The following is a 46,392-nucleotide window of genomic DNA, read 5'->3' on the forward strand; positions in this document are numbered from 1 at the left end:
ATGCACGACACAGAAACCTGTGGGAGCGGGCTTGCCCGCGATGGCGCCAGCCCGGTCACCCCAAAAACAAAAACCCGCACCAGGCGGGTTTTGTTTTGCAGCGATTCAAGCCATCAATCAGCCAGGCGCCAAGTGGTGCCGCCCTTGCCATCCTCCAGCACCACGCCCATGGCGGTGAGCTGGTCGCGGATGCGGTCGGACTCGGCCCAGTCCTTGCCGGCCCGTGCCGCCAGGCGCGCGGCGATCAGCGCGTCGATTTCAGCCGAATCGACCCGCCCTGCGGCGCCTGCTTGCAGGAAGTCATCGGCTTCGAGCTGCAACACGCCCAGCACGCTGGCCAGTTCTTTCAAGCGCGCTGCCAGGCCGGCCGCGGCGTTGAGATCACTGTCGCGCAGGCGGTTGATCTCACGGACCATCTCGAACAGCACCGCACAGGCTTCGGGCGTGCCGAAGTCATCGTTCATCACCTGGGTGAAGCGCTCGACAAAGGCGTCGCCGCCCGCCGCCGGGACCACCGGCAACCCCTTCAACGCATGGTAGAAACGCTCGAGTGCGCCCTTGGCGTCCTTGAGGTTGTCTTCCGAGTAGTTGATGGCGCTGCGGTAGTGGCTCGAGACCAGCAGGTAACGCACGACTTCCGGGTGGTATTTGTCGAGCACGTCGCGGATGGTGAAGAAGTTGTTCAAGGACTTGGACATCTTCTCGCCATTGATGCGAATCATGCCGCAGTGCATCCACGCGTTGGCGTAGGTCTTGCCAGTGGCCGCTTCGCTCTGGGCGATTTCATTTTCGTGGTGCGGGAACTCCAGGTCGCTACCGCCGCCATGAATGTCGAAGGTCTCGCCCAGGCAGCAGGTCGACATCACCGAGCACTCGATGTGCCAGCCCGGACGCCCGGCGCCCCAAGGCGATTCCCAGCTCGGCTCGCCAGGCTTGGCGGCTTTCCACAGCACGAAGTCCAGCGGGTCCTGTTTCGACTCGTCCACTTCAATGCGCGCGCCGATACGCAGGTCTTCAATCTTCTTGCGCGACAGCTTGCCGTAGCCCATGAACTTGCCGACGCGGTAGTACACGTCGCCATTGCCGGGGGCGTAGGCGTAACCCTTGTCGATCAGGGTCTGGATCATCGCGTGCATGCCGGGGATATGGTCGGTGGCACGGGGTTCCATATCCGGCTTCTTGATGTTCAGCCGCGCTTCGTCTTCGTGCATCGCCGCGATCATGCGCTCGGTCAAGGCTTCGAACGATTCGCCGTTTTCGTTGGCGCGGTTGATGATCTTGTCGTCGATGTCGGTGATGTTGCGCACGTAGGTCAGGTCATAGCCGCTGAACCGCAACCAGCGGGTCACCAGGTCGAACGCGACCATGCTGCGGCCGTGGCCCAGGTGGCAGTAGTCGTACACGGTCATCCCGCAGACGTACATGCGCACCTTGTTGCCATCCAGCGGCTTGAAGACTTCTTTGCTCTTGGTGAGCGTGTTGTAGATCGTCAGCACTTTAATCGTTTCCTTTGAATCACTGGCCCCACGAATCACGCAGGGTCACGGTCCGGTTGAAGACCGGGTGACCGGGTTTCGAGTCCTTGATATCCGCGCAGAAGTAACCTTCGCGCTCGAACTGGAAACGGTCTTCCGGCTGTGCGTCGCCCAGCGAGGGTTCGGCACGACAACCAGTGAGGACCTGCAGCGAGTCAGGGTTGATGTTGTCCAGGAAACTGGCGCTGTCCTCAGCCTTCTCCGGGTTCGGAGAGCGGAACAGGCGATCGTACAGACGCACTTCGCACTCGATGCTGGCGGCGGCCGGCACCCAGTGCACCACGCCCTTGACCTTGCGGCCTTCAGGGTTCTTGCCGAGGGTATCCGGGTCATACGAGCAGCGCAGCTCGACGATGTTGCCGTCAGCGTCCTTGATCGCTTCGTCGGCGCGGATCACGTAGCTGCCGCGCAGGCGCACTTCGCCGTTCGGCTCCAGACGCTTGTAGCCCTTCGGCGGCTCTTCCATGAAGTCATCGCGGTCGATGTAGATTTCACGGGCGAACGGCAGCTTGCGCACGCCCAGTTCTTCTTTTTGCGGATGACGCGGCAGCTCGAGGTTTTCGACCTGGCCTTCCGGGTAGTTGGTGATCACCACCTTCAACGGACGCAGCACGCACATGGCGCGCGGGGCGTTCTGGTCGAGGTCCTGACGGATGCTGAACTCGAGCATGCCGAAATCGACCACGCCGTCGGAACGGTTGGTGCCGACCATGTCGCAGAAGTTGCGGATCGACGCCGGCGTGTAGCCGCGACGGCGGAAGCCCGACAGGGTCGACATGCGCGGGTCATCCCAACCGTGTACGTGCTTCTCGTCCACCAATTGCTTGAGCTTGCGCTTGCTGGTGATCGTGTAGTTCAGGTTGAGGCGGCTGAACTCGTACTGACGCGGATGCGCCGGCACCGGCAGGTTGTCGAGGAACCAATCGTACAGCGGGCGATGGCCTTCGAATTCCAAGGTGCAGATCGAGTGGGTGATGCCTTCGATGGCGTCCGACTGACCGTGGGTGAAGTCGTAGTTCGGGTAGATGCACCACTTGTCACCGGTCTGGTGATGGTGAGCGTGGCGGATGCGGTACAGGATCGGGTCGCGCAGGTTCATGTTCGGCGAAGCCATGTCGATCTTCGCCCGCAGCACCCGTTCACCGTCCTTGAACTCGCCAGCCTTCATGCGCGCGAACCAGTCGAGGTTTTCTTCGACGCTGCGCTCACGGAACGGGCTGTTCTTGCCCGGCTCGGTCAGGCTGCCGCGGTATTCCTTGGCTTGCTCCGGGGTCAGGTCGTCGACGTAGGCCTTGCCGGCCTTGATCAGCTCGACCGCCCAGTCGTGCAGTTGATCGAAATACTGCGAGGCGTAGCGCACTTCACCGGACCACTGGAAACCCAGCCACTTGACGTCGCTTTCGATCGCGTCGATGTATTCCTGGTCTTCCTTGGCCGGGTTGGTGTCGTCGAAACGCAGGTGCGTGACGCCACCGAACTCCTGGGCCAGGCCGAAGTTCACGCAGATCGACTTGGCATGGCCGATGTGCAGGTAGCCGTTGGGCTCCGGCGGGAAGCGAGTGACGATCTGTGTGTGCTTACCCGAGTCCAGGTCCGCCTGGATGATCGGGCGCAGGAAATTGACCGGCACGGCCGGGCCGGTCTTGGAATTCGAGGTAGGGTCGACAGTGGGCTTGCTCATAGGATCCTTGAACATACAGTGCGCGGCCGGACGAAGGGCCAGACAAAACAAAGCCGCTATCATAGCCGATGCCGTCGAGGCGCTGACAGAGCAGCTCGGCAAACGGCCGCATTTAATAAGCCGTAAATGAAAAACAGCCTCGAAATTCGCGCCTGTCACGCTAAACTGCGCTCCTTGGCCGTCACTGGCCGGACCGGTTGCGGGCCTCGCGCCCCGAAACCCACGAATTCCCAGAAAGAGTAATCATCATGTCGAAAGTCAAACTGACCACCAACCACGGTGACATCGTTCTGCAACTGAACGCCGAGAAAGCCCCGATCACCGTGGCCAACTTCATCGAATACGTTAACGCCGGCCACTACGAAAACACCGTTTTCCACCGGGTCATCGGCAACTTCATGATCCAGGGTGGCGGCTTCGAACCTGGCATGAAAGAAAAGAAAGACAAGCGCCCAAGCATCCAGAACGAAGCCGACAACGGCCTGCCGAACAAGAAGTACTCGGTGGCCATGGCCCGCACCATGGAACCGCACTCGGCCTCCGCGCAGTTCTTCATCAACGTGGCGGACAACAGCTTCCTTAACCACAGCGGCAAAACCACCCAGGGTTGGGGCTACGCGGTCTTCGGCGAAGTGATCGACGGCACCGACGTCGTGGACAAGATCAAAGGCGTCTCGACCACGTCCAAAGCCGGCCACCAGGACGTACCTGCAGACGACGTGATCATCGAGAAAGCCGAGATCATTGAGTGATACTGCTGATTTCAGATTTGCATCTGGAAGAGGAGCGCCCGGACATCACCCGGGCGTTTCTGGATCTGCTCGCCGGACGTGCCCGCTCGGCAAGTGCGTTGTACATCCTCGGCGACTTTTTCGAGGCGTGGATTGGCGACGATGCCATGACGCCTTTCCAGCGCTCCATCTGCCAGGCCCTGCGCAACCTCAGCGACAGCGGCACGGCGATTTTTCTGATGCACGGCAACCGTGACTTCATGCTCGGCCAGGCCTTTTGCAAACAGGCCGGCTGCACCTTGCTGAAGGACCCGAGTGTCGTGCAATTCGAGGGCGAGCCGGTGCTGTTGATGCACGGCGACAGTCTTTGCACTCGCGACGAAGCTTATATGAAGCTGCGGCGCTACCTGCGTAATCCCATAACGCTGTTCATCCTGCGCCATTTGCCGCTGCGCACCCGTCATAAACTGGCGCGCAAGCTGCGCAGCGAGAGCCGCGCGCAAACCCGGATGAAGGCCAACGACATCGTCGACGTCACGCCCGAGGAAATCCCGCGGATCATGCGCGAATACGGGGTCAAAACCCTGATCCACGGCCACACCCACCGCCCGGCGATCCACAAATTGCAGATCGGCGAGCTGGCAGCCAAGCGCATCGTGCTGGGGGATTGGGATCGCCAGGGCTGGGCATTGCAGGTAGACGAACAGGGTTACCAGTTGGCGGCGTTTGATTTTGCGCCGCCACCGCAACTGCCTGCTCCCGCACATTAATAGCTGTCCAGAAATCCTGTGGCAGATACAAAGCCTGTGGCAAACACAAAACCTGTGGGAGCTGGCTTGCCAGCGATGAGGGTGTGTCAGTCGACATAAGTGCCAGTTGAACAACCGCTATCGCTGGCAAGCCAGCTCCCACAGTGTTCCAGGCTGGTCGCACATCTCCACAGGTATCTCACAGGTCTTTCCTGATCTCTCCAGATCTCTCCAGTCTCTAAAAAATCTCAGTGCCCACCCGACGCCGCCGGCCCAGCCTTGGCGGTGAACGGTGGTTTGGCCAGCCAGACGATCAGGATCAGCCCCATGAACATCCAGCCCAGCAAGGTGAAGTAATCCACCGTGGACATGATGTACGCCTGGCTCACCACCACTTGATCGAGCTGGCTGTAGGCCTTGGCCCCTGCACCGCCCAGTTGCGCCAGCGCCTCGCGGGTCGCCGGTTCGTAGGTGTTGATGCTTTCGGTCAGGTAGGCATGGTGCTGGTCGGCGCGGCGGATCCAGATCCAGGTGGTCAGCGACGCCGCAAAGCTGCCGCCCAGGGTCCGCAGGAACGTCGCCAGGCCTGAGCCGTCGGCGATTTGGCTCGGCGGCAGGTCCGACAGCAGGATGGTCAGGGTCGGCATAAAGAATAACGCCACGCCAATCCCCATGAACAACTGCACCAGCGCGATGTGCTGGAAGTCCACTTCGTTGGTGAAACCGGCGCGCATAAAGCAACTTAAGCCAATCGCCAAGAACGCCAGCCCGGCCAACAGACGCATGTCGAATTTCGGCGCGTACTTGCCGACAAAGGGCGACAGCAATACCGGCAGAATCCCCAGCGGCGCCACGGCAAAACCGGCCCAGGTCGCGGTATAGCCCAGCCGCGTCTGTAACCACTGCGGCAGGATCAGGTTGATGCCGAAGAATCCGGCATAACCCAGGATCAGCACGATGGTGCCATAGCGGAAGTTGCGGTACGCGAAGAGCCGCAAGTTGACCACCGGGTGCTCGTCGGTCATTTCCCAGATCACGAAAAACGCCAGGGCGATCACCGAGATGACCGTGCCGATAATGATGAAGTTGGATTCGAACCAGTCGGCATCGTTACCTTTGTCGAGAACAATCTGCAGCGCACCGACGCCAATGATCAGCGCGATCAAACCGATGTAATCCATCGGCTGGCGGCTGGTGACCACCGGGCGTTTCTTCATCTGCTGGGTCACCACGAACGCGGCGAACAGGCCGATCGGCACATTGATAAAGAAGATCCACGGCCAACTGTAGCTGTCGGTGATCCACCCGCCGAGAATCGGCCCGGCAATCGGCGCCACCACCGTGACCATCGCCAGCAGCGCCAGGGCCATGCCCCGTTTGGCCGGCGGATACACGGCAATCAGCAACGTCTGGGTCATCGGGTACAGCGGCCCCGCCACCACCCCTTGCAGCACGCGAAAGCCCACCAGTTCCGGCATCGAGGTGGAAATCCCGCAGAGGAACGAGGCGATCACAAACAGCAGGGTCGCCCAGATAAACAGCTTCACTTCACCGAAGCGACGGCTCAGCCAACCGGTCAGCGGCAAGGCAATTGCGTTGCTCACGGCAAACGAGGTGATCACCCAAGTGCCCTGCTCCGAACTGACCCCCAGGTTGCCGGAAATCGTCGGCAAGGCCACGTTGGCAATGGTGGTGTCGAGCACCTGCATGAACGTCGCCAGGGATAGCCCGATGGTACTGAGCAGCAGGCTGGGTGGCGTGAAGGAGGCGTTATTGCTCATCGCGAATCCTGTGAAAGCTGATTAACGCTGCGTTTGGACGCAGCTAACCCGGTGGGAGCGAGCCTGCTCGCGAAGGATGTGTCTGACGCCCCTCGACTGGAGGGGCTGACGCTATTCGCGAGCAGGCTCGCCCTCACAGAATCGGGCCGGTTAACGCTGCGCGGTCTTGCTGGCGGCGGCGCTGTTGTCGTGGATCAGCCGGGCGATCATCGCGTCGGCTTCGGCCAACTGACGGTCGTAGACGTTGGTGCTGAACGAGGCTTTCTGCGGCGGTTGCTGGGCCAGCACCGGGCCGCTCTGGTCGTGCAAGTTGACGTCGACCACGGTCGACAGGCCAACCCGCAGCGGGTGTTTGGCCAAGTCATCGGGGTTGATGTGCACCCGCACCGGCACCCGCTGGACGATCTTGATCCAATTGCCCGTAGCGTTCTGCGCCGGCAGCAAGGCGAACGCGCTGCCGGTGCCGGCGCCGAGGCTGTCGATGGTGCCGCTGAACTTCACGTCGCTGCCGTACAGGTCGGTTTCGATGTCAACTGGCTGGCCGATGCGCATGTCGCTGAGCTGGGTTTCCTTGAAGTTGGCGTCGATCCACAGTTGATTCAGCGGGATCACCGCCATCAACGCGGTCCCCGGCTGCACCCGCTGACCGAGTTGCACGGTGCGCTTGGCGACGTATCCGGTGACCGGCGCGATCAAGGTGCTGCGGGCATTGGTCAGGTAGGCCTGGCGCAGGTTGGCGGCGGCGGCCATCACGTCCGGGTGCGAGGACACTTCGGTGTCGTCGACCAGGGCGCTGGTGGTCTTGAGCTGCTGCCGGGCGTTGGCCAAGGCGTTTTGCGCCGAGGTCAGGTCGTCGCGGGCGTGGGACAGTTCTTCCTGGGAAATCGCCCCGCCGGCGGCGAGGTTCTTGCGGCGGTTGAAGTTGTCCTGAGCTTTCTGCACTTCGGCCTGTTGTGCGTTGACCTGGGCTTTCATGCCGTCGACGTTGCTGTACAAGCCGCGCACCTGGCGCACCGTGCGGGCCAGGTTGGCCTGGGCACTTTGCAGTCCGACTTCGGCATCATTCGGGTCGAAGTTCACCAGCACCTGGCCTTCGTGCACCAGGTCACCGTCATCGGCGCCAATGCTGACGACGGTGCCGGTCACCAGCGGGGTGATTTCCACCACGTTGCCGTTGACGTAGGCGTCGTCGGTGCTCTCGCTCCAGCGCCCGTACATCTCGTGATAGACCCATACACCGGCGCCGGCGAGCAGCACGACCACGGCGAGGATCAGCAGCATGAGTTTGCGTTTGCGGGACTTGGGTTGCTCCGGGGTGTTTTCAGCAGGTTGAGTGGTATCGGCAGTGGCCATGACAAGTACCTTGAATTAATGAGTCTGCGTGGCGGGCGCGGTAAGCGGGCCGGCCGAGGCGAGGCCGTCAGCGGAAAAACCGCCGCCCAAGGCCTGCATCAACTGGATCGACAGGTCGATGCGCTCGGCATTCAGGTTGGCCAGCTCGCGCTGGGCCTGGAGCAATTGCTGCTCGATGCTGAGCACGTCCAGGTAGTTGCCGATCCCTGAGCCATAACGCTGGACCACGGTGTTGTAAGAATCCTGGGCAATCTCGGTGGCATGTTGCTGGGCAGCAATCTGCCGGCCGATGTCGCGCAACTGGTTGATGCTGTCGCTGACATCGCCGAGCGCCTTGACCAGGCTTTTGTTGTACTGCGCCACCGCGAGGTCGTAGTCGGCATCGCGGGCATCGAGGTCGGCGCGCAAGCGACCACCGTCGAAGATCGGCAGCGACACGGTCGGCGCAATGTTGAAGAAACGGCTGGCGGACCCGAACATCGCATCGCCCAGCAACGACTCGGCACCGGCTGCGGCGCTCAGGTTGAGGTTGGGATAGAAACGGGTCTTGCTGGCGTCGATGTTCTTGCTCGCCGCCTCGACCCGCCAGCGCGCGGCCACCAGGTCCGGACGCCGGCCGAGCAGTTCGGCCGGCAAGGTCGACGGCAACGCCACCGCACTGGCATTGAGTACGTTTGGCCGGGCAATCTCATTGCCGCGATCAGGGCCCTTGCCGAGCAACACAGCCAGGGCAATTTTGGCGCTGTTCAGGCGTTTTTCGGCGTCGACCAGGCTGGCTTGCGAGCTGGCTTCGAGGCTTTCGGTTTGCTGAAACTGATACTGGCTGTCGATCCCGGAACTCAAGCGGCGCTGGCTCAGATCGAGCATTTGCCGGGTGCGTTTGAGGTCTTCCTGAGCGATGTCATGGACGATGTACGCCTGGCCGAGATCGCTATAGGCGCGGGCGACGTCGGCGGCGAGGGTCAATTGCGCCGCTTGCTGGTCGACCTCGGCCGCGCGGGCTTCACCCAGCGCCGCTTCCCAGGCTGCACGCTGACCGCCCCACAGATCGAAGTTGTAATTGAACGTGGCGCCGACACTGCGCAGGGTCGAATAACGTCCGCCCTGCCCGCTCGGGTCCTGATCGCGGGCCAGCCGTGAACGACTGATACCGGCGCTGGCGTCCACGGTTGGCAGGCGCTCGGCCTCGGCGGCATAGGCAGCAGCGTTGGCCTGATGGGCGCGCGCATCGGCGATCTGCATGTCCGGGCTGTCTTTCAGTGCTTCGCGGATCAAGCCGTCGAGCTGCGGATCACCCAGGCTCTTCCACCAGTCACTGGTGGGCCACGCGGCGGGCGACAGGGTCACGCCGCTGAGGGATTGCCCGGCCTGCAGGTTTTTCGCCTCAAGGCTCACGCCTTCGGAATGCAGGCCACTGAAGTTGGCGCAGCCGGCCAGGCTCATGGCCAGCAACACCAGGCCTAGCTGCGCACGCAAGGTTTGACGGTTCATTTGTCACCCAGCCTCAGGACAGTGATGGGGTCGCCGGCAGCCAGCAGGATTTTTTTCAGGATGTTTTCCAGGGTGTGCAGCTCTTCCCTAGTGATCGCCCCGGCCAACTCGTTCATCGCCTCGGCGCCCATTTGCGGCAGGCGATCGATCAAGGCCTGGCCGTCCTCGTTGAGCACCAGGCGAATCTGCCGGCGGTCGTTTTCGGAACGCTGGCGGACGAGAAAACCTTTTTGCTCCAGGCGATCGAGCATGCGCGTCATCGAACCGCTGTCGAGGGACAAGTGCCGGCACAGCTCAGCCGGGGTGTCGACGCCGAACTGGGCCATGATGATCAACACCTTGAACTGCGCGGCGGTGATGCCGTGCGGTTCCATGTGCGTGTCGATGATCTTGTCCTTCAGCAGCGCCGCACGCCCGAGCAACAGCCCGAGGTGACAATCCTTGAATTCTTCAGGGGTGAAATGCTTCATGAGAGACCTATTAACTGCTTAGGCAGGGAATGTATGTCGAGATGTTACTGCTTAGGCAGCGAATGGCCAAGCATTAGTTAGCAAGCTTTGTAAATGAGCTGACCAGTGGCACTTTGGCCATGGGCGCATGAAGAGGATGGACAGTTTTCGTGGCGAGGCTCCCTCGCCACAGAGGCAATCCCTGCCACAGAGGGCGGGAGGGGGCTTAGAAATCCCGTTTGTAGAAGATGTCTAGCGAACTGGCGACGCCGCTGGCGGCTTCCAGGTAGACCTTTTTGCTTAGCTTGTAACGCAGGGCGATGGTGTTGGCCGGTTCGAACACGCCGACGCCGTAACGCAGGCTGAGTTTCTCCGACAAGTTACCGCTGGCGACCACGCTGGTGGCGTCGCCGCTGCCTTCGGTGTCGAGCTGGAAGTCTTGGATGCCGAGGTTTTTCGCCATGCTGCTGGTGACTCCGGAGCTGCCCATCAAGCCCAGCCCCAGCGCCGCTTGGGCGAGCATATTGTTGTCCTCGCCATTGGTGCTCAGGGGTCGCCCGAGCACCAGATAGGACAACGCCTGTTCCTGGCTCATGGCCGGTTCGGAAAAGATTTGCGTGGTCGGCTGCTCGGCGCTGCCGCTCAGGCGAATACCGGCGATCACGTCGTCGGTCTGGCGAATCGCTTCGATGTCCAGGTACGGCTGGTCGATGGGCCCGGCGAACAACAGCCGCGCCCGACGCACCGTGAGGCGCTGGCCGTAGGCCCGGTAGCGGCCGTCGTTGAGCCACAACTCGCCGCGGGTGTCCATGTTGTCGCCGATGTGCACCTGCCCCTGCAGGTCGGCAGTCAGGCCAAACCCGGCGAAGCTCAGTTTGCCTTTGCCAGGGTCCTGGCCGACGATCACGTCGATGTCCATCGCCATGGCCATCGGGGTTTTGCCTTCTTCGGTCTGGTTACCCACGATCACCGTGTCGTCCGAGACCTTGACCGTCGATGGCGGCAATTGGCGCACGGTGATTTCGCCCGTGGGCACCAGCACTTTGCCGGCCACCGCGAGTTGGTTGTCCTTCATGGAAATCTTCAGGTCCGGGGCCATTTCCAGGTGCGCGTAAGGCTCAACGCTGATCGGCAGTTGCGTGCCCTTGAGCTGCAGGTCCACCGCCAAAGCCTGACCCCAGGCGATGTTGCCATCGAGGCTGCCCTGCCCGGCCTTGCCGCTTTTCCAGTCACCGTTGAGCTGCACGGTTTCACCAGCGATCACGGCTTGCAGTTTCAGGCCTTCGAGGCTGATCGGCAGTTCCGGCCCGGACACCTCGCCGTCGCTCAGCAGCAGGTTGCCGTTGACCAACGGCGCCAGCAACCCGCCGGACAAAGTGCCGCTGCCGTTCAACCGCCCGCTGAGTTTTTCCACCATTGGCACAAACGGCCGCGCCACCGAAACGTCGAGGCCGCTGAGACGGAACGAACCGCTAAGCGGTTTGTTCTGCGGCAGCGGATTGATCTGCGCCTGCACCGTCAATTCGCCGAGTTTGCCGCCGACGAAATTGAGGTCGGTGTCGATGCGTTTGGGCGTCAGTTTGCTGGTGAGCTTGAGGGTCTGGTACGGGAAGTCCAGCCATTGCTCTTTGTCACGCATGCGCAGGGTGCCGCCGCTGGCGTCGACCGTGACCTGGCCATTGGGGCCGCTGGCCGGCAGATCCAGTTGCAGGTCGGCATTGAGCTTGCCCTGCCAGGCGAAATCCTTGGGCAACCACTGCGCCAGGCTGTCGATCGGGAATTGCTTGAGGTGATATCGCAGCTTCGGCTCGGGCATCAGCCGCTGGTCCTCACCGCACAGGCTGGCCGCGCCGGACATCCAGCAATGGGCGCCGAAGTTGAGTTTGCCGTCCGCCAGCCGTTCGAGTCGGGCCGGGGCTTGCAGCGTCCAGTCCTGGCCGCCGGCCTTGACGTTGCCGCTGGCCAGGCGTCCGCGCCAATTGCCTTGGTCCAGCGCGCCGTCGAAGCCGAGCGCCAGCTTCAATGTCGGCCCGAGCAAATCAAGGCTGAGCTTCTGCCGTTTGCTGTCGCCCTGGGCGCTGGCGGTCAGGGTGCCGAGCGCGGTGTCACCCGCCTGGATGCCGCTGCCCTTGAGGTTGATGTTCGCCCGTTGTGCGCTGTCGAGCGTGGCGTCGAGGTTGAGGCTTTGCAGACGATTGTCTTCGAACGCCAGCTGCGAACCCTGCATCGCCAGTTTGCCTTGCGGCGCCTTGAGCGTGCCGGCGACGTCCATGCGGCCGCTGATTTGCCCGCGCAGTTGCGGCCAGAGTTGCGCCAGTCGCGTAAGTTTGATGTCGAGTTGGCCGGCGAGCTTTTGCTGCACGCTGCCGCTGCCGTTGATCCGGTTATCCCCGAGGCGAATGTCCAGGGCACTGAGGTTCCAGCGTTCGCCGGCACCGTCAGCCTTGGCTTGCAGCACCGCCGGTTGCCCGCGCAATGTGCCTTTCAAATCCAGATCGGCACTGAGGCTCAGGTGTTCATTCTTCATTTCACCTTGGCTGCGCAACGGCCCGGCCAGCGTGCCGGGCAATTCGGCGATCCAGAACGCCGGGTTGATCGCGGTTAAATCCAGCGCCGTGTCCCAGGCAATGCCGTCGGCGAACTGCAGGTTCAAGTGGCCATCGGCCTTGCCTTGACCGGCAATCAACTGCAGTTGTTGCAGGTAGATCTTGGTCAGGTCGCCGCTGAATGGGCTGTTAAGGGTGAACGCCCCTGCCGGCCCGTCCAGCGCGGCATCAAAGTGGCCGAGGTACTTGCCGTCGGTGTACGACACCTCGCCGTTGAAGCGACGGACCGCGACTTGCGGTTCGTCGATCAGCGGATAGAGGCGATGCCAGGGGAAGTCGAGCCAGGCGATTTTTGCCTCCGCGCTGAAGCCTTGGCGCCAGTCCAGCGCGCCGTTGAGCTTCAGGCTTTGTTTGTCGTTGGCGGTGAGGTCGAGGCCGGCGATCTGCGCGCCGTGGGCGTCGACCTTGCCTTGCAACAGCAACGCCACCGGGCCTTGTTCCGCCGGTAGGCTGGCCTTGCCGAGCAACTGGTAACCGACCTTGAGATTGCCGTCGCCGGTCAGTTCCACTTGGTTGAGTTGCAGGGTGTCGGGTAAATCGGCACTGGCCTTGAACCCGTCCGCGGTGATGCGGACCTTGGCCGGCAGATTGTCGGCCAGCGGCTGCAATTCGCCGGTCAATTGGCCGTTGAGGTAACCGCTGCTGTCTGCCGTCAGGTTGAGGGTTCTCAGCAAGTCGCCTTCGGCTTTCAGGGCCAACGCCCAGGGTCCGTCGCCGGGTGCCGGCAGGCTCAGCGCGCCCTCGACGGACAGCGGCCAGTTGCCGCTGGGTTGCAACAGGCCTTTGAGGTTCAAGCTCAGCTCGTCACGTTGCAAATGCACCGAATCGATCTGCAAACCCTTGGCCGTCCAGTGCGCCGCCAGTTGCAGCCCTTTGAGTTCTTCGCTGCCGTTAAACAGCAAGCTGCCGACCTGCACGTCGCCCAGTTCAAGGGCCAGCGGTAATTTCAGGTCTGGGAGACTGATCGGCGCGCTGCTCGGTTCATCGTTGGTCGGTGGAAATTGCAGGCTGACCTGGTCGGCTTTCAATTGCTCGATGCACAGGGTCATGCGGGTCAGGCACAGCGGCGACCAGGCGAAGATCACCTTGTCCAGCTCGACCCGATCACTGCCCTGCTGCCACACCAGGTGATCCGCGCTCCATTGCCCGCCCAGGCGACCCTGGAAATGCTCCGTGCTCAAACCCGGCACCAGGCCCAGCACCCAACGGCTACCGGCGGCGGTTCCCAGCACGCTGGCCAGTGCCAGCACGATCAACAGCAACAGCGCGAGCACCGTCAGCAGCGTTATCTTCACACCACGCTTCACAGCTCAGGCCCCATGGAAAAGTGCAAGCGGATGCCGCCGTCGTCATCCAGTGCATGGGCGAGGTCGAGGCGGATCGGCCCGACCGGCGAGACCCAGCGCACGCCAATGCCGACGCCGGTCTTGAGGTTCGGCAATTCGAGTTTGTTGAAGGAGTTGCCTTGGTCGACGAAGGTCGCGACGCGCCATTTGTCGGCAACCGAATACTGATACTCGACACTGCCGGCGACCATGTAGCGGCCACCGATGCGGTCGCCGTCGGAGTTCTCCGGCGACAGGCTTTGATAGTCGTAGCCGCGCACGCTCTGGTCGCCACCGGCGAAGAAGCGCAACGACGGCGGAATCGATTTGTAACCGTTGGTGGCACTGCCACCGACCTGCACCCGGCCGAGCAAGCGATGCTTGTCGAACACGGTGGTCAGGCCTTTGACCAGCGCCGTGCCGTACACCAGATTGTTGTCCGAGCCGAGCCCTTCCTTGGCGACTTTGCTTTCGAAGGTCAGGCGATAGCCGTTGTGCGGGTCGATGCGGTTGTCGCTTTTCAGATACGAGTAACTGACGCCAGGCATCAGCAAGGTGCTCAGGCCCGAGTCATCGCCGAGGCGATATTCCTCACGCTGCCACTTCAGCGACACCACCCGCTGCCAGCCGCTGGGCAGCTTGCTGTGCCACTCCGGACCAATCGTCAGCAGTTTGCTGAGGCTGTCTTCGTCAGCGATTTCTTCGTTTTGGTAACCGCCGGCGAAACGCAGTTTGTCGGTCAGCGGTGGATCGAGGGGGATGTCGTAAAACACGCCGACGTTCTGCCGTGGCGCGGAGACTTCGGTTTCCCAGCCGTAGCTGTGGCCCTGGGGGTTGACCCAATGGCGGGTCCAGTTGGCCTTGGCCCGGGGCCCGACGTCGGTGGAATAGCCCAGGCCCAGGCCCATGGTTCGCGGCTTGCGGGTGTCGAGTTTGACCGCCACCGGGATCACTCGGTCCTTGGCCGCCGTCGGTGCGGCGTCGACACGCACGCCCTCAAAATAGCCGCTCGATTGCAACGCCTGGTTAAGTTCGGCAATCAGTTCGGAATCGTAGGGCGCGCCGCTTTTGAACGGCACCATGCGTTGCAGCAGGTCTTCGTCGAACGGCGTATCGCCCTCGAAACTGACCTGGCCCAAGGCGTAGCGCGGGCCGCTGTCGTAGATCAATTCGATGTCGGCGACGCCGGCGCGCGGGTCTACCGACAGGCGCTGCTGAGTGAAGCGGCCGCTGAAAAAACCGTAGCGCGAGGCCTGGTTCTGGATCAGCCGCTTGGCGTCATCGTAGTGGCCGTGGTTGAGCACCGCGCCGGGTTTCAGCACATCGCTGGCGGGTACGCGGAAGGCTTTGAGCGACGCCGCCGGGCCGTCGATGCGCACCGTGACGTTACGCAAATGCACCGGTTCGCCGGGCTCGATCTTCAGGGTCAGGCGTGGGGTTTTGCCGCCTCGGACCTCGCTGTCGATCTGCGGCTGGTAGTAGCCGAGTGCCTGCGCGGCCTTGCGCGCCTGCTCCTCGGCGCCACGGCTGAAGCGCTCAAGCGCCTGCTCGTCACGATCGCCGAGGCTGCCAATGTAGCCTTCGATATTGGCTTTCAGCGCGTCGTTGGACGGCTTGATGCGGACGTCCAATTCACTTTGGGCCAGCGCCGCGCAACTGCTGAACAGCATGAGCAAACCGCTGGTGATTCTTCCTGGAAACTTCATAGGCGCGGATGCTATCACGAGCGTGGGAGCGTGATAGAGCCTGGCGCGCCCGGAAAGTTCGTCCTCATTAAGCGCTGGCGCTTTGCAACACCTGAGGGTTGGCGTGAAAAAAAACATGTTCGCGGACAGGTCCTACAGCCACCTCGCCGATTTCCTCGTAGCCCTGACGTTTATAGAACTCCAGATAGCGAGGATTCCCCGTATCGAGCACCACGCCTTGCGAATGTTCATCGACTGCGCACCAGTTGTGTACCGCCGTCAGCAACTGCTCGCCGAAGTGCTTGCCCTGGAATTGCGGATGAATCCCCAGCAGCGGCAACATGTGCACCGCATCCGACGGCTGGCAGGCCGTTACCGCCGCGTGGTACTCCAGATAGCGCCGGGTGCAGCGAAAACCGGTGCTGAGCACCATGCGCAATTGCCACGCCCAGCTCTCGGTGATCCCCAGGCGCCGTTGCGGTGGCGCGATCAGCGCGATGCCGATCAGCCGGTCATTGACCAGCAGGCCGATGGCCGGCAAATCCTGCAAAAAATGTTGTTTGACCAGTTCGCGCACGGTGGCGCGCACCCGCTGTTCATAGCCCGGGCGCTCGGCTTCGAACAGGTAGGCGAAGGTCGGCTCGTGACGGTAAGCCTGATAAAGCAGCGAGCGGGCTTCGCGGGAATAGCCGCTGTCGAGCATATGGATGTCAGCAATGGCGGTGGATGTTTCAGGCATGACGGTCGAACTCCCCGGGTCATCGTTCAAATGACGACGCTCTTCTGGTTACGAGCCTATAGGGTTGGCACAGTTCCGTTCTGATCCGAATCAGTGTTGGCTACCTTCGCGAGCAGGCTCGCCCCCACAGGTATAGACCATAACCTGTGAGAGCGAGCCTGCTCGCGAAGACGCCGGTGCTGCGGTAAAAATCCTGGCTGAATACGAATCCCCTTACCCCGACACTGGCCCCACTCCTACATGTCAGCTAGCATCGCAGTTTTGCCAGGACTGCCGACCATGAAGATCGTCTCCTTCAACATCAACGGGCTGCGCGCCCGCCCCCACCAGTTGGCGGCGCTGATCGAGAAGCATCAGCCAGACGTCATCGGCCTGCAGGAAACCAAAGTCCACGACGAGCAGTTCCCATTGGCCGAAGTGCAAGCGCTGGGCTATCACGTGTATTACCACGGGCAAAAAGGCCATTACGGCGTCGCGCTGCTCTCGCGCCAGGAACCGATCGCCGTGCACAAAGGCTTCGCCAGCGACGAAGAAGACGCCCAGCGGCGTTTTATCTGGGGCACTTTCGCTGACGCCAATGGCGTGCCGGTGACCATCATGAACGGCTATTTCCCCCAGGGTGAAAGCCGCGACCATCCGACTAAATTCCCGGCCAAGCAACGCTTCTACAGCGATCTGCAGCAATTGCTCGAAAGCCAGTTCCGCAATGACCAGGCGCTGGTGGTCATGGGCGATGTGAACATTTCCCCGGAAGACAACGACATCGGCATAGGCCCGGACAACATGAAGCGCTGGCTGAAAACCGGCAAATGCAGCTTTCTGCCGGAAGAACGCGAATGGATGGCGCGCCTGAAGAACTGGGGCCTGACTGACAGCTTCCGCCACCTCAACCCGGACGTCGCCGACCGCTTCAGCTGGTTCGACTACCGCAGCCGCGGTTTCGAAGACGAACCCAAGCGCGGGCTGCGCATCGACTTGATCATGGCGTCCCATGGCTTGCTGCCACGGGTCAAGGATGCGGGTGTGGACTACGAACTGCGGGCCATGGAAAAGCCGTCGGACCATGCGCCGATCTGGCTGGAATTGAGCTGATCTGACGCCCTCTTCAAAATCACACCAAAACCTGTGGGAGCGGGCTTGCCCGCGATGGCCAGTCAGCATAGATGTATCTGACAGTCCGCCATCGCTAGCAAGCTAGCTCACACAGGGGTCAGCGGCGCTGCATAGATCACAACCCTGTCATCTTTCAGCAATCTCTCTGTCTTAATCTCCCGGCACTTCCTTTGTCCATAGAAGGTGCCGGCATGCGGCTGTGCATTTCATTGTTACTGGCGCTGTGCGCCGGGTTACCTCTGGCGGTGGTCGCGGGTAACTTGCCCACTCCCGAGCAGGGGTCGGTGCTGCGCATCCAGGGCTCGAACACCATTGGCGCGGCGTTGGGGCCGGCGTTGATCAAGGGGTTGATGCAGGAACAGGGGTTCAGCAAGATCCATAGCGAACCGTCGGCCAGCATTAATGAAGAACAGATTGTCGGCCTCAACGCCCAGAGTCGGCGGGTGGTGGTGGAACTGGCCGCACACGGCTCCAGCACGGGGTTCAGCGCGCTGAAACAATCCACCGCGGACCTGGCCGCGTCATCGCGACCGATCAAGGACAGCGAACTGGTCGACCTCGAACCCTTGGGCGACCTGAAAAGCCCCAGTGCCGAGCAAGTCATTGCGGTGGACGGCGTAGCGATCATCGTCCATCCGGGCAATCCACTGAGCCAACTCAGCACCGAGCACCTGGCGCAGGTCTTCAGTGGCCAGGTTCAGACGTGGGAAAGCCTGGGTGGTCGCGGTGGGAATATTCACTTGTACGCGCGGGATGATCAGTCCGGCACCTACGACACCTTCAAGGAATTGGTCCTCAGCCGACGTGGCAAAGCGCTGTTGCCTACGGCCAAGCGCTACGAATCCAGCGAGGAACTCTCCGACGCTGTCAGCCAGGATCCGCAAGGCATCGGCTTTATCGGTTTGCCTTACGTACGTCAGGCGAAAGCCTTGGCAATTGCCGACGGCGACTCCCTGCCGATGTTGCCGTTGCGCAGTTTGATCGCCACCGAAGACTATCCGCTGTCCCGTCGCCTGTTCCTGTACCTGCCGCCGAACAATGCCAATCCGTGGGCCGCGGCGCTGGTGGCGTTCGCACAAAGCCACAAGGGCCAGGCGATCGTCGCGGCCAACGGCTTTATCGCCCAGACGGTACAAGCCATCAGCGTCAGTCCTACCGCGTCCATGCCCGAGGGCTATCAGGCGATCAGCGCCAAGGCTCAACGCCTGACGGTGAACTTTCGCTTCGAAGAAGGCAGCGCCAGCCTCGACAACAAGGCTCGCCAGGATGTGACGCGGGTGCTCGACTATCTGAAGCAGCACAACAAGCTCAATCGCCAGGTCACGCTGGTAGGGTTCGGCGACGCCAAGAGCGACCCGGCGCGCGCGGAGTTGCTATCGAAATTACGGGCGATGGCGGTACGCCGGGAACTGGTCAAGAGCGGCGTGGTGTTCCGCGAGATTCGCGGCTTCGGCGCGCAGATGCCGGTGGCGGCAAACAGCGGCGACGAAGGCCGGATCAAGAACCGCCGGGTAGAAGTGTGGGTGTACTGAGGTGGCCTTGTGGCAAAAAACTTTATGGCGAGGGAGCTTGCTCGCGCTGGGGCGCGAAGCGGCCCTGAAATTCCTGTCGTCCATGAGCGCTTTGTGAGTGCTGCGCACTCAAGCGGGAGCAAGCTCCCTCGCCACAAAAAGCACCAGTTTTCACTGAGTGGCTGGAAACAAGCTCCCTACCCAGGCACAGCTGTTTATCAGTGACTGCTGCGCATCAACTCTCTCGGCACATACTTGCCGATTTCGAACTTGCCAATCGCTGCGCGGTGCACTTCGTCCGGGCCGTCGGCCAGGCGCAGGGTGCGCTGCATGGCGTACATATAGGCCAGCGGGAAGTCATTGGAAACCCCTGCCCCGCCGTGCATCTGGATCGCCCGATCAATCACGTTCAATGCCACGTTCGGCGCCACTACCTTAATCTGCGCGATCTCGCTTTTCGCCACTTTGTTGCCGACGGTGTCCATCATGTACGCCGCTTTCAGGGTCAGCAGGCGCGCCATGTCGATTTCCATCCGCGAGTCGGCGATCTTGTCGATGTTGCCGCCCAGGCGTGCCAGCGGTTTGCCGAACGCAGTGCGGCTGACCGAACGCTTGCACATCAATTCCAGCGCCCGTTCGGCCATGCCCACCGAACGCATGCAGTGGTGAATCCGCCCTGGGCCGAGGCGACCCTGGGCGATTTCGAAGCCGCGTCCCTCACCCAGCAAGACGTTTTCGTACGGCACCCGGACATTTTCAAACAGCACTTCGGCGTGACCGTGGGGTGCGTCGTCGTAACCGAATACCGGCAACGGCCGGACGATCTTCACCCCCGGCGCATCCGCCGGCACCAGGATCATCGAGTGCTGCGCGTGGCGTGGCGCGTCTGGGTTGCTGAGGCCCATGAAGATGAGGATTTTGCAGCGCGGGTCGCAGGCACCGGAGGTCCACCATTTTTTGCCGTTGATCACCCACTCGTCGCCATCACGCACGGCGCGGGCGGCCATGTTGGTGGCGTCGGAGGAGGCGACATCTGGTTCGGTCATGGCGAAGGCCGAACGGATTTCCCCGCGCAGCAACGGCTCGAGCCAGCGCTGCTTCTGCTCTTCGTTGGCGTAGCGCACCAACACTTCCATGTTGCCGGTGTCCGGCGCCGAGCAGTTGAACGGCTCCGGGCCCAGCAGCGAGCGGCCCATGATCTCGGCCAGTGGGGCGTATTCGAGGTTGGTCAGGCCGGCGCCCAGTTCCGACTCAGGCAGAAACAAATTCCACAGGCCCTCAGCCTTGGCCTTGTTTTTCAACTCTTCCATGATGGCCGTCGGCTGCCAGCGATCGCCTTCGGCCACTTGCCGCTCAAACACCGCTTCGGCGGGATAGACGTAAGCATCCATGAACGCGGTGACGCGCTCACGCAGTTCCTGAACCTTGGGCGAATAAGCGAAATCCATGGGCAGTTACCTTTCTGACGAGACCGTTGAAGTCGGTATTGAGGACATGGAATCGATGCTAGATCAGCTACGAAAATTTACCTAACCTATTCTCGGCGTGTATTAACATTCATCACCGATATATGATCGGCCAATTTTCAGGGTCCCCACCGGACAACGATTCACCTAATAAAAAGAGTGCAGCGCATGAATCTGAGCAAGGTCGACCTCAACCTTTTCATCGTCTTCGACGCGATCTACACCGAAGCCAACCTGACTCGCGCCGGGCAAATTGTCGGCATCACCCAACCGGCGGTCTCCAACGCCCTGGCCCGCTTGCGCGAAACCTTCAACGACCCGCTGTTCGTGCGCACCGCCCAAGGCATGGTGCCGACGCCAATGGCGCAGAACATCATCGGCCCGGTGCGCAACGCCCTGTCGCTGCTGCGGGTGTCGGTCCAGGAAAGCCGCATTTTCAATCCGTTGCAGGCAGTCAAGACCTACCGCATCAGCATGACCGACCTCACCGAAGCGGTGATCCTGCCGCCGTTGTTCCAGCGCCTGCGCCGTTTGGCGCCGACGGTGATCATTGAAAGCTTCCTGTCCAAGCGCCGCGAAACCACCAAGGAACTGGCCGCCGGGCGTCTCGACTTTGCCGTGGATGCGCCGCTCAACACCGACCCGCAAGTACGCCACGTCAAGTTGATGGAGGACCGTTACGTGTGCGCCATGCGCAAGGGCCATCCGCTGGCAAGCAAAGAGAAATTCACCCTCGACGATTACCTGTCGTTGACCCACATTCATATTTCCAGCCGCCGCAGTGGCTTGGGCCATGTCGACCTGGCGCTGGGCAAAATGGGCATCCAGCGCAAAATCGCCCTGCGCTCGCAGCATTACCTGATGGCCTCGCAAGTGCTGCAGCAGACCGACATGGTCATGACCGTGCCCGAGCGCTTTGCCCGCCGCCACGACCTGCACGCGTTCAATCTGCCGGTCAACGACGTGCCGCCGGTTGAAACTCACCTGTACTGGCACGAAAGCACCGACCAGGACCCGGCCAATCGCTGGATGCGCGAGCAAATGATCGAGCTGTGCCAGCAGGTCACGGCGCATGAGAAGAAGCTGGATAAGGCGTAGGACGGTGTACCGCGTAATCGTTTTTCGCGAGCAGGCTCGCTCCCACAGACATCCGCCTCTGTGGGAGCTAGCCTGCTCGCGAAGAGGTCCCCCCTAACACCACACCGCCCGAAGCTTGACGTAAACGTCAAGCAGCCATTAGCTTAAGTGCATGACTTCTACCGAGCATGCCCATGAGCAGCCAGACCTACAGCATTTCAGACCTCGCCCGCGAGCTGGACATCACCACCCGGGCGATTCGTTTTTATGAAGAACAAGGCCTGCTGAGCCCTGAACGCAAAGGCCAGGAGCGCATCTACTCGCCCCGCGACAAGGTCAGCCTGAAGCTGATCCTGCGCGGCAAGCGCATCGGCTTTTCCCTGGCCGAATGCCGCGAACTGATCGAGCTGTACGACCCCACCAGCGGTAACACGAAGCAGCTGAACAGTATGCTGGCGAAAATCACCGAACGCCGCGAGCAGCTGGAACAGCAACTGCTGGACATCGAACAGATGAAACTGGAACTCGACACCGCCGAAGAGCGCTGCGTGCAGGCGCTGGAGCAGACGCTCAAGAGTCAGCAGGTGATTTGACACACAGCGCAATGCCCTTGTGAAGCCAACCTGCTCGCGAAAGCAGAGTGTCAGTCAAAATTGTCTTCGACAGCACACCGCGTTCGCGAGCAGGCTCGCTCCCACCCCAGAATGACAGGTGAACCCCATGTCCCTTCCTACCCACGTGCGCCTGGTCGAAGTCGGTCCTCGCGACGGTTTGCAGAATGAAGCCCAACCCATCAGCGTCACCGACAAAGTGCAACTGGTCGACGCGCTGTCTGCCGCCGGGCTCAGCTATATAGAAGCCGGCAGTTTTGTCTCGCCCAAGTGGGTGCCACAGATGGCCGGTTCCGCCGAGGTGTTTGCGCAGATCCAGCGCAAGCCGGGCGTGACCTACGGTGCGCTCGCGCCCAACCTGCGCGGGTTCGAGGACGCCCTGGCGGCCGGGGTCAAGGAAGTCGCAGTGTTCGCCGCCGCGTCCGAAGCCTTCTCGCAGCGCAATATCAATTGCTCAATCAGCGAAAGCCTCGAGCGCTTCGCGCCAATCATGGATGCCGCCAGACAGCACGGCATCAGCGTGCGCGGTTACGTGTCGTGTGTGCTGGGTTGCCCGTATGAAGGCGACATCGCGCCGGAGCAAGTGGCGTGGGTCGCCCGTGAACTGTTTGCCATGGGCTGTTACGAAGTGTCCTTGGGCGACACCATCGGCACCGGCACCGCGGGCGCCACGCGGCGATTGTTCGAGGGGGTCGCCGCTGATGTGCCGCGTGAAAAACTCGCCGGGCACTTCCACGACACCTACGGCCAGGCCATGGCCAACATCTACGCCAGCCTGCTGGAAGGCATCGCCGTGTTCGACAGTTCCATCGCCGGGCTGGGCGGCTGCCCGTATGCCAAGGGCGCGAGCGGTAACGTTGCCACCGAAGACGTGGTGTATTTGCTGAACGGTCTGGGCATCGAAACCGGCATCGACTTGGACGCCTTGATCGTCGCGGGCCAACACATCAGCAACGTGCTCGGTCGACCCACCGGCTCCCGCGTGGCCAAAGCACGCAGCAGCCAGTAACAACCCGAATGTGTCCGGGTGTTACCGCACCCACTCATTCCGTGTTTCAAACGAGTAACACGGAAACAGAGTGCCCCGTTCTCCCGGTCATCAAATCGAAGCAAAAAACGCAAACACTTGATTTAAATAGATATTTTAAAGTTGGCACGGCTTCTGCTATCTCTATGGCATAACAAGAATAAAAAGCAGCAAACCTAATAAAAATAAGACGTAACGACTCTGACATAACAAAAACAACACGGCAGAGACGCAGCTAACAGATTTTTTTGGAGAAGGTGTGTTTTTCAGGGTGCTCTTCGGAGTGACCCGCAACCGGGCAGAGAACAATAAAACTACCTTCAGGTAGCTCCCGAACTGGTTGGATCGCCAAGCGAAAAAACAGATCAGCGCTCAAAAAAATACGTTTGCTCTTGATCCCGGATGGGGATCGCCAAAAGCGGTAAAGGGCCACGGTTGCCAAAAACAACAACAGACCGCCCCTCAATAATAAAAAAGAGCACGCAACGACAAAATTAAAGGGGAGCTTCGGCTCCCCTTTGTGCTTTCTGCGATTCCCCATCCGACGCAAAACCCTGCGGGAGCGAGCCTGCTCGCGAAGGCGTCATCCCGGTCAACATTGCCATTGATTGATCCATCTCTTTTCGCGAGCAGGCTCGCTTCCACTTCAGATGTTCGCGAGTTTCAAGCTTTACTGATGCTTTGCAGGACGACACTGGTCACCCCTGTACTGGCCATTTTTTGTTGTAAGTTGACGTTAACGTAAAGTGTGATTGACAGTCCTTCGTCGCAGGCTTACGTTTACGTCAACTTGGGCGCTGACTCATCGCCCCACACCCGACAAAAAAGCCAAAAGGTGCCCCATGAGCTACCCCTCCCTGAATTTTGCCCTCGGCGAAACCATCGACATGCTGCGTGATCAGGTGCAGTCCTTCGTCGCCAAAGAGATCGCCCCGCGCGCCGCGCAAATCGACATCGACAACTTGTTCCCGGCCGACCTGTGGCGCAAATTCGGTGACATGGGCCTGCTCGGCATCACCGTCCCGGAAGAATACGGGGGCGCAGGCCTGGGCTACCTGGCGCACGTGGTGGCCATGGAAGAAATCAGCCGCGGCTCGGCCTCAGTGGCGTTGTCCTACGGCGCACATTCCAACCTGTGCGTGAACCAGATCAACCGCAACGGTAATCATGAACAGAAGCTCAAGTACCTGCCGAAGCTGATTAGCGGCGAGCACGTCGGCGCCCTTGCCATGAGCGAACCGAACGCCGGCTCCGACGTGGTTTCGATGAAACTGCGCGCCGACAAGCGCGGTGACAAATACGTGCTCAACGGCAGCAAGACCTGGATCACCAACGGCCCCGACGCCAGCACCTACGTGATCTACGCCAAGACCGACCTGGAAAAAGGCCCGCACGGCATCACCGCGTTCATCGTCGAGCGCGACTGGAAAGGCTTCAGCCGCAGCAACAAATTCGACAAGTTGGGCATGCGCGGTTCGAACACCTGCGAGCTGTTCTTCGATGACGTCGAAGTACCGGAAGAAAACGTCCTCGGCGCGCTCAATGGTGGCGTGAAAGTCCTGATGAGCGGTCTCGACTACGAGCGCGTGGTGCTCTCCGGCGGCCCGACCGGGATCATGCAGGCGTGTATGGACTTGATCGTGCCGTATATCCACGACCGCAAGCAGTTCGGCCAGAGCATCGGCGAGTTTCAGTTGATTCAGGGCAAAGTCGCCGACATGTACACCCAGCTCAACGCCAGCCGCGCCTACCTCTACGCCGTGGCCCAGGCGTGCGAACGCGGCGAAACCACGCGCAAGGACGCTGCCGGGGTGATCCTCTACAGCGCCGAACGCGCGACGCAAATGGCCCTCGACGCGATTCAGATTCTCGGCGGTAACGGTTACATCAATGAATTCCCGGCCGGGCGCTTGTTGCGGGACGCCAAGCTGTACGAAATCGGTGCCGGCACCAGTGAGATTCGTCGCATGTTAATCGGCCGCGAACTGTTCAACGAAACCCGCTGAGGGGCTGTCCATGGCTACGTTGCACACCCAGCTCAACCCGCGCTCGGCAGAATTCGCGGCCAACAGCGCGGCGATGCTTAAACAGGTCGACGCGCTGCACACCCTGCTCGCCCAAGTGCAGCAAGGTGGCGGTCCAAAAGCCCAGGAGCGGCACACCTCGCGAGGCAAACTGCTGCCACGCGAGCGCATCAATCGCCTGCTTGACCCTGGCTCGCCGTTTCTGGAAATCAGCCAATTGGCCGCCTACGGCGTGTACGGCGAAGACGTGCCAGCCGCCGGCGTCATCGCCGGGATCGGCCGCGTGGAAGGCGTCGAATGCATGATTGTGGCCAACGACGCCACGGTGAAGGGTGGTTCGTATTACCCGCTGACCGTGAAAAAACACCTGCGCGCGCAGACCATTGCCCAGCAGAATCGCCTGCCGTGCATCTACCTGGTGGACTCCGGCGGCGCCAACCTGCCGCGTCAGGATGAAGTGTTCCCGGACCGCGAGCACTTTGGCCGGATCTTCTTCAACCAAGCCAACATGAGCGCCATGGGCATCCCGCAGATCGCCGTGGTCATGGGCTCGTGCACCGCCGGCGGCGCGTATGTGCCGGCCATGGCCGACGAAGCGATCATGGTGCGCAACCAGGCGACCATTTTCCTCGCCGGCCCACCGTTGGTGAAAGCGGCGACCGGCGAAGTGGTCAGCGCTGAAGACCTCGGCGGTGCCGATGTGCACTGCAAGATTTCCGGGGTCGCCGACCACTACGCCGAGAACGACGAACACGCCCTCGCCCTTGCCCGCCGCAGCGTCGCCAACCTCAACTGGCGCAAGCTAGGCGACCTGCAACAACGCGCACCGATCGCCCCGCTCTACGCCAGCGACGAGTTGTACGGCGTGGTCTCGGCGGACGCCAAGCAGCCGTTCGACGTGCGCGAGGTCATCGCGCGACTGGTGGACGGCTCGGTGTTCGATGAGTTCAAGGCGCTGTTCGGTACCACCCTGGTGTGCGGGTTTGCGCACTTGCACGGCTACCCGATCGCGATCCTCGCCAACAACGGCATTCTGTTCGCCGAAGCCGCGCAGAAAGGCGCGCACTTCATCGAACTGGCCTGCCAGCGCGGCATTCCCCTGTTGTTTCTGCAGAACATCACCGGGTTCATGGTCGGCCAGAAATACGAGGCCGGTGGCATCGCCAAACATGGCGCGAAACTGGTCACTGCGGTGGCGTGCGCCAAGGTGCCGAAATTCACGGTGATCATCGGCGGCAGCTTCGGCGCCGGTAACTACGGCATGTGCGGCCGCGCCTACGACCCGCGCTTCCTGTGGATGTGGCCGAACGCGCGGATCGGCGTGATGGGCGCCGAGCAGGCGGCCGGCGTGCTGGTGCAGGTCAAGCGCGAACAGGCCGAACGCAGCGGCCAGGGCTTCAGCGCCGAGCAGGAAGCCGAGATCAAGCAACCGATTCTCGATCAGTACGAAGAACAGGGTCACCCCTACTATTCCAGCGCGCGGCTGTGGGACGACGGGGTAATTGACCCGGCGCAGACCCGTGACGTGCTGGCCCTGGCCCTGTCGGCGTCGCTGAACGCGCCCATCGAACCGAGCCGCTTCGGCGTGTTCCGGATGTGATCGGGAGATCAATATGAGCCACTTCAACACCCTCGAACTGCTGAGCGATCCGCGGGGTTTCGCCACCTTGTGGCTGAACCGCGCCGAGAAGAACAATGCGTTTAACGCCGAAATGATCCGTGAACTGATCCTCGCCCTCGATCAAGTGGCGGGCGATGCCAACGTGCGCTTCCTGCTGCTGCGCGGTCGCGGCAAACACTTCAGTGCCGGTGCCGACCTGGCCTGGATGCAGCAGTCGGCGGAGCTGGATTACCAGACCAACCTCGACGACGCGCGGGAACTCGCCGAACTGATGTACAACCTCGCCAAGCTGAAAATCCCGACCCTGGCCGTGGTGCAAGGCGCGGCGTTCGGTGGTGCGCTCGGCTTGATCAGTTGCTGCGACATGGCCATCGGCGCCGACGACGCGCAGTTCTGCCTGTCGGAAGTGCGCATCGGCCTGGCGCCCGCGGTGATCAGTCCGTTCGTGGTGCAAGCCATCGGCGAACGAGCGGCGCGGCGTTATGCCCTGACCGCCGAGCGTTTTGACGGCCGGCGCGCGCGGGAGATCGGGCTGTTGTCGGAGAGCTATCCGCTCGCGGACCTGGAACAGCGGGTCGAGAAGTGGATCGACAACCTGCTGCTTAACAGCCCGGCAGCCATGCGCGCCAGCAAAGAATTGCTGCGCGAAGTCGGCAACGGCGCGTTGACCCCGGCGCTGCGCCGCTACACCGAGAATGCCATTGCCCGCATCCGGGTCAGCCCGGAAGGCCAGGAAGGCCTGCGCGCCTTCCTGCAAAAACGCGCGCCGAACTGGCAGCCTGAATCGACCCCCAAGGAGCCGCGTTAATGAGCGCCCCTGTCCTGACTACCCTGCTGGTGGCTAATCGCGGCGAAATCGCCTGCCGCGTGATGCGCACCGCCAAGGCCCTGGGCCTGACCACCGTGGCGGTGCACAGTGCCACCGACCGCGACGCCCGGCACAGCCGCGAAGCGGACATTCGCGTTGACCTCGGCGGCAGCAAAGCCAACGACAGTTACCTGCAAATCGACAAACTGATCGCCGCCGCCAAAGCCAGCGGCGCCCAGGCGATTCACCCCGGTTATGGCTTTCTCTCGGAGAACGCCGGGTTCGCCCGCGCCATCGCCGACGCCGGCCTGATCTTCCTCGGCCCGCCCGCTTCGGCCATCGACGCCATGGGCAGCAAGTCTGCGGCCAAGGCCTTGATGGAAACCGCGGGCGTGCCGTTGGTGCCGGGCTATCACGGCGAGGCCCAGGACCTTGAGACCTTCCGCGACGCCTGCGAACGCATCGGTTACCCGGTGTTGCTCAAAGCCACCGCCGGGGGCGGCGGCAAAGGCATGAAAGTGGTCGAGGACGTCAGCCAATTGGCCGAAGCCCTGGCCTCGGCCCAACGTGAAGCGCAGTCGTCGTTCGGCGATTCACGGATGTTGGTGGAGAAGTACCTGCTCAAGCCACGGCACGTGGAAATCCAGGTGTTCGCCGACCAGCACGGGCATTGCCTGTACCTCAACGAACGCGACTGCTCGATCCAGCGGCGTCATCAAAAGGTCGTCGAAGAAGCACCGGCGCCGGGCTTGAGCCCCGAGTTGCGCCGCGCCATGGGCGAAGCCGCCGTGCGTTCGGCGCAGGCGATTGGTTACGTTGGCGCCGGCACGGTGGAGTTTTTGCTGGATTCGCGCGGTGAGTTCTTCTTTATGGAGATGAACACCCGCTTGCAAGTCGAGCACCCGGTCACCGAGGCCATCACCGGGTTGGACCTGGTGGCGTGGCAAATCCGCGTGGCCCAGGGTGAGCCGCTGCCGATCACACAGGAGCAAGTGCCGCTGCGGGGGCATGCGATTGAAGTGCGGCTGTACGCCGAAGATCCGAGCAACGACTTCCTCCCGGCCACGGGTCGTCTCGAGGTTTATCACGAGTCCGCGCCCGGCCCCGGACGGCGGGTGGACAGCGGCGTTGAGGAAGGCGATGAGATTTCACCGTTCTACGACCCGATGCTCGGCAAACTGATCGCGTGGGGTGAAGACCGCGAGCAGGCCCGTTTGCGCTTGCTGAGCATGCTCGACGAGTTCGCTATCGGGGGGCTGAAAACCAACATCAGCTTCCTGCGCCGCATCATCGCCCACCCGGCGTTTGCCGAGGCGCAACTGGATACCGGTTTCATTCCGCGCTATCAGGAACAACTGCTGCCGGCGCCGACGATGTTGGGCGATGAGTTCTGGCAGGTAGCGGCTCAAGGGTTCGCTCTGAGCCAGCCGCAACGCCTGCGAGCAGACGATCCCGCCTCACCGTGGGCCTCGACCACGGGTTTGCGCTTCGGTCTGCCGGCTGAGATCAGCTTGCATCTGTGCTGTGAAGGACAGGATCAGGCGATCCGCCTCGCGGGCACCGACGCGCAACTCAACCACGGGCAACTGCTGATCGACAACGCCGGCGTGCGGCGTAGTCATCGGGCCATTCGCCGTGGGAATACGCTGTTTTTGCAGTGGGAAGGCGAACTGCGGCGCGTCGATGCCTTCGATCCGATCAGCGCCGTCGAAGCCAGCCACAGCCATCAGGGCGGACTGACCGCGCCCATGAACGGCAGCATCGTGCGGGTGCTGGTGGAGGCCGGGCAAGCGGTCGAGGCCGGCGCGCAACTGGTGGTGCTGGAGGCGATGAAAATGGAGCACAGCATTCGTGCGCCGCACGCCGGGGTGATCAAGGCGCTGTATTGCCAGGAAGGCGAGATGGTCAGCGAAGGCAGTGCGCTGGTGGAGCTGGAAGCTTCGGCGCAATAAAGTGATCGGTCCTACGCCCAGCGAGGACCGATCTGACTAGAACTTGGCAGTCGCCTGTACCACCACGCCGATGATTCGGCACTCGTCGCTGTAGAGGGTTTTCGGATAGGTCGGGTTGAGCGGGATCAGGTACCGTTGCCCGCTCTCTTCGATCAACTTGCGGAACATCGCTTCGGTGCTGTCCGGTAACTGGGCGATCACCAGTTTGCCGGGCTCGGCCTCGATCGCCGGGTCGACCAGGATCAGCATGCCTTCGCAGATACTGACGCCGCTGGGCGCCGTCATCGCATCCCCGGTCACCACCAGCCAGAAGGCTGCGCCGCGGGCGTGGTAATCCGTCAGTTCGAAGCGACGCTGGCCGTATTCCGCCGGTTCATCCTGCACCTCGCCGACACCGCGCCAGTCGCTGACCGGGTAGCGGAAGTACGGGTTGTACTTTTGCGCCAGGGTCATCTCCACCGCCTGGTCGCCGTCCTTGCCGGTTTCGGGTTCGCGAATGACCAGCGCCACTTCCAGGAATCCCAGGCCGAGGGCATCGAGGACACGATTCATGTCTTCGATGCTGGGCTCGCGGCGCTTGTTGAGCCAGTGGCCGATCCCGCCCTGGGAGACGCCGACGCGCTCGCCGAGTATGACTTGAGTGACCTTGAGTTCACTCATTTTGGCCTTGACCAATTCAATCCATTTATCCATGGGCGGCACGATACGTGGGGCACTCCGGGCATCAAAACACAACTTGTAGTATTTAAATTCTAGTCATAAATACGTATTGTACTAGTATAAAGCCCACTACGTTGAATCTGACATGGAGTGCACCCCCGCTATGGATATGCCCGCTACCGAGCCGTTCGAACCGGTCCTCAACACTGATTTCACTTCGCTCAAGGACTGCGCCGCCGCCCAGCGCGCGCTCGACTACTACCTGAAACCGAATGTTGCTGAACCGGAAGGCGAAGTGCGGTTTTTCGACGTCAACCCGAATATCAGCAGCGAAGAAGCCTTGGTGCGTGCGTCAGACCTGCTGCGCTGTGCGGCCGCCAGCGCCTATGAATCGGCCGACCATTTGCAGGGCGTCAAACGGGACTTGGCGTTTTCGGTTGTGCACATGATCGATATGGCGAAAGCCATGGTCGACAGGTCTTTGGATGGGAGGTGTCGCGGCTGAAAGCCGAGCGGCTTTCAGGGAGGCTGGAAAGATTTCTTTATGACGCTGATAAAATCATTTGACTTGCAAATGATAATGATTATTATTGCATCAGCTGGTCGCGAGATCAGTCGATAGACCAAGGGACCTTAGGTCGGTCTCCTGGAATATCTCCTCATCAGGCTAATCACGGTTTTTGACCCGGCTTTTTGCCGGGTCTTTTTTTGCCAGTTTTCTGGCTATGGCTTCAGGCTAATGAAGACTGTAGATGTTACAAATTGCGAATGGCGCGGATCATATCAAAAGAATATCGCTTGGCAAGCAAATGCCCTGTTCACGGGGCTAAAAGTCAGCATTTAGCACTTGAGAATCAATCGCACACTCTCTAAGCTGCGTCAGCGTCATGGAGGACGCCCCCCTCGCCCTGCTCCGCAATTTCCGTACTTATGCCCCCGCCCGAGCGTGTAAAGTAGCCGCCATAAAAATCATATTCAGGAAGTGATATGACCGTGGCTAAATCTTCGTTCGACATCAGCGCCAATTTCGACAGCGGCAACATTGAAGTGCTGGACATCAGCAATCCTCTGCAAGCCTTGCTCGCGATCAAACCCGACACCCGCAGCGGCCATTTCCAGTGGTTTCACTTCAAGGCCAGCGGCCTGCACGTTGGCCAGGAACATTGGTTTCGCCTGAGCAACGCCAGCAAATCCTCGTACAACAAAGCCTGGGACGGTTATCAGGCCGTGGCTTCCTACGACCACGTCAACTGGTTCCGCGTACCGACCATTTTCGAAGGCGACGCCCTGCGCTTCAGCCTCGAGGCCACCGCCACCCACGCCTGGTTTGCCTACTTCGAACCCTATAGCCGTGGCCGCCATGACTGGCTGATCGAGCAGGCGCTGACCAAGGCCGGCACCGAATTGTTGGCCACCGGCAAAAGCGTTGAAGGTCGCGATATCCAGCTACTGCGCAAAGGCAGTGGTGCCGAAGACCAGCGCAAGGTGTGGATCATCGCCCAGCAGCACCCCGGCGAACACATGGCCGAGTGGTTTATGGAAGGCGTGATCGAGCGCTTGGAACACCACGACGATCCAGTGTTGAACACACTGTTGGCCAGCGCCGACCTGTACCTGGTGCCGAACATGAACCCGGATGGCGCCTTCCACGGCCACCTGCGCACCAACGCCAATGGTCAGGACCTCAACCGTGCCTGGCAGAGCGCCAGCCAGGAAGTCAGCCCGGAAGTGTTCTTCGTCCAGCAGCAGATGGAAAAATACGGCGTGGATTTCTTCCTCGACGTGCATGGCGACGAAGAAATCCCTCACGTGTTCACCGCCGGCTGTGAAGGTAACCCCGGTTACACGCCACGCATCGAGAAGCTGGAAACCCACTTCCGCGAGCACCTGAAACACACCACGAAGGATTTCCAGACCAAGTACGGCTACACCCGCGACGAGCCAGGCCAGGCCAATATGACCCTGGCCTGCAACAGCGTCGGCCAGAAATTCGACTGCCTGTCGCTGACCCTGGAGATGCCGTTCAAGGACCACGATGACGCCCCCAACGCCCTCACCGGCTGGTCCGGCAAACGCTCCAAGCAATTGGGCAAGGATGTGCTGACCACCGTCGCCGACATGGTCGACACCTTGCGCTGATGCCACGAGTGGCTGCCTGCCCGGCAGGCAGCCACCGCTCAATCAGCGGCGATCTTCGCCCCGCAGCATGCTGTCGAGCACTTCATCGCGGCGCACCCAACCATGGAACAGCGCGGCCGCCAGGTGCACCAGCACCGTCAAGAACAGCAAGTACGCCAGATAGCCGTGAGCCTTGCGCAGCAACGCGAACAGCTGCGCATCGGCGCCGACAATCGACGGCAGTTGCAGCGAACTGCTGAGCATCACCGGCTCGCCCGACGCCGAAATCATCGCCCAACCCAACAGTGGCAACACCAGCATCAGCGCGTACAGCACCAGGTGCGACGCCTTGGCTGCGAGTGCCTGCCAGCTCGGCAAGTCAGCCGGCAACGCTGGCTGCGTAGTGGTGAAACGCACCACCAGCCGCACGATGACCAGGGCCAGAATCGCTATGCCCAACAGTTTGTGCAGGTTAATCAGCCATTCATGGCGCTCCGACACCGACGCCACCATGCCGGCGCCGATAAACAGCATTGCGATGATCATCAGCGCCATCAGCCAGTGCAGCAGGCGCGCCAGGGGGGCGAAATGTTTCACGGGCGGACTCATTGCACAGACTCCTTTTTAGCGGCGGGCAGCTGGTTCACTTCGCTGGTGCGACGCAGGTAGGACGCGGCATAACCGGCCGATCGCGCGGCCAGCAACGGGTCGTCCGAGCCTTCGATACCGCTCGGCAATACCAGCGGGTCATAGTTGATGTCGCGGCAGGCGCCGTCGTTTTGCGCCTGACTGCTTTGCAGCACCAAGGTCCCGGCGTTAATGACCTTGCGCCCTTCGGGCCAAGGTTTGCTCGCGTCGTTCACCGGGTCGCTCGGGTCGGCCAGGGTGATGTTCAACTGCCAACGCAACGGGCCAGTGGTCAGGCGCTGCACCAGGTCTTTTTCGAGGAAATCAGTGTCGGCCGGGGCCACGGCGCCGGCGACATCCTGCGCCACCGGGGCCATGCTCCAGCGCACCGCTTGCCGCTGCCCGACGCTGTTCACCAAGTAGAACGCGTTGACACTGTTATAGGTTTCCGTGGCGTAGCTCGCCGACGGCTTGGCGGTTTTGACCCAGGCCAGGAACGGCGCCGCTTCCGGGTGCGCGCCGAAAAACGCTGGCACGGCTTTCGGATCAGGTTTGCCCGTGGCGGGATCGGGGGATTGAGCCTTCTGCAATTGGTAAAACGCTTCCGGCGTACCCACCGGGAACACCGGCATGCTGTTCATCCCGGTACGCCATTGCTGGCCGTTGGCCTGGGTAAAGCGCAACGCCATGCTGCGAATCGGCACGCTGCTGTCAGCGGCATAGGGATTGCCCCCGGGCAAAGCGAAGCGCCCGACCACCGGAGTCCGCGCTTCGTTGAACACCTGGGCGCTGGACAAGCCGCGTGCCTCAGCGCTGCTCTCGAAATAACCGGCGACGCACACACCTTTGGAGTGATTGCGGCGGAAACCCGGATGCACGCCGTTGTTTTTTTCCAGCACGTTGACCAGGTCCGCAGGCTTCAAGCGTTGTGGGTCCAGGGTGCCATTGACGTAGGCAAACGCCCCGGCGATGGCCGCGACGATGACCGCGATGCCGCCCAGGCGCAGGGCCAGGCTCCCGCCACTGAGGGGCGGCCGGGGACGGCCCGGCGCAGGTGAGCGATCTACCATGAAAGACTCCAGGGCCATCGGCCACAAGTAAGATGAACGAGCCAGACGTCCGCCGAAGCGGTTTATTCCCACACCCGGTGTTTATTTTTCCGAGCCTGGAATAACCTGCCGCATCGGGCGTCTTCCTAGTCCACAGCGTAGTGACTAGCCGGCCAACCATGAACGAAATTGACGAACACCTGAGAGAAATCATTCCGCGAATGCGCCGGTTTGCCCTGTCACTGACGCGCAACCCCAGCAGCGCCGATGACCTGGTGCAGGCAAGCCTGGAGCGGGCCTTGTCCGGTTGGGGCGACAAACGTGCCGACGGTGACCTGCGCGCCTGGCTGTTTTCGATCCTCTATCGACAATTTCTCGACGCCCACCGGCGCTCACGACGCTATGCCCGCATGCTCGAATTCTTCACCGGCCGCGACGACGCGCAGCCTTCGGTGGAGCGCACGGTGATCGCCCAGTCGACCCTTGAGGCATTCGATCAATTGACCACCGAGCAACGCGCGCTGCTGCTCTGGGTCTCGGTCGAAGGCCTGAGCTACAAGGAAGTCGCCGAGATCCTCGGCGTGCCCACCGGCACCGTCATGTCGCGCCTGTCCCGCGCCCGCCAGGCTTTGCGCCAGCTCAGTGATGGCGAAATCACCAGCCCTTCCCTGCGGATACTCAAATGATCAGTCTGCCCCCCAGCGAACGCGACCTACACGCTTATGTCGATCATCAACTCAGCGACGCCGACCGGCGCCTGGTCGAGACCTGGCTGGCGACGCAGCCCACCGTCGCCGCCCAAGTGCGCGGCTGGCAACAGGACGCCCAGCACCTGCGCGCCGCGCTCGGCGGCACGTTGCAGCAACCGGCCAACCCATACCTCGACCCGGCGCTGATTCGCCAGCGCCTCAAGCGCCAGTCCCGCCGTCACTTGGCCACCGCTGCAGCGTTGGTGCTGGCGGTCAGCGTCGGCGGCCTGAGCGGCTGGCAGGCGCGGGACATGACCATGGCCAGTGCGCAGCTGCCGATGACCGATGCGATGCAGGCGTATCGGCTGTTCGCTCAACAAGGCGTGCTGCCGGCGGACTACAAGGTCAACGCCGACGGTGATATGCAGCATTGGCTGGACCGCTACTTTACCCAGGCCCACCGCCTGCCGAACCTCAGCGCCGTAGGGTTCAACCCGGTCAGCGGGCGCTTGCTCAGCACCGAACAGGGCCCGGCAGCGATGGTGGTCTATGAAAACCAGACCGGTCAAAAAATCAGCTTCTACGTGCGCCCGCCCGGCCCGGAAAATAACCTGCTGCCCCGTGGCAGCCGCAGCGACGGCGAGTTGCAGGCCGAGTACTGGTCGGGCGGCGGCTACAACTACGCGATGGTCAGCCCGACCACCGACCCGGCGGCGCAGATGCTCAAGAAGACCGTGCAGTTCTAAACACCATCGCCAACCTTAGGGGAGAGGATCAAGCAGAATGCCTTTAAAAGCACCACAAACCCTGTGGGAGCGAGCTTGCTCGCAATGGCGCAAGGTCAGTCGACATTGACGCGCTCGCTGGCAAGCCACCTCCCCCAGTGACGCTGCCCCCCTTCCACTATTGCTGCTCCTCACCCCCGCCCAAACACCTGCGAAGGCCGGCGCAACAACGGATCAAACGGATTGATCCGCGGCCCGATCAGCGCCGCCTCGCGCTTGAGCATTTCCACCACCGTCGGCAAGCGGTCCGGGCCCAGGCGATCACTGACTGTCGCCACGCTCAGCGCCGCGACCGCACGGCCGTCACGGTCAAGAATCGGCACCGCCACCCCAGCCATGCCTTGCAGCACGCCGGTGTTGCGCCCGGCATAACCGAGGGTGCGGACATTCTCGACCTCCGAGCGTAAAAACACTTCGTCGTACAAATGGAAGTCCCGCAGCCGTGGCAGGTTGTAGTGGATCACCGTCTCACGCTCGTCCTCCGGCAGGAACGCCAGGATCGCCAGGCTGCCCTGGCCCACACCCAACGCCACGCGGCCGCCAATGTCACCGGTAAACGTGCGGATAGGGAACGGCCCCTCACTGCGGTCCAGGCAGATCGCGTCAAAACCGCTGCGCGCCAGCAAGAACAGCGAATCCCCCAGCGACGCCGACAGCCGCAACAGCGCCGGGCGCACCAGTTCGCGCAGATTACCGGTGTTACCGGCACGGGCGGCCAAGGCAAAAAACTCCAGGCTCAGCCGATAGCGCTTGCTGCGCGCGTCCTGCTCGACCATGCCCTCGTCCATCAGGCTGCGCAGCAATCGGTGGGTGGTCGGTTGCGACAGGCCGATGCGCTGCGCCAATTGCGTGACCCGTTCACCGCCCTCGGCGGTATCACCGAGGCTGCGCAACACCGCAAACAGCCGGGACACCGCGCCGACACCGACGTCATTTTTGCTTTCATTCCGCTCAGTGGAATCAGACATGAATAATCCCGATCAAAAATTTACTCACTGAATGAAACTGAAAATAGTCATCGATCCAGTGAAATAGCCCATTGAGCGCATCCTAGTCTTCGTCCTACTCTGCGTCCATCAGGGGCGATTCGAACAACAGCGGTAGCCGACCCAAGTCGAGCACCAACGCACCCCGCAAGACCTTTCGTATCTGCCCATTACAAAAAAAGCCTGCCTCACGGCGTGCATAACAATCTCAGGTGGAACGCAGTTATGGCCTTTATGCAACTTGAAGGACTCGGCAAACGTTACGGCGAGATCGACGCCGTGGTCGCCACGGACCTGGCGGTGGAACAAGGCGAGTTCGTCTCGCTGCTGGGCCCTTCCGGCTGCGGCAAAACGACCACCCTGCAAATGATCGCCGGGTTCGTTGACGTCACCAGCGGCCGCATCATCCTCGACGGCCGCGACATCACCCACGCCAAACCCGCCAGCCGTGGTCTCGGTGTGGTGTTCCAGAGCTACGCGCTATTTCCGCACATGAGCGTGCAAGACAACGTTGCCTTCGGCCTGCGCATGCGCAAAGTGCCGAAAGCCGAGTTGCAACAACGGGTGGCCCAGGTGTTGAAACTGGTGCGCCTCGACCCGCACGCCGAGCGTTATCCACGAGAGTTGTCCGGTGGCCAGCGCCAGCGTGTGGCCCTGGCGCGGGCGCTGGTGATCCAGCCGCCGGTGCTGCTGCTCGACGAGCCGCTGTCCAACCTCGACGCCAATCTGCGCGAAGAGATGCAGTTCGAGATCCGCCGCATCCAGCGCGAAGTCGGGATCACCACGCTGATGGTCACCCACGACCAGTCCGAAGCGCTGTCGATCAGCGACCGGGTGGTGGTGATGCAGGCCGGACGAGTCACGCAGATCGACGTGCCGTACACCCTCTATGAACACCCGCGCACCGAGTTCATTTCCGGCTTCGTTGGCAAGGCCAACCGCCTCTGCGGCCGCCGCGACGGCAGCGGCGAGGTGCACGTGTGCGCCGCCGGCGAAGGCGATGTGAGCCTGAGCCTGCGTCCGGAAAAAATCACCCTTCGCGGCGCCGGTGAAGGTCGCTTGCAAGGGCAGATCAGCAGCCGGTTTTTCCTTGGCAGCCAATGGCTGTACAGCGTCAGCACCGCGCTCGGCGAATTGACCGTGGTGCGCGGCAACGACGGCTCGCCGCCGCTGAACGAAGGCACCGCCGTCGGCCTCGACTGGGCCAGCGACTTGCTGCGCGTGTTGCGCGGTGATGAGGTGTCGGCATGAGTGCGCTGGCCGCCCTGCGCCAGGGTCGTCACGGCTACCTCCTGTCTGCGCCGGCATTGCTGTTGTACGTGGCGTTGTTGATCGTGCCGTTGAGCCTGACGTTCGTGCTGTCGTTCAACGTCTTCGATTACGGCAGCGGCATCCAGAGTGACGCCTACACCACCGAGCACTACAGCACCTTGCTGAGCGACCCGTACTTCTACGAAATCTTTCTGCGCACCTTGTGGATCAGCGCCCTGACCACCCTGCTGTGCGTCCTGATCGGCGTGCCGGAAGCCTACATCCTCAGCCGCATGGGCACGCCGTGGCGCTCGATTTTCCTGATCCTGATCCTCACGCCGTTGCTGATTTCGGTGGTGGTGCGTGCCTTCGGCTGGAGCCTGTTGCTCGGCGCTGACGGCCTGGTCAACCAAGTGCTGCAAGCCCTCGGCGGATCACCGATGAAATTGTTGTACACCCCGTTCGCCGTGGTGATCGCGCTGGTCCACGTGATGCTGCCGTTCATGATCATTCCGGTCTGGACCTCGCTGCAGAAACTCGACCCGGCCGCCGAACATGCGGCGCTGTCCCTCGGTGCCAGCCACTTCACGGTGATGCGCAAAGTGATCTTGCCGCAGATCATGCCCGGCGTGCTGTCCGGCACGCTGATCGTGTTTGGCCTGGCCGCCAGCTCCTTCGCGATTCCCGGCCTGCTCGGCGGGCGCCGCTTGAAGATGGTCGCCACGCTGATCTACGACCAGTACCTCTCCGAGCTCAATTGGCCAATGGGCGCCGCCATCGCCGTCGCGCTGCTGTTGCTCAACCTGGCAATCATGCTGTCGTGGAACCGCATGATCGAAGGCCGCTACAAGAAGTCACTGGGGTAATCCGCCATGTCCAAAAACGGTCCTTTCGCCCTGTTGTTTCACGCCCTGGTGGTGCTGTTCATGCTCGCCCCGCTGGCAGTGGTCTGCCTGGTGGCATTCACCCCGGAAAACACGCTGAGCCTGCCGACCACGCACTTTTCCCTGCGCTGGTTTGAAGCGGTGTTCGAGCGTGCTGACTTTATCGATGCGTTCTACAACAGCCTGATCCTGGCGTTTTGCGCGGCAAGCCTGGCGACGTTGATCGCGGTGCCGGCGGCGCTGGCCATCACTCGCCATGAGTTTCCCGGCAAGGGCTTTTTCAATGGTCTGTTCCTGTCGCCGATCATCATTCCGCACCTGGTGCTGGGGGTCGCGCTGCTGCGGCTGTTTGCGCTGATGGGGGTCAATGGCAGTTTCGGCTGGCTGATCTTCGCCCATGTGCTGGTGATTACGCCGTACGTGCTGCGCCTGGTGCTGGCCTCGGCGATTGGCCTGGACCGCAGCGCCGAACATGCCGCGCAATCTTTGGGCGCCGGGCGTTTTACGCTGTTCCGCCAGATCACCTTGCCGATGATTCTGCCGGGCGTGGCCGGGGGCTGGCTGCTGGCGTTCATTAACAGTTTCGACGAAGTGACTTTGTCGATCTTCGTCACCTCCCCCGCCACCCAGACCTTGCCCGTGCGCATGTACGTGTACGCCACCGAATCCATCGATCCGATGATGGCGGCGGTATCGGCACTGGTGATCGCGTTGACCGCGGCGACCATGATTCTGCTCGACCGGGTGTATGGCCTGGATCGGGTTCTGGTGGGCAAACAATGAGGGCGCCATGGCTCTGCTGAAACGACTGACCGAAGGCGACCGCCCGGCCCTGGACTTCACCCTCGACGGCGAAGCCGCCAGCGGCTTGCTCGGCGACACCTTGCTGACCGCGATCCTGACGGCCAGCGAGCACCTGCGCGGCAGCGACTTCAGCGCCGAACCCCGCGCCGGTTTCTGCCTGATGGGCGCCTGCCAGGACTGTTGGGTACGCCTGGCCGACGGCCGCCGCGTCCGCGCCTGCTCGACCCTGCTCGAAGCCGGCCAACACATCTGCCGCGAGCCGGGGCGATTGGCATGACCGCGCTTATGAACGCCACCCACTGTGGGAGCGAGCCTGCTCGCGAAAGCGGTATGTCTGCTGACGACAATGTTGAATGGGCTGGCGCCTTCGCGGGCAAGCCCGCTCCCACAGGTATCAAATGTGGATCGCAGCCTCGGCGTACACCGCCAACCCACTGTGGGAGCGGGCTTGCTCGCGAAAGCGGTATGTCTGCTGACGACAATGTTGAGTGGGCCGGCGCCTTCGCGAGCAGGCTCGCAGGTATCAAATGTGGATCGCAGCCTCGGCGTACACCGCCACTCCACTGTGGGAGCGAGCCTGCTCGCGATGGCGATGTCACAGGCGCCATGATTGCGAGGTGTGTATGAAACCGGTGGTGATTGTCGGCGCCGGGCCGGCGGGGATTCGGGCGGCGCAGACCTTGGTGGCGCACGGGGTGCGGCCGATTTTGCTGGATGAAGCCGTGCGCGGCGGCGGGCAGATTTATCGGCGCCAGCCTGCCAATTTCAAGCGCTCCGCTGCCAGGCTCTACGGCTTCGAAGCGGCCAAGGCCAAGGCGCTGCACCAAACGCTCGACAGCTTGACCGAACAACTCGACTACCGCCCGGAGACCCTGGTGTGGAATGCCGAAGCCGGCGCCATCGACACCTTGCAACACAACCGCGCCACACGCCTCGAGTTCTCCCGGGTGATCGTCGCCACCGGCGCCACCGATCGCATCCTGCCGGTGCCCGGTTGGACCTTGCCCGGCGTCTATAGCCTCGGCGCAGCGCAGATCGCCCTGAAATTCCAAGGCTGCGCCATCGGCGAACGCGTGGTGTTCGCTGGCAGCGGCCCACTGCTGTATCTGGTCGCCTATCAATACGCCAAGGCCGGGGCGAAGGTCGTGGCGGTACTCGACAGTTCGGCCTTTGCGGCGCAGGTCCGCGCTACCGGCAAGCTGCTACGCCAACCGCTCACCCTGGCCAAAGGGGTCTACTACCGCGCGTGGCTCGCGGCCCATGGCATCCCGGTACATCAAGGCGCGACGCTGCTGAACATCGACGGCGCGGCGCGGGTGCAATCGCTGAACTGGCGCGATGCCCAGGGTGACCATCAACTCGCCTGCGACGCCGTCGCGTTCGCTCACGGTTTGCGCAGCGAAACCCAACTTGCCGACCTGCTTGGCTGTGAGTTCGACTGGGATGACTTGAATCGCGCCTGGCTACCGCGTCGCGACGGCGCCGGTCGCAGCAGCGTGGCCGCGGTGTATCTGGCGGGCGACGGCGCCGGCATCATGGGCGCCGACGCCGCAGAAATGGCTGGCGAACGCGCCGCGCTGGCCGTGCTGCAAGACATCGGCTACGTCATCGCACCGGACCGCGCCAACCGCCTCGAAGGGTCGTTGCAACGCATCGAGGGCTTTCGCCACGGCCTGGAGCAAGCCTTCGCCTTCCCGGAGGACTGGGCCACCGACGCCGACGACCAATTAATGCTGTGCCGCTGCGAAGAAGTCCGGGTCGGTGAATTGCGCCAGGTGGTGCGCGACGGCCATTGGGAAATCAACCGCGCCAAAGCCCATTGCCGGGTCGGCATGGGCCGCTGCCAGGGCCGCATGTGTGGCGCGGCCGCAGCGGAAATCATCGCCCGTGAGAGCGGCCGCCCGCTAAACGAAATCGGCCGGTTGCGCGCCCAGGCCCCGATCAAACCGCTGCCCTTCGGCGTGGAGGAAGCATGATCGAAGTCGACGCAGTGATTGTCGGTGGCGGCATCGTCGGGGCTTCGGCGGCGCTGTTTCTCAGCCAGGCCGGACAACGGGTGGCGTTGCTGGAACGGGACTTCTGTGGCTCGCACGCCAGCGGTGTGAATTACGGCGGCGTGCGCCGACAGGGTCGGCCGCTGTCGCAACTGCCGCTGTCGCAGCGCGCCCATGAACTCTGGGGCCAGTTGCCGCAACTGGTCGGCATCGATGGCGAGTACCAGCGCAGCGGGCATTTGAAACTGGCGCGCAGTGCCAGCGATTTCCAGGCATTGCAGGACTACGCTCAGCGCAGCCGCGGGTTTGGTCTGGGCTTGCAGTTGCTCGATCGGCAACAGTTGCACGCCCGTTTCCCATGGGTCGGCGAGGTCGCGGTCGGTGCCTCGTTGTGCCCGGACGACGGCCACGCCAATCCGCGTCTGGTGTCGCCGGCCTTCGCCCAAGCAGCGCGTCGACACGGCGCGCAGGTTTACGAACAAACGGCAGTCAGCCACGTCGAGCATGACGGCCAGCGCTTCCAGGTGCGCTGCGAATCCGGCCTGCAACTGCGCGCCCCGTGGTTGCTCAATTGTGCCGGCGCGTGGGCCGGTCACCTCGCGGCGCAATTTGGCGAAAGCGTGCCGATGTATTCCGGGCACCCGGCGATGCTGGTCACCGAACCGCTACCGCTGGTGATGGACGCCAGCACCGGGGTCGAGGGCGGCGGCATCTATGCGCGGCAAGTCGCCCGCGGCAACTGCGTGCTCGGCGGCGGCCAGGGGTTTGCCCTCGATGACGCCCGCGCTCGTCCCGGCCAGCATGCGGTGCTGGAAATCCTGCGCCAGGCAGTCGAGCTGTACCCGTTTCTCGACGGTGCCCACGCCATCCGCACCTGGAGCGGCACCGAAGGTTACCTGCCCGATCGCCAGCCGGTGATCGGGCCCAGTTCCACACAACCCGGCCTGTTGCACGCGTTCGGCTTTGCCGGCGCGGGTTTCCAGATCGGCCCGGCGGTGGGCCAGGCCCTCGCCGACATTGTTTGCAGTGGCGCCCCGTGGACGCCGCTGGATGCATTTTCCATCACCCGGTTTCACTCCATCTCCGTTGCTTGATAGAGGAAGGTCGCGCCAATGAACAGCATCAAACGCACTGCTCTGCTTGGGTTGTCCTGCCTGAGCGCCCTGCTTGCCAGCGCCCAGGCCAACGCCGAACCGACGCTTTACCTGGGCATGAACGGCGGCACCATGGAACGCCTGTATGCCGACAAGGTGCTGCCGCCATTCGAGAAAGCCAACAACGTCAAAGTAGTGATCGTGCCGGGCACCTCCGCTGACATCCTGGCCAAGGTCCAGGCCAGCAAAGACAACCCGCAGATGCACGTGATCTTCCTCGACGACGGGATCATGTACCGCGCGATTTCCATGGGCCTGTGCGACAAGCTGCAAGACAGCGAACCGCTGAAGCAAATCCCGGCCAAGGGCCGCATCAAGGACCAGGCCGTGGCAGTCAGCCTCGGCGTCACTGGCCTGGCCTACAACACGCGGCTATTCAAGGAAAAAGGCTGGGCCGCGCCGACCTCATGGATGGACATGGCCGACCCGCGCTTCAAGGACAAACTGGTGTTCCAGTCCATGGCCTCCTCGACCTTCGGCCTGCACGGTTTCCTGATGTTCAACCGCATCCAGGGCGGCAACGAAACCAACGTCGACCCGGGCTTCAAGGCCTGGCCGGACAGCGTCGGGCGTAACGTGCTGGAGTACATCCCGAGCTCGGCGAAAATCTCCGAAATGCTGCAAACCGACGAAGCTGCGCTGTTCCCGCTGACACCCACCCAAGTCACCGCGCTGAAGCTAAAAGGCATGGCCGTGGAATACGCGCAACCCAAGGAAGGCGCGGTGGTGCTGAACGTCGCCGAATGCGCGATCGCCAACAACAACCAGCCGGAACTGGCGCAGAAACTCGCGGCGTTTTTGCTCACGCCTGAGGCGCAAGCGGCGGCGCTGGAGGATGGCGACCAGATTCCGTCCAACCCTAATACCCCGACTACCGATAAAACTCGCGGCCAGGTTGAGGCGATGCAGAAATACCTGGAGACCGCGATTGCGATTGATTGGGATCAGGTCAACGAACAGCGCCCGGCGTGGAATGCGCGGTGGAATCGGAGTATTGAGCGCTAGCCCGGGGTCATTGAGTATTCCCATGCTTCGCATGGGAATACAGCGCTTTATGCTCTTGGTTTTGGGTGTATATCCGTTGCTGCGGTAACGGCTGCTTAGGGTTGCGCCCTTACGGCGCCTCACTTTTTTTTCAAACGCCAAAAAAAAGTAAGCAAAAAAAGGCTCGCCCCTGACGTCCGGCCCCTCGCCTAGGCTCGGCGTACCTTCGCTCCGGCATTCATCCGGGGGCATCGCCCTCCGGTTGGCTTCGCTGGCACCTACATGCGATGAGCATGACTGCGTCATGCGGCGCTGCGCGCCGATCCCCGGATAAACGCCTCCACTCAGCCTCCCGACGGGGCGGGTGGATCAAAAGCCATCGCGCGGCGAGCTGACACTCGACCGGCTGGATTGGCCGCAGTCGACACGGATGTAGGTGGTCGCTGCGAATGTACTCGATCCCTGTGGGAGCCTGGCTTGCCAGCGATGGCGGCCTGGCAGTTAGCCAATCACTTCCATATGTACTCCCAGCCTTTTTCATCATCAGTCCTACAAAACCAACACCTTCCAAAGAATCTTCCGACAGCTTTTGACGGTTGTCCCTCGGAAGTCGCATCGCTAGGCTTTGGTGGTCGCTGCTAAATCAGCGGCCGGGCGTCGCGGCTCGTTTTTCTGGTGCATAATCGCGCCACCTGACAGCAGCACATTAAGTGTCTGCCGTCTCGTGTTATGGCGACTGTGCGTGGGATACCTTCGGGTATGCCGAGTGCCAGATATCGGTCCGCGAACCCGCGTACAGCTGCCACCTTCGATTGCGTCGCGGCAATCAATGGCGGCTCCATTTCTTATCTGGAGTTTCACCATGTTCAAAGCAACCCCAAATCCCCCCGAGCCAGACGACGTCTCCCCGTACACCGCACTCGACTCAAAAAAACTCAACGACGCCGCCAACCGCGCGCTCGACCACTACCTCAATCCACCCGACGATCCCATTCCATCGCCGAAAAAAAACACCAGTTCGATGTTCATCATCGCCCCTAACGTCGACAACGAAAGCCTGCTGGCCCACGCCTGCGAAACCTTGGCCTCGCTCAACGTCATGACCAGCGACCTCGCGTTCACCCTTGACGGCCCAACCCGCAGCAGTGTGCTGGCGATACAGCAAATGGTCTCGCTGGTAGAACTGTCGGTGAACCGCGTGCTGGATCAAATCGACGCTGAGGATTCGCACGCTTAGGGCCGGCGCTGACTCAGAGTGGGAGCCGGGTGTATCTGCGAGTGTAGGTGGACTGGGAGGCCGCCATCGCTGGCAAGCCAGCTCCCACAGGGGATGAATACCTGCTCGGGAAACAGGTCGCCTGCCAGGTCGCCATCGCGAGCAAGCTCGTTCCCACAGGTATACCGATGTCCGCAACACTGGCGTAAACCTATCAGAATGAGTGTCAGCTCTCCGGGCTGTTGATCCACTCACTCCAAAGGGCGAAACCTATTCATCGTTACCGCTGCAACGGATATGTACGCAATTCAGAAGAAACCAAGGCATTTCCCGCTATCATGCCCACCTCCCCGCCCAACCGAGCCCTCATGAACACCCTCGCCCAACTGCGCGCCGGCCATCTCACCGGTATCACCCGCCTTGACCTGGCCGCCGGCCTCACCGAATTCCCCCGGGAAATTTTCGACTTGGCGGACTCCCTGGAAATCCTCAACCTCAGCGGCAACGCCCTGAGTCAGTTGCCGGATGACCTGCATCGCCTGGGCAAACTGCGCATCCTGTTCTGCTCCGACAACCAGTTCACCGAACTGCCCGAGTGCCTGGGCCAATGCGCGCAACTGACCATGGTCGGCTTCAAGGCCAATCGCATCACTACCGTCAGCGGCGCTGCATTGCCGCCGCTGTTGCGTTGGCTGATCCTGACCGACAACCGCATCGATCAGCTACCGACCGAACTGGGCGAACGCCCGTACTTGCAGAAGCTGATGCTGGCCGGCAATCGCCTGGCCGCCCTGCCGCCGAGCCTGGCCCAGTGTCATCGTCTGGAACTGATCCGCATCGCCGCCAACCGGCTGACGGAGTTGCCACAATGGCTGCTGACCCTGCCGAGCCTGACCTGGCTGGCCTACGCCGGCAATCCGCTGGAAACCGAAGCCGACGCCTCGGCCCTCGCCGCCACCCCGACGATTGCCTGGAGGCAATTGGCGCTGGAGCAATCATTGGGCGAAGGTGCGTCGGGGGTGATCTACCGTGCGCAGTGGCAGGCATTGAACACCGCGCCCGAGACTGTCGCGGTCAAACTCTACAAGGGCGAAATGACCAGCGACGGCTCGCCGCTGCACGAAATGAACGCCTGCATCACCGCCGGGCTGCACCCCAACCTGATCCCGATCAAAGGCCGGATCGTCGACCATCCCCAGCAACAGGCCGGGCTGGTGATGCAACTGATCGAACCGAGCTATCGCAACCTGGCCGGGCTGCCGAGCCTGGCGTCGTGCAGCCGCGATGTGTACGCCGATGACACGCGCTTCAGCGCCGACATCGCTTTGCGCTTAGCCCGCGGTATCGCCTCGGTCGGCGCCCATTTGCATCGCCAGGGCATCACCCATGGCGATCTGTATGGCCACAACATCCTCTGGAACGACCACGGCGATTGCCTGCTCGGCGACTTCGGCGCCGCGTCCTTCCACGCCACCGACGACACCCCGCAAACCCGCGCCCTGCAACGCCTCGAAGTGCGGGCGTTCGGCGTATTGCTGGGGGAATTGCTGGACCGCATCGACACCGGGCTCAGCCCCGAACAGCGCGCGGCACTGACTGAACTGCAACAGCGCTGCTGCCAGGCTGACGTGCTGGCTCGGCCTGCGTTTAGCGAAATAGAGAGCTTGTTGAAAGGCTGACCGCTGCGCGGTTATTCGCGAGCAGGCTCGCTCCCACAATTTGACTTGGGTAGGTCCAGACATTATTGGTTGGCTGTCAGGTCGCCATCGCTGGCAAGCCAGCTCCCACAGTTAATGTGGACATCCATAACACCGGAGTACACCCACCAGGCCGAGTGTCAGCTCGCCGCGCTTTTG

General features: G+C 62.0%; 38 protein-coding genes. 24 read left to right on the forward strand and 14 right to left on the reverse strand.

The features are described from left to right. Positions 1 to 113 precede the first annotated feature (113 nt). Positions 114 to 1,496 carry a cysteine--tRNA ligase gene (cysS, locus tag RG836_RS07530; protein WP_310844460.1) on the reverse strand — a complete coding sequence of 461 codons (1,383 nt, stop codon included), beginning with the start codon at positions 1,494 to 1,496 and terminating at the stop codon, positions 114 to 116. Between the two features lie 19 nt (positions 1,497 to 1,515). Further along, complete coding sequence (locus RG836_RS07535; protein WP_310844462.1) at positions 1,516 to 3,216, reverse strand: glutamine--tRNA ligase/YqeY domain fusion protein; 1,701 nt, start codon at positions 3,214 to 3,216, stop codon at positions 1,516 to 1,518. Positions 3,217 to 3,464: 248 nt separating this feature from the next. On the opposite strand from RG836_RS07535, the gene RG836_RS07540 reads away from it, so the two are divergent. Next, entirely contained in the window at positions 3,465 to 3,968 is a 504-nt protein-coding gene (locus tag RG836_RS07540) for a peptidylprolyl isomerase (RefSeq protein WP_310844463.1), read from the forward strand. Next, a complete protein-coding gene (gene lpxH, locus RG836_RS07545) occupies positions 3,965 to 4,717 on the forward strand; it encodes a UDP-2,3-diacylglucosamine diphosphatase (RefSeq protein WP_310844464.1) in 753 nt (250 codons plus the stop codon). The genes RG836_RS07540 and lpxH overlap by 4 nt, the downstream gene beginning before the upstream one ends. Before the next feature lie 227 nt (positions 4,718 to 4,944). Here lpxH and RG836_RS07550 read toward each other — a convergent pair whose 3' ends face one another. The 7 genes from RG836_RS07550 to RG836_RS07580 all read right to left on the reverse strand — a co-directional run bounded on the left by RG836_RS07550 (position 4,945) and on the right by RG836_RS07580 (position 16,125). After that, positions 4,945 to 6,477: a DHA2 family efflux MFS transporter permease subunit gene (locus RG836_RS07550; protein WP_310844465.1), complete on the reverse strand. Its 1,533-nt coding sequence runs from the start codon at positions 6,475 to 6,477 to the stop codon at positions 4,945 to 4,947. Between the two features lie 150 nt (positions 6,478 to 6,627). Continuing rightward, positions 6,628 to 7,830, reverse strand: coding sequence for an HlyD family secretion protein (locus RG836_RS07555; RefSeq protein ID WP_310844466.1), 1,203 nt, complete (start codon positions 7,828 to 7,830; stop codon positions 6,628 to 6,630). Between the two features lie 15 nt (positions 7,831 to 7,845). Then, positions 7,846 to 9,321, reverse strand: coding sequence for an efflux transporter outer membrane subunit (locus tag RG836_RS07560; RefSeq protein ID WP_310844468.1), 1,476 nt, complete (start codon positions 9,319 to 9,321; stop codon positions 7,846 to 7,848). After that, the gene (locus RG836_RS07565) at positions 9,318 to 9,791 is read right to left on the reverse strand and encodes a MarR family winged helix-turn-helix transcriptional regulator (RefSeq protein WP_310844470.1); all 474 of its coding nucleotides are present in this window, start codon (positions 9,789 to 9,791) and stop codon (positions 9,318 to 9,320) included. Before RG836_RS07565 ends, RG836_RS07560 begins: the two co-directional genes overlap by 4 nt. A 205-nt stretch (positions 9,792 to 9,996) precedes the next feature. Beyond that, positions 9,997 to 13,683 (reverse strand): translocation/assembly module TamB domain-containing protein, encoded by a 3,687-nt coding sequence (locus RG836_RS07570; RefSeq protein WP_310844471.1) that lies wholly within the window; start codon positions 13,681 to 13,683, stop codon positions 9,997 to 9,999. Further along, positions 13,680 to 15,407: an autotransporter assembly complex protein TamA gene (locus tag RG836_RS07575; protein WP_310844472.1), complete on the reverse strand. Its 1,728-nt coding sequence runs from the start codon at positions 15,405 to 15,407 to the stop codon at positions 13,680 to 13,682. The genes RG836_RS07570 and RG836_RS07575 overlap by 4 nt, the downstream gene beginning before the upstream one ends. A gap of 67 nt (positions 15,408 to 15,474) precedes the next feature. Next, on the reverse strand, positions 15,475 to 16,125 hold the full coding sequence (locus tag RG836_RS07580; protein ID WP_310844473.1) for a GNAT family N-acetyltransferase: 651 nt from the start codon (positions 16,123 to 16,125) through the stop codon (positions 15,475 to 15,477). A 279-nt stretch (positions 16,126 to 16,404) separates the two neighbouring features. Here RG836_RS07580 and xthA point away from each other — a divergent pair, with 279 nt between their 5' ends. Beyond that, positions 16,405 to 17,217 carry an exodeoxyribonuclease III gene (gene xthA, locus RG836_RS07585; RefSeq protein WP_310844475.1) on the forward strand — a complete coding sequence of 271 codons (813 nt, stop codon included), beginning with the start codon at positions 16,405 to 16,407 and terminating at the stop codon, positions 17,215 to 17,217. 212 nt (positions 17,218 to 17,429) lie between these two features. Beyond that, entirely contained in the window at positions 17,430 to 18,770 is a 1,341-nt protein-coding gene (locus RG836_RS07590; RefSeq protein WP_310844477.1) for a phosphate ABC transporter substrate-binding/OmpA family protein, read from the forward strand. A 197-nt stretch (positions 18,771 to 18,967) separates the two neighbouring features. Here RG836_RS07590 and RG836_RS07595 read toward each other — a convergent pair whose 3' ends face one another. Then, positions 18,968 to 20,197, reverse strand: a complete 1,230-nt coding sequence (locus RG836_RS07595; RefSeq protein ID WP_310844479.1) for an acyl-CoA dehydrogenase — start codon at positions 20,195 to 20,197, stop codon at positions 18,968 to 18,970. Positions 20,198 to 20,383: 186 nt separating this feature from the next. Here RG836_RS07595 and RG836_RS07600 point away from each other — a divergent pair, with 186 nt between their 5' ends. From RG836_RS07600 to RG836_RS07630, 7 genes are all read left to right on the forward strand, one after another. Next, positions 20,384 to 21,313: a LysR family transcriptional regulator gene (locus RG836_RS07600; protein ID WP_310844480.1), complete on the forward strand. Its 930-nt coding sequence runs from the start codon at positions 20,384 to 20,386 to the stop codon at positions 21,311 to 21,313. Between the two features lie 173 nt (positions 21,314 to 21,486). Continuing rightward, positions 21,487 to 21,885, forward strand: a complete 399-nt coding sequence (locus tag RG836_RS07605) for a MerR family transcriptional regulator (RefSeq protein ID WP_310844482.1) — start codon at positions 21,487 to 21,489, stop codon at positions 21,883 to 21,885. Positions 21,886 to 22,012: 127 nt separating this feature from the next. Further along, positions 22,013 to 22,912 carry a hydroxymethylglutaryl-CoA lyase gene (locus RG836_RS07610; RefSeq protein ID WP_310844484.1) on the forward strand — a complete coding sequence of 300 codons (900 nt, stop codon included), beginning with the start codon at positions 22,013 to 22,015 and terminating at the stop codon, positions 22,910 to 22,912. 860 nt (positions 22,913 to 23,772) lie between these two features. Further along, positions 23,773 to 24,936 (forward strand): isovaleryl-CoA dehydrogenase, encoded by a 1,164-nt coding sequence (locus tag RG836_RS07615; protein ID WP_310844486.1) that lies wholly within the window; start codon positions 23,773 to 23,775, stop codon positions 24,934 to 24,936. 10 nt (positions 24,937 to 24,946) lie between these two features. Further along, positions 24,947 to 26,554 (forward strand): carboxyl transferase domain-containing protein, encoded by a 1,608-nt coding sequence (locus tag RG836_RS07620; protein WP_310844488.1) that lies wholly within the window; start codon positions 24,947 to 24,949, stop codon positions 26,552 to 26,554. Between the two features lie 13 nt (positions 26,555 to 26,567). Next, entirely contained in the window at positions 26,568 to 27,383 is an 816-nt protein-coding gene (locus RG836_RS07625; RefSeq protein WP_310844490.1) for a gamma-carboxygeranoyl-CoA hydratase, read from the forward strand. Next, positions 27,383 to 29,335, forward strand: coding sequence for an acetyl/propionyl/methylcrotonyl-CoA carboxylase subunit alpha (locus RG836_RS07630; protein WP_310844491.1), 1,953 nt, complete (start codon positions 27,383 to 27,385; stop codon positions 29,333 to 29,335). Before RG836_RS07625 ends, RG836_RS07630 begins: the two co-directional genes overlap by 1 nt. Positions 29,336 to 29,371: 36 nt before the next feature. Here RG836_RS07630 and RG836_RS07635 read toward each other — a convergent pair whose 3' ends face one another. Then, entirely contained in the window at positions 29,372 to 30,028 is a 657-nt protein-coding gene (locus tag RG836_RS07635; protein WP_310844492.1) for a LexA family protein, read from the reverse strand. A 130-nt stretch (positions 30,029 to 30,158) separates the two neighbouring features. Between RG836_RS07635 and RG836_RS07640 the strand changes: the two genes are divergently transcribed. Both RG836_RS07640 and RG836_RS07645 read left to right on the forward strand, forming a co-directional pair. After that, positions 30,159 to 30,500 (forward strand): DUF6124 family protein, encoded by a 342-nt coding sequence (locus RG836_RS07640; protein WP_310844493.1) that lies wholly within the window; start codon positions 30,159 to 30,161, stop codon positions 30,498 to 30,500. Positions 30,501 to 30,982: 482 nt separating this feature from the next. Beyond that, positions 30,983 to 32,134, forward strand: coding sequence for a M14 family metallopeptidase (locus tag RG836_RS07645; RefSeq protein ID WP_310844494.1), 1,152 nt, complete (start codon positions 30,983 to 30,985; stop codon positions 32,132 to 32,134). A gap of 42 nt (positions 32,135 to 32,176) precedes the next feature. Here the strand turns inward: RG836_RS07645 and RG836_RS07650 are convergent, their stop codons facing one another. Together RG836_RS07650 and RG836_RS07655 are read right to left on the reverse strand one after the other, a co-directional pair. Continuing rightward, positions 32,177 to 32,722: a cytochrome b gene (locus RG836_RS07650; RefSeq protein ID WP_310844496.1), complete on the reverse strand. Its 546-nt coding sequence runs from the start codon at positions 32,720 to 32,722 to the stop codon at positions 32,177 to 32,179. Further along, positions 32,719 to 33,810: a catalase family peroxidase gene (locus tag RG836_RS07655; protein ID WP_310844498.1), complete on the reverse strand. Its 1,092-nt coding sequence runs from the start codon at positions 33,808 to 33,810 to the stop codon at positions 32,719 to 32,721. The genes RG836_RS07650 and RG836_RS07655 overlap by 4 nt, the downstream gene beginning before the upstream one ends. Positions 33,811 to 33,968: 158 nt before the next feature. Here RG836_RS07655 and RG836_RS07660 point away from each other — a divergent pair, with 158 nt between their 5' ends. Both RG836_RS07660 and RG836_RS07665 read left to right on the forward strand, forming a co-directional pair. Next, positions 33,969 to 34,475 carry a sigma-70 family RNA polymerase sigma factor gene (locus tag RG836_RS07660; RefSeq protein WP_310844499.1) on the forward strand — a complete coding sequence of 169 codons (507 nt, stop codon included), beginning with the start codon at positions 33,969 to 33,971 and terminating at the stop codon, positions 34,473 to 34,475. Continuing rightward, positions 34,472 to 35,224 carry an anti-sigma factor family protein gene (locus RG836_RS07665; protein WP_310844500.1) on the forward strand — a complete coding sequence of 251 codons (753 nt, stop codon included), beginning with the start codon at positions 34,472 to 34,474 and terminating at the stop codon, positions 35,222 to 35,224. Before RG836_RS07660 ends, RG836_RS07665 begins: the two co-directional genes overlap by 4 nt. 170 nt (positions 35,225 to 35,394) lie before the next feature. On the opposite strand, the gene RG836_RS07670 is transcribed toward RG836_RS07665, so the two are convergent. Then, positions 35,395 to 36,231: an IclR family transcriptional regulator gene (locus RG836_RS07670; protein WP_310844502.1), complete on the reverse strand. Its 837-nt coding sequence runs from the start codon at positions 36,229 to 36,231 to the stop codon at positions 35,395 to 35,397. A 243-nt stretch (positions 36,232 to 36,474) separates the two neighbouring features. Between RG836_RS07670 and RG836_RS07675 the strand changes: the two genes are divergently transcribed. The 9 genes from RG836_RS07675 to RG836_RS07715 all read left to right on the forward strand — a co-directional run bounded on the left by RG836_RS07675 (position 36,475) and on the right by RG836_RS07715 (position 46,215). Beyond that, entirely contained in the window at positions 36,475 to 37,500 is a 1,026-nt protein-coding gene (locus RG836_RS07675) for an ABC transporter ATP-binding protein (protein WP_310844504.1), read from the forward strand. Then, complete coding sequence (locus RG836_RS07680) at positions 37,497 to 38,366, forward strand: ABC transporter permease (RefSeq protein WP_310844505.1); 870 nt, start codon at positions 37,497 to 37,499, stop codon at positions 38,364 to 38,366. Before RG836_RS07675 ends, RG836_RS07680 begins: the two co-directional genes overlap by 4 nt. Before the next feature lie 6 nt (positions 38,367 to 38,372). Beyond that, positions 38,373 to 39,167, forward strand: coding sequence for an ABC transporter permease (locus RG836_RS07685; protein WP_310844506.1), 795 nt, complete (start codon positions 38,373 to 38,375; stop codon positions 39,165 to 39,167). A 7-nt stretch (positions 39,168 to 39,174) separates the two neighbouring features. Beyond that, positions 39,175 to 39,465, forward strand: a complete 291-nt coding sequence (locus RG836_RS07690) for a (2Fe-2S)-binding protein (RefSeq protein WP_310844507.1) — start codon at positions 39,175 to 39,177, stop codon at positions 39,463 to 39,465. A 346-nt stretch (positions 39,466 to 39,811) separates the two neighbouring features. Further along, complete coding sequence (locus RG836_RS07695) at positions 39,812 to 41,164, forward strand: FAD/NAD(P)-dependent oxidoreductase (RefSeq protein ID WP_310844509.1); 1,353 nt, start codon at positions 39,812 to 39,814, stop codon at positions 41,162 to 41,164. After that, complete coding sequence (locus RG836_RS07700) at positions 41,161 to 42,276, forward strand: NAD(P)/FAD-dependent oxidoreductase (RefSeq protein ID WP_310844511.1); 1,116 nt, start codon at positions 41,161 to 41,163, stop codon at positions 42,274 to 42,276. The genes RG836_RS07695 and RG836_RS07700 overlap by 4 nt, the downstream gene beginning before the upstream one ends. 18 nt (positions 42,277 to 42,294) lie before the next feature. Beyond that, positions 42,295 to 43,341: an ABC transporter substrate-binding protein gene (locus RG836_RS07705; protein ID WP_310844513.1), complete on the forward strand. Its 1,047-nt coding sequence runs from the start codon at positions 42,295 to 42,297 to the stop codon at positions 43,339 to 43,341. Between the two features lie 841 nt (positions 43,342 to 44,182). Continuing rightward, positions 44,183 to 44,557, forward strand: a complete 375-nt coding sequence (locus tag RG836_RS07710; protein ID WP_310844515.1) for a DUF6124 family protein — start codon at positions 44,183 to 44,185, stop codon at positions 44,555 to 44,557. Between the two features lie 347 nt (positions 44,558 to 44,904). After that, a complete protein-coding gene (locus RG836_RS07715) occupies positions 44,905 to 46,215 on the forward strand; it encodes a leucine-rich repeat-containing protein kinase family protein (RefSeq protein ID WP_310844518.1) in 1,311 nt (436 codons plus the stop codon). The last annotated feature ends 177 nt before the right edge of the window (positions 46,216 to 46,392 follow it).

Source organism: Pseudomonas rhizozeae (assembly GCF_031583775.1).
GTDB lineage: Bacteria > Pseudomonadota > Gammaproteobacteria > Pseudomonadales > Pseudomonadaceae > Aquipseudomonas.

Bases quoted from the DNA above. Each gene is read 5' to 3' on its own strand.
- RG836_RS07535 (WP_310844462.1), bottom strand. From the start codon at position 3,216: ATGAGCAAGCCCACTGTCGACCCTACCTCGAATTCCAAGACCGGCCCG.
- RG836_RS07540 (WP_310844463.1), top strand. From the start codon at position 3,465: ATGTCGAAAGTCAAACTGACCACCAACCACGGTGACATCGTTCTGCAA.
- RG836_RS07550 (WP_310844465.1), bottom strand. From the start codon at position 6,477: ATGAGCAATAACGCCTCCTTCACGCCACCCAGCCTGCTGCTCAGTACC.
- RG836_RS07555 (WP_310844466.1), bottom strand. From the start codon at position 7,830: ATGGCCACTGCCGATACCACTCAACCTGCTGAAAACACCCCGGAGCAA.
- RG836_RS07560 (WP_310844468.1), bottom strand. From the start codon at position 9,321: ATGAACCGTCAAACCTTGCGTGCGCAGCTAGGCCTGGTGTTGCTGGCC.
- RG836_RS07565 (WP_310844470.1), bottom strand. From the start codon at position 9,791: ATGAAGCATTTCACCCCTGAAGAATTCAAGGATTGTCACCTCGGGCTG.
- RG836_RS07575 (WP_310844472.1), bottom strand. From the start codon at position 15,407: ATGAAGTTTCCAGGAAGAATCACCAGCGGTTTGCTCATGCTGTTCAGC.
- RG836_RS07580 (WP_310844473.1), bottom strand. From the start codon at position 16,125: ATGCCTGAAACATCCACCGCCATTGCTGACATCCATATGCTCGACAGC.
- xthA (WP_310844475.1), top strand. From the start codon at position 16,405: ATGAAGATCGTCTCCTTCAACATCAACGGGCTGCGCGCCCGCCCCCAC.
- RG836_RS07590 (WP_310844477.1), top strand. From the start codon at position 17,430: ATGCGGCTGTGCATTTCATTGTTACTGGCGCTGTGCGCCGGGTTACCT.
- RG836_RS07595 (WP_310844479.1), bottom strand. From the start codon at position 20,197: ATGGATTTCGCTTATTCGCCCAAGGTTCAGGAACTGCGTGAGCGCGTC.
- RG836_RS07600 (WP_310844480.1), top strand. From the start codon at position 20,384: ATGAATCTGAGCAAGGTCGACCTCAACCTTTTCATCGTCTTCGACGCG.
- RG836_RS07605 (WP_310844482.1), top strand. From the start codon at position 21,487: ATGAGCAGCCAGACCTACAGCATTTCAGACCTCGCCCGCGAGCTGGAC.
- RG836_RS07610 (WP_310844484.1), top strand. From the start codon at position 22,013: ATGTCCCTTCCTACCCACGTGCGCCTGGTCGAAGTCGGTCCTCGCGAC.
- RG836_RS07615 (WP_310844486.1), top strand. From the start codon at position 23,773: ATGAGCTACCCCTCCCTGAATTTTGCCCTCGGCGAAACCATCGACATG.
- RG836_RS07620 (WP_310844488.1), top strand. From the start codon at position 24,947: ATGGCTACGTTGCACACCCAGCTCAACCCGCGCTCGGCAGAATTCGCG.
- RG836_RS07625 (WP_310844490.1), top strand. From the start codon at position 26,568: ATGAGCCACTTCAACACCCTCGAACTGCTGAGCGATCCGCGGGGTTTC.
- RG836_RS07630 (WP_310844491.1), top strand. From the start codon at position 27,383: ATGAGCGCCCCTGTCCTGACTACCCTGCTGGTGGCTAATCGCGGCGAA.
- RG836_RS07635 (WP_310844492.1), bottom strand. From the start codon at position 30,028: ATGGATAAATGGATTGAATTGGTCAAGGCCAAAATGAGTGAACTCAAG.
- RG836_RS07640 (WP_310844493.1), top strand. From the start codon at position 30,159: ATGGATATGCCCGCTACCGAGCCGTTCGAACCGGTCCTCAACACTGAT.
- RG836_RS07645 (WP_310844494.1), top strand. From the start codon at position 30,983: ATGACCGTGGCTAAATCTTCGTTCGACATCAGCGCCAATTTCGACAGC.
- RG836_RS07650 (WP_310844496.1), bottom strand. From the start codon at position 32,722: ATGAGTCCGCCCGTGAAACATTTCGCCCCCCTGGCGCGCCTGCTGCAC.
- RG836_RS07655 (WP_310844498.1), bottom strand. From the start codon at position 33,810: ATGGTAGATCGCTCACCTGCGCCGGGCCGTCCCCGGCCGCCCCTCAGT.
- RG836_RS07660 (WP_310844499.1), top strand. From the start codon at position 33,969: ATGAACGAAATTGACGAACACCTGAGAGAAATCATTCCGCGAATGCGC.
- RG836_RS07665 (WP_310844500.1), top strand. From the start codon at position 34,472: ATGATCAGTCTGCCCCCCAGCGAACGCGACCTACACGCTTATGTCGAT.
- RG836_RS07670 (WP_310844502.1), bottom strand. From the start codon at position 36,231: ATGTCTGATTCCACTGAGCGGAATGAAAGCAAAAATGACGTCGGTGTC.
- RG836_RS07675 (WP_310844504.1), top strand. From the start codon at position 36,475: ATGGCCTTTATGCAACTTGAAGGACTCGGCAAACGTTACGGCGAGATC.
- RG836_RS07680 (WP_310844505.1), top strand. From the start codon at position 37,497: ATGAGTGCGCTGGCCGCCCTGCGCCAGGGTCGTCACGGCTACCTCCTG.
- RG836_RS07685 (WP_310844506.1), top strand. From the start codon at position 38,373: ATGTCCAAAAACGGTCCTTTCGCCCTGTTGTTTCACGCCCTGGTGGTG.
- RG836_RS07690 (WP_310844507.1), top strand. From the start codon at position 39,175: ATGGCTCTGCTGAAACGACTGACCGAAGGCGACCGCCCGGCCCTGGAC.
- RG836_RS07695 (WP_310844509.1), top strand. From the start codon at position 39,812: ATGAAACCGGTGGTGATTGTCGGCGCCGGGCCGGCGGGGATTCGGGCG.
- RG836_RS07700 (WP_310844511.1), top strand. From the start codon at position 41,161: ATGATCGAAGTCGACGCAGTGATTGTCGGTGGCGGCATCGTCGGGGCT.
- RG836_RS07705 (WP_310844513.1), top strand. From the start codon at position 42,295: ATGAACAGCATCAAACGCACTGCTCTGCTTGGGTTGTCCTGCCTGAGC.
- RG836_RS07710 (WP_310844515.1), top strand. From the start codon at position 44,183: ATGTTCAAAGCAACCCCAAATCCCCCCGAGCCAGACGACGTCTCCCCG.
- RG836_RS07715 (WP_310844518.1), top strand. From the start codon at position 44,905: ATGAACACCCTCGCCCAACTGCGCGCCGGCCATCTCACCGGTATCACC.